The organism is Lysinibacillus sp. UBA5994, from assembly GCF_002429725.1.
In the GTDB taxonomy this organism is placed as follows: Bacteria; Bacillota; Bacilli; order Bacillales_A; family Planococcaceae; genus Lysinibacillus; species Lysinibacillus capsici.
On sequence record NZ_DJAU01000026.1, the window covers coordinates 173,014 to 230,684 of the forward strand.

The 57,671-nt window shown below is 38.9% G+C and carries 55 protein-coding genes and 1 other annotated feature (2 of these 56 only partly in view); of the genes, 18 read left to right on the forward strand and 37 right to left on the reverse strand.

Features of this window, described 5'->3' with window-relative positions:
• The 3 genes from B3D98_RS08960 to B3D98_RS08970 all read right to left on the reverse strand — a co-directional run.
• Positions 1-454: the start of an APC family permease gene (locus B3D98_RS08960; RefSeq protein ID WP_048392799.1), read on the reverse strand. It extends 1,118 nt beyond the left edge of the window; 454 of the gene's 1,572 nt are visible here — the first part of the coding sequence; the start codon lies at positions 452-454; the stop codon falls past the left edge of the window.
• Positions 455-745: 291 nt separating this feature from the next.
• Positions 746-2,041, reverse strand: a complete 1,296-nt coding sequence (locus B3D98_RS08965; RefSeq protein ID WP_054550140.1) for a hypothetical protein — start codon at positions 2,039-2,041, stop codon at positions 746-748.
• Between the two features lie 184 nt (positions 2,042-2,225).
• Entirely contained in the window at positions 2,226-3,107 is an 882-nt protein-coding gene (locus B3D98_RS08970) for a GNAT family N-acetyltransferase (protein ID WP_288582499.1), read from the reverse strand.
• Positions 3,108-3,525: 418 nt separating this feature from the next.
• Here B3D98_RS08970 and B3D98_RS08975 point away from each other — a divergent pair, with 418 nt between their 5' ends.
• Genes B3D98_RS08975 through B3D98_RS08985 form a run of 3 tightly spaced genes read left to right on the forward strand, consistent with a single transcriptional unit; the run spans position 3,526 to position 7,295 of the window.
• Entirely contained in the window at positions 3,526-5,046 is a 1,521-nt protein-coding gene (locus B3D98_RS08975) for a spore germination protein (protein ID WP_288582500.1), read from the forward strand.
• A 16-nt stretch (positions 5,047-5,062) separates the two neighbouring features.
• On the forward strand, positions 5,063-6,178 hold the full coding sequence (locus tag B3D98_RS08980; RefSeq protein WP_288582501.1) for a GerAB/ArcD/ProY family transporter: 1,116 nt from the start codon (positions 5,063-5,065) through the stop codon (positions 6,176-6,178).
• The gene (locus tag B3D98_RS08985) at positions 6,171-7,295 is read left to right on the forward strand and encodes a Ger(x)C family spore germination protein (RefSeq protein WP_288582502.1); all 1,125 of its coding nucleotides are present in this window, start codon (positions 6,171-6,173) and stop codon (positions 7,293-7,295) included. The genes B3D98_RS08980 and B3D98_RS08985 overlap by 8 nt, the downstream gene beginning before the upstream one ends.
• Here the strand turns inward: B3D98_RS08985 and B3D98_RS08990 are convergent, their stop codons facing one another.
• From B3D98_RS08990 to B3D98_RS09050, 13 genes are all read right to left on the reverse strand, one after another.
• Complete coding sequence (locus B3D98_RS08990; protein WP_259950752.1) at positions 7,296-8,246, reverse strand: nucleoside hydrolase; 951 nt, start codon at positions 8,244-8,246, stop codon at positions 7,296-7,298. It lies immediately after the preceding gene.
• A 144-nt stretch (positions 8,247-8,390) separates the two neighbouring features.
• Entirely contained in the window at positions 8,391-11,561 is a 3,171-nt protein-coding gene (locus B3D98_RS08995) for an ATP-binding cassette domain-containing protein (protein ID WP_054550134.1), read from the reverse strand.
• A 103-nt stretch (positions 11,562-11,664) separates the two neighbouring features.
• Positions 11,665-12,075, reverse strand: a complete 411-nt coding sequence (locus B3D98_RS09000; protein ID WP_054550133.1) for an SRPBCC family protein — start codon at positions 12,073-12,075, stop codon at positions 11,665-11,667.
• Positions 12,072-12,398 carry an ArsR/SmtB family transcription factor gene (locus B3D98_RS09005; RefSeq protein ID WP_009371344.1) on the reverse strand — a complete coding sequence of 109 codons (327 nt, stop codon included), beginning with the start codon at positions 12,396-12,398 and terminating at the stop codon, positions 12,072-12,074. The genes B3D98_RS09000 and B3D98_RS09005 overlap by 4 nt, the downstream gene beginning before the upstream one ends.
• A 280-nt stretch (positions 12,399-12,678) precedes the next feature.
• A complete protein-coding gene (locus tag B3D98_RS09010; RefSeq protein WP_259950750.1) occupies positions 12,679-13,365 on the reverse strand; it encodes a diphthine--ammonia ligase in 687 nt (228 codons plus the stop codon).
• A 14-nt stretch (positions 13,366-13,379) separates the two neighbouring features.
• Positions 13,380-14,453 (reverse strand): hypothetical protein, encoded by a 1,074-nt coding sequence (locus tag B3D98_RS09015; RefSeq protein ID WP_288582503.1) that lies wholly within the window; start codon positions 14,451-14,453, stop codon positions 13,380-13,382.
• 296 nt (positions 14,454-14,749) lie between these two features.
• A complete protein-coding gene (gene proS / locus B3D98_RS09020; protein WP_048392823.1) occupies positions 14,750-16,186 on the reverse strand; it encodes a proline--tRNA ligase in 1,437 nt (478 codons plus the stop codon).
• A gap of 368 nt (positions 16,187-16,554) precedes the next feature.
• Complete coding sequence (locus B3D98_RS09025; protein WP_054550129.1) at positions 16,555-18,273, reverse strand: putative bifunctional diguanylate cyclase/phosphodiesterase; 1,719 nt, start codon at positions 18,271-18,273, stop codon at positions 16,555-16,557.
• A gap of 391 nt (positions 18,274-18,664) precedes the next feature.
• Complete coding sequence (locus B3D98_RS09030; RefSeq protein ID WP_048392829.1) at positions 18,665-18,835, reverse strand: hypothetical protein; 171 nt, start codon at positions 18,833-18,835, stop codon at positions 18,665-18,667.
• A 214-nt stretch (positions 18,836-19,049) separates the two neighbouring features.
• Entirely contained in the window at positions 19,050-19,199 is a 150-nt protein-coding gene (locus B3D98_RS09035) for a hypothetical protein (RefSeq protein ID WP_004230023.1), read from the reverse strand.
• Positions 19,200-19,360: 161 nt separating this feature from the next.
• The gene (locus B3D98_RS09040; RefSeq protein WP_048392831.1) at positions 19,361-19,855 is read right to left on the reverse strand and encodes a DinB family protein; all 495 of its coding nucleotides are present in this window, start codon (positions 19,853-19,855) and stop codon (positions 19,361-19,363) included.
• A 57-nt stretch (positions 19,856-19,912) separates the two neighbouring features.
• Positions 19,913-20,875, reverse strand: coding sequence for a tyrosine recombinase XerC (locus B3D98_RS09045; protein ID WP_054550128.1), 963 nt, complete (start codon positions 20,873-20,875; stop codon positions 19,913-19,915).
• A 312-nt stretch (positions 20,876-21,187) separates the two neighbouring features.
• Positions 21,188-21,601, reverse strand: a complete 414-nt coding sequence (locus B3D98_RS09050) for a hypothetical protein (RefSeq protein ID WP_103118120.1) — start codon at positions 21,599-21,601, stop codon at positions 21,188-21,190.
• A 76-nt stretch (positions 21,602-21,677) separates the two neighbouring features.
• Between B3D98_RS09050 and B3D98_RS09055 the strand changes: the two genes are divergently transcribed.
• The 3 genes from B3D98_RS09055 (at position 21,678) to B3D98_RS09065 (ending at position 25,003) form a co-directional block, all read left to right on the forward strand.
• Complete coding sequence (locus B3D98_RS09055; protein ID WP_288582516.1) at positions 21,678-23,168, forward strand: circularly permuted type 2 ATP-grasp protein; 1,491 nt, start codon at positions 21,678-21,680, stop codon at positions 23,166-23,168.
• Positions 23,122-24,087, forward strand: coding sequence for an alpha-E domain-containing protein (locus B3D98_RS09060; protein WP_279495015.1), 966 nt, complete (start codon positions 23,122-23,124; stop codon positions 24,085-24,087). Before B3D98_RS09055 ends, B3D98_RS09060 begins: the two co-directional genes overlap by 47 nt.
• Before the next feature lie 61 nt (positions 24,088-24,148).
• Positions 24,149-25,003, forward strand: coding sequence for a transglutaminase family protein (locus B3D98_RS09065; RefSeq protein WP_288582518.1), 855 nt, complete (start codon positions 24,149-24,151; stop codon positions 25,001-25,003).
• A gap of 43 nt (positions 25,004-25,046) precedes the next feature.
• On the opposite strand, the gene B3D98_RS09070 is transcribed toward B3D98_RS09065, so the two are convergent.
• Entirely contained in the window at positions 25,047-25,910 is an 864-nt protein-coding gene (locus tag B3D98_RS09070) for a tyrosine-type recombinase/integrase (RefSeq protein ID WP_288582520.1), read from the reverse strand.
• 368 nt (positions 25,911-26,278) lie between these two features.
• Here B3D98_RS09070 and B3D98_RS09075 point away from each other — a divergent pair, with 368 nt between their 5' ends.
• Positions 26,279-27,073 (forward strand): enoyl-CoA hydratase/isomerase family protein, encoded by a 795-nt coding sequence (locus B3D98_RS09075; protein WP_048392847.1) that lies wholly within the window; start codon positions 26,279-26,281, stop codon positions 27,071-27,073.
• 46 nt (positions 27,074-27,119) lie between these two features.
• Here the strand turns inward: B3D98_RS09075 and B3D98_RS09080 are convergent, their stop codons facing one another.
• Positions 27,120-27,935, reverse strand: a complete 816-nt coding sequence (locus B3D98_RS09080; RefSeq protein ID WP_103118118.1) for an ATP-binding protein — start codon at positions 27,933-27,935, stop codon at positions 27,120-27,122.
• Between the two features lie 14 nt (positions 27,936-27,949).
• Complete coding sequence (locus B3D98_RS09085; protein ID WP_288582526.1) at positions 27,950-28,831, reverse strand: aminoglycoside 6-adenylyltransferase; 882 nt, start codon at positions 28,829-28,831, stop codon at positions 27,950-27,952.
• 232 nt (positions 28,832-29,063) lie between these two features.
• Between B3D98_RS09085 and B3D98_RS09090 the strand changes: the two genes are divergently transcribed.
• Positions 29,064-30,239 (forward strand): aminotransferase class I/II-fold pyridoxal phosphate-dependent enzyme, encoded by a 1,176-nt coding sequence (locus B3D98_RS09090; RefSeq protein WP_016992684.1) that lies wholly within the window; start codon positions 29,064-29,066, stop codon positions 30,237-30,239.
• A 55-nt stretch (positions 30,240-30,294) separates the two neighbouring features.
• Here the strand turns inward: B3D98_RS09090 and B3D98_RS09095 are convergent, their stop codons facing one another.
• The 3 genes from B3D98_RS09095 to B3D98_RS09105 all read right to left on the reverse strand — a co-directional run bounded on the left by B3D98_RS09095 (position 30,295) and on the right by B3D98_RS09105 (position 32,976).
• On the reverse strand, positions 30,295-30,660 hold the full coding sequence (locus B3D98_RS09095; protein ID WP_048392856.1) for a cupin domain-containing protein: 366 nt from the start codon (positions 30,658-30,660) through the stop codon (positions 30,295-30,297).
• 101 nt (positions 30,661-30,761) lie between these two features.
• Entirely contained in the window at positions 30,762-31,961 is a 1,200-nt protein-coding gene (locus B3D98_RS09100; protein WP_048392857.1) for an AI-2E family transporter, read from the reverse strand.
• Positions 31,962-32,025: 64 nt separating this feature from the next.
• On the reverse strand, positions 32,026-32,976 hold the full coding sequence (locus tag B3D98_RS09105) for an LCP family protein (RefSeq protein WP_048392859.1): 951 nt from the start codon (positions 32,974-32,976) through the stop codon (positions 32,026-32,028).
• Positions 32,977-33,150: 174 nt separating this feature from the next.
• Between B3D98_RS09105 and msrA the strand changes: the two genes are divergently transcribed.
• Positions 33,151-33,672, forward strand: coding sequence for a peptide-methionine (S)-S-oxide reductase MsrA (msrA, locus tag B3D98_RS09110; RefSeq protein WP_081011039.1), 522 nt, complete (start codon positions 33,151-33,153; stop codon positions 33,670-33,672).
• A 61-nt stretch (positions 33,673-33,733) separates the two neighbouring features.
• Here msrA and recQ read toward each other — a convergent pair whose 3' ends face one another.
• The 5 genes from recQ to B3D98_RS09135 form a co-directional block, all read right to left on the reverse strand.
• Positions 33,734-35,506, reverse strand: coding sequence for a DNA helicase RecQ (gene recQ, locus B3D98_RS09115; RefSeq protein ID WP_115673579.1), 1,773 nt, complete (start codon positions 35,504-35,506; stop codon positions 33,734-33,736).
• A 7-nt stretch (positions 35,507-35,513) separates the two neighbouring features.
• Complete coding sequence (locus tag B3D98_RS09120) at positions 35,514-36,617, reverse strand: TcaA NTF2-like domain-containing protein (RefSeq protein ID WP_288582535.1); 1,104 nt, start codon at positions 36,615-36,617, stop codon at positions 35,514-35,516.
• Between the two features lie 254 nt (positions 36,618-36,871).
• On the reverse strand, positions 36,872-38,047 hold the full coding sequence (locus B3D98_RS09125; protein WP_288582537.1) for a CynX/NimT family MFS transporter: 1,176 nt from the start codon (positions 38,045-38,047) through the stop codon (positions 36,872-36,874).
• Between the two features lie 131 nt (positions 38,048-38,178).
• Complete coding sequence (gene argS, locus B3D98_RS09130) at positions 38,179-39,852, reverse strand: arginine--tRNA ligase (RefSeq protein ID WP_103118114.1); 1,674 nt, start codon at positions 39,850-39,852, stop codon at positions 38,179-38,181.
• A gap of 44 nt (positions 39,853-39,896) precedes the next feature.
• Positions 39,897-40,116: a binding site (T-box leader), on the reverse strand.
• An 81-nt stretch (positions 40,117-40,197) separates the two neighbouring features.
• On the reverse strand, positions 40,198-42,084 hold the full coding sequence (locus B3D98_RS09135) for an FAD-dependent oxidoreductase (protein ID WP_288582540.1): 1,887 nt from the start codon (positions 42,082-42,084) through the stop codon (positions 40,198-40,200).
• A gap of 600 nt (positions 42,085-42,684) precedes the next feature.
• On the opposite strand from B3D98_RS09135, the gene B3D98_RS09140 reads away from it, so the two are divergent.
• Positions 42,685-44,289 carry an ABC-F family ATP-binding cassette domain-containing protein gene (locus B3D98_RS09140; protein WP_004230062.1) on the forward strand — a complete coding sequence of 535 codons (1,605 nt, stop codon included), beginning with the start codon at positions 42,685-42,687 and terminating at the stop codon, positions 44,287-44,289.
• 129 nt (positions 44,290-44,418) lie between these two features.
• Entirely contained in the window at positions 44,419-45,138 is a 720-nt protein-coding gene (locus B3D98_RS09145) for a metallophosphoesterase family protein (protein WP_279494997.1), read from the forward strand.
• Positions 45,139-45,195: 57 nt separating this feature from the next.
• On the opposite strand, the gene B3D98_RS09150 is transcribed toward B3D98_RS09145, so the two are convergent.
• The 4 genes from B3D98_RS09150 to B3D98_RS09165 all read right to left on the reverse strand — a co-directional run bounded on the left by B3D98_RS09150 (position 45,196) and on the right by B3D98_RS09165 (position 48,514).
• Positions 45,196-45,942, reverse strand: a complete 747-nt coding sequence (locus B3D98_RS09150; protein ID WP_288582546.1) for an amidohydrolase family protein — start codon at positions 45,940-45,942, stop codon at positions 45,196-45,198.
• A gap of 201 nt (positions 45,943-46,143) precedes the next feature.
• The gene (gene fabF / locus B3D98_RS09155; RefSeq protein WP_066036788.1) at positions 46,144-47,379 is read right to left on the reverse strand and encodes a beta-ketoacyl-ACP synthase II; all 1,236 of its coding nucleotides are present in this window, start codon (positions 47,377-47,379) and stop codon (positions 46,144-46,146) included.
• 26 nt (positions 47,380-47,405) lie between these two features.
• Positions 47,406-47,963: a TetR/AcrR family transcriptional regulator gene (locus tag B3D98_RS09160; protein WP_288582550.1), complete on the reverse strand. Its 558-nt coding sequence runs from the start codon at positions 47,961-47,963 to the stop codon at positions 47,406-47,408.
• Positions 47,964-48,043: 80 nt separating this feature from the next.
• Positions 48,044-48,514 carry a DinB family protein gene (locus B3D98_RS09165; RefSeq protein WP_016993631.1) on the reverse strand — a complete coding sequence of 157 codons (471 nt, stop codon included), beginning with the start codon at positions 48,512-48,514 and terminating at the stop codon, positions 48,044-48,046.
• Positions 48,515-48,683: 169 nt separating this feature from the next.
• On the opposite strand from B3D98_RS09165, the gene B3D98_RS09170 reads away from it, so the two are divergent.
• Together B3D98_RS09170 and B3D98_RS09175 are read left to right on the forward strand one after the other, a co-directional pair.
• The gene (locus B3D98_RS09170) at positions 48,684-49,322 is read left to right on the forward strand and encodes a hypothetical protein (protein ID WP_288582553.1); all 639 of its coding nucleotides are present in this window, start codon (positions 48,684-48,686) and stop codon (positions 49,320-49,322) included.
• Positions 49,323-49,380: 58 nt separating this feature from the next.
• Positions 49,381-50,196 (forward strand): S1C family serine protease, encoded by an 816-nt coding sequence (locus B3D98_RS09175; protein ID WP_288582555.1) that lies wholly within the window; start codon positions 49,381-49,383, stop codon positions 50,194-50,196.
• A gap of 61 nt (positions 50,197-50,257) precedes the next feature.
• Here B3D98_RS09175 and B3D98_RS09180 read toward each other — a convergent pair whose 3' ends face one another.
• The 3 genes from B3D98_RS09180 to B3D98_RS09190 form a co-directional block, all read right to left on the reverse strand.
• Positions 50,258-50,749 carry a YkvA family protein gene (locus B3D98_RS09180; RefSeq protein WP_066036791.1) on the reverse strand — a complete coding sequence of 164 codons (492 nt, stop codon included), beginning with the start codon at positions 50,747-50,749 and terminating at the stop codon, positions 50,258-50,260.
• Between the two features lie 275 nt (positions 50,750-51,024).
• On the reverse strand, positions 51,025-51,225 hold the full coding sequence (locus tag B3D98_RS09185; RefSeq protein ID WP_004230088.1) for a cold-shock protein: 201 nt from the start codon (positions 51,223-51,225) through the stop codon (positions 51,025-51,027).
• A gap of 222 nt (positions 51,226-51,447) precedes the next feature.
• Entirely contained in the window at positions 51,448-51,732 is a 285-nt protein-coding gene (locus B3D98_RS09190; RefSeq protein WP_208644731.1) for a DUF1033 family protein, read from the reverse strand.
• Positions 51,733-51,855: 123 nt separating this feature from the next.
• Here B3D98_RS09190 and B3D98_RS09195 point away from each other — a divergent pair, with 123 nt between their 5' ends.
• The 3 genes from B3D98_RS09195 (at position 51,856) to B3D98_RS09205 (ending at position 54,295) form a co-directional block, all read left to right on the forward strand.
• Positions 51,856-53,583 (forward strand): globin-coupled sensor protein, encoded by a 1,728-nt coding sequence (locus B3D98_RS09195; protein WP_288582572.1) that lies wholly within the window; start codon positions 51,856-51,858, stop codon positions 53,581-53,583.
• Positions 53,584-53,628: 45 nt separating this feature from the next.
• Positions 53,629-53,910, forward strand: coding sequence for an acylphosphatase (locus tag B3D98_RS09200; RefSeq protein WP_016994023.1), 282 nt, complete (start codon positions 53,629-53,631; stop codon positions 53,908-53,910).
• A gap of 118 nt (positions 53,911-54,028) precedes the next feature.
• The gene (locus tag B3D98_RS09205) at positions 54,029-54,295 is read left to right on the forward strand and encodes a CPCC family cysteine-rich protein (RefSeq protein WP_016994024.1); all 267 of its coding nucleotides are present in this window, start codon (positions 54,029-54,031) and stop codon (positions 54,293-54,295) included.
• A gap of 94 nt (positions 54,296-54,389) precedes the next feature.
• On the opposite strand, the gene B3D98_RS09210 is transcribed toward B3D98_RS09205, so the two are convergent.
• The gene (locus B3D98_RS09210; RefSeq protein WP_048392884.1) at positions 54,390-54,602 is read right to left on the reverse strand and encodes a hypothetical protein; all 213 of its coding nucleotides are present in this window, start codon (positions 54,600-54,602) and stop codon (positions 54,390-54,392) included.
• A gap of 412 nt (positions 54,603-55,014) precedes the next feature.
• Between B3D98_RS09210 and B3D98_RS09215 the strand changes: the two genes are divergently transcribed.
• Both B3D98_RS09215 and B3D98_RS09220 read left to right on the forward strand, forming a co-directional pair.
• Complete coding sequence (locus B3D98_RS09215; RefSeq protein WP_004230101.1) at positions 55,015-55,665, forward strand: 5-bromo-4-chloroindolyl phosphate hydrolysis family protein; 651 nt, start codon at positions 55,015-55,017, stop codon at positions 55,663-55,665.
• Positions 55,662-56,729, forward strand: coding sequence for a toxic anion resistance protein (locus B3D98_RS09220; RefSeq protein WP_009371332.1), 1,068 nt, complete (start codon positions 55,662-55,664; stop codon positions 56,727-56,729). The genes B3D98_RS09215 and B3D98_RS09220 overlap by 4 nt, the downstream gene beginning before the upstream one ends.
• A 48-nt stretch (positions 56,730-56,777) precedes the next feature.
• Here the strand turns inward: B3D98_RS09220 and B3D98_RS09225 are convergent, their stop codons facing one another.
• Together B3D98_RS09225 and B3D98_RS09230 are read right to left on the reverse strand one after the other, a co-directional pair.
• Entirely contained in the window at positions 56,778-56,975 is a 198-nt protein-coding gene (locus B3D98_RS09225; RefSeq protein WP_048392887.1) for a DUF6501 family protein, read from the reverse strand.
• A gap of 263 nt (positions 56,976-57,238) precedes the next feature.
• A protein-coding gene (locus B3D98_RS09230) for an amino acid ABC transporter ATP-binding protein (protein WP_004230107.1) crosses the window boundary here: on the reverse strand, positions 57,239-57,671 show its 3' portion. It continues 299 nt past the right edge of the window; the window shows 433 of its 732 coding nt (coding positions 300-732); its start codon lies beyond the right edge, outside the window; it ends in the stop codon at positions 57,239-57,241.

Genomic DNA, 57,671 nt, shown 5'->3' on the forward strand with positions numbered 1-57,671 from the left:
CCCCAAAATAATTGAAAACAACAAAGAATATCATTAAAACCATCGCTGCAAGAATACCTGATGTTGTCAGTTGTTCTTTTCCTACATCATATAACCCTGGCCAAAACTGATTGGCATATTGAATAACACCTGATGATTCTACGGGAGCTGTAGCACAATAGCCAAACCAGATTGAATAACTAGTAACGGTAGCAAGCATTTTTCCGTGAGAATAAAGCGGATATCTTGCTAGGCCTCCTGTTTCAGGTTTTACTCTACCTAATTCAGCATAAACAAGCGCTATGAGTGTGATAACAAACGCACCAATAATCCAAGAAAGTATGGCTGCCGGGCCTGCTAATTTAGCAGCTACCCATGGTCCAAAGAGCCAACTAGATCCTATTATTCCCCCTAGAGATAATGTTGTAAGTGACCAAAACCCCATTTTCTTTTTCAAATATTGTTCTTGACTCATGAATGTTCCCCTCTCTGAAAAGAGAATATTGGTATGACCCTTTTAATTTGGACGCTTCAATAAAATGACGTTTTGACAGAAAAAATTTACATATTTTACTCTGCAGTGCAATGTAGTGTAGGTGACTAATATAGATTGTGCTCCTTTCTAGATGATGAAACATTGCACACATTTTTCATGTACCATTAATTAAAGGTTATTAAAAGGTGTTTACCTTAAAATGATTTTATTTTAATCGTTTGAATTTTTCAACACATTTTACAAAAAAAAATAACCATCTCACTTAGATGGTTATTTCAAACGATAAATTTTACTTGGTCGTCCTCTGGATATTTGTGCGTCTTTCCCTGTGTATTCGACGAGATCAACCTCACATAAACTGGCTAAAATGCGTCTAGCATTACTTTCATCCCAATAGAGATGTGCTGCTAAATCTTTAATGGTGAATTCCTGCCAATTCATTTTTTTAATAAGTGTGTATAATTTACTGTAATTTTTTAAACTAATTTTTGCTTTTTTTAATTTCTCTAATAAAATGTCATCATTAATACGGTATGAAAAGCTCACTTCATCTTCTTCACCAGCCGATTCAGTAATCGTTCCATTTTCTTGGACAATCACAATTGGTTGCTCCGATTTCTCCTTGGAGAGCTGGATGGCTCGCTGCGCATTGATTTCCGCAGAGTGAACGGTTACCCCATAGCCAATTCCGACAGTGACTGTTGTATGGGATTCATGTGATAGCTGATAGATGGTATCCTGTAAATCCTTGATTTTACGTTCAATGGCTCCTCTCGAACTAAAAATGATATAGCGGCCATTTCCTTTTTCTAATAAGGAGCCATCTAGTTGCTCACAAAATCGCAATAACGTTTCCTTTAATTTTAATTCCAAATACTGTAAGTGATAGGAGCTCTTCGCTTTTTCAGAGATTTTATCAAAATGTTCGATTTCGATAATTTGCACACCGATCTGTGTATCCTTAAAATAGAAGGCTCTAAGTTTTTCTTCCAGTATTCGTAATGTTTGGCGGATTTCCATATCTGTAGTGGAAATGTGATAAGCAGGGACACCTACCTCTTTCAACCCGCGATAAACAGCTTCAAAGCAAGTCAAAGCACCTGCTGTTTTTTGTTGATTCCATAAGTCGATATGAAAATCCATTAATTCTTTTGTACTGGTATTTACATCAAAGGTTTTCACATAGATTTCTTTAGGCGCAAAATCTAGCTGTTTGACGGCTTGCTCCAAGTGTGAAGTCGTGATTTCATCAATGCTTACCTTGTTCAAAAATTCTCCCTGATAAAAGCCCATATGCAATAGACATTTATAAATGCCCGATTCAGTATGTTGAATATAAACTAAGTTTTCACCTGATTGTAACGTATTTTTCGCAACCATATACGAAATTTGGCCAGAAAAAAACCATGCATCAACAGCGTGATGATTATCCTTTACGATATTTACGGTTTCATGAAAATCATGATAGGGAAATGCTACGAAATTCATAGTCATTTCGTATTCTTTGCCTAATTGAATGATGCGCTCTACAGATGAATTAGGGCCAATGACTCCAACTGTATACATTTTTTCCTCCTAGTAAAATTACTTTATATATACCATTCTATAGAGAATTGCCCAATATTTATAGTGTCAATTAAAAAAGTCTGTTTTGGTAAAGGACAAGGGGACAGGAGTCGCTCATATTTTATTCAAAAGCGCGCCCATTCTTTAATTCACAACGCTCTGATACAGCCTTCTGAAACCCAACCTAGCAATGGGATGTTAAAGGAAACATAAAGTGCCCTTTAAAGAAGGGCTTTTTCGAGAGAATAAATAAGGCATCGTCATCATTTGTGGTGATGGTGGCTATCAAGCCTTCGATTGTAAAGTCAGGTGTAAAATAGAATACTACTTTTTTTGTTGTATCCTTAATAATGCTTGCTAATACAGTCTCTGCATTGGTTGCCTGTAAAGAGATGATATCATAAATATTTAATACCCCTTCTTCCTCCTCCATTAATACTATTGTGTCAAATTCTTCTAAATAGTAAATAGCATGAGGGAAAACTAACGTAAAATAAAACATTAATAAACTTTCATTTTCCTCAACAGCAATCATACTAGAATGGATATAACGATTTTTTGCATACTCTTCAAGAAGTGCTAGATCCTGCTCAATTGTCAGCTGTTGGACGCTGGTCTGCTTTGGTTGAATAGGTCTTGTGGTAAGATCTAAGCTGTATTCACTTTCATGGATTCGCGTAAAGCCAAACTTCGGATAAAAATCTAGTACTGTTTCATTGGCAAAGAGATACATGAAATCACAGGCATCTTCGTACTCTTTCATGAGATGCAGCATCAACTGCTTTGCCAAGCCTTGATGACGATAATGTTCATCCGTCATCACTGTACCAATCTGAATTCCCTTTAATCGCTCATCATTTACGCGAATCGACATCTTATAAATAGAAGCATTCGCAATTACTTTTCCTGCTTGTACAAATGAGTAAGGAATATATTGGTCATTCCAATAGCCTTTGTTATACCAGCCTCGAAAGTCCAAACCAAATGTTTTCATAGCTAAATCATTAAAACTTGCCTTTAATTTTTCATTGTGACGATAATCACTAACTAATTCATATTTTGCCACGTCTATTCCCTCCTATTTTATGTTTCAATCGCTAATTTTTGTGGGAATCATCACCTCCTAAAAACAGAAAAAGACCCTATGAGAACAAGCTCATAGAGTCCTTTGTTATTTAAAATATAACTGTGGATTAGACATCATTATGCTTCTCTTTTATCGCAAAAGGGCATTACTAAATAGACCCTATAATTTTTAAAAAAATTATAGAATAACCCCTTTATTAAATTCATTGAATTTAATTTGCGATAATTAGTTTTAGCATAAAAAAGCTAATCTCCCTTCTGTTTTTAAGAATACTATTATATTACCGTTATTTGTTAGATATGTCTACACGATGGAAATAACTGAAATAAGTATAGAATGCCCCTTTAAAGCCTATTCTATAAACGAAGTTAGCAATGAAGGGAGCCTACCATTTACTATGAAATTTAAACTACCTTTCAACAAACAACAACAACAACCAGTTCAAGAGGCGCCTAAAGAAAATCTTGTGAGAGTTGCACATGCCACAGATCATTTTATTCAATCGATTAAAAATGCTACTAATAATCCGGCAGATTTAATTATTAAATCTCTTCCACCAAACGTCACCCTTATTTACATCGATAATTTGATCGATGATCAGACTTTAAATAATGATATTATTGCTAATTTACAGAGCAAGCCTCACGATACACCCGAGGCAATTGAGATGGCCCTTTCTATTGCAGAAGTCAGTCAATCCAGTCTACTAAGGGAAACCGTAGAATTGATGGTCAATGGTCATGTTGTGATTCACATAGGTGGCTTCCCGCAGACTATTTTAGCCAATATCGCTAGCAGAGAGTCTAGAGCATTGTCAGCGCCTGAGAATGAATCGCAGGTAATTGGTACACAGGTTGGATTTAATGAGAGTCTATCTACCAATATTTCCTTGATTCGTCGCTACATAGTGAGTCCTAATCTTTGTAATGAAAAATTAAAAATTGGTACACGGACAAGTACCTCTGTTTCTCTTTTATATATGCGTGGCATTGCCAATGATCAAATGGTTCAAACAATGCGTCAACGAATCAAAGATCTTTATATCGATGAGCTTATCGATAGTGCCGTATTAGCTGAAATGATTGATGATAATTCACTATCTGTCTTTCCACAAATGCTATTGACAGAAAGACCTGACAGATTTTGTGATGGCATTTTAGATGGGAAAATTGGGGTTCTCGTAGATGGTAGTTCAATGGCTATCGTTTCCCCTCAAGGATTTACTGAGTTTTTTCAAAGTCAAGAAGATCAAAATTTAAGATGGCAAATTGCTACTTTTCTTCGTTTATTACGACTGGCTGCCTTCTTTTTATCTGTTTATTTAACACCATTTTATGTGGCAGCTCTTACCTTTCATTATGAAGTGATTCCACAAGCCTTTCTCGTACCATTAAGTGAATCAAGGGCTTTAGTTCCTTTCCCGCCCATATTTGAGGCTTTGCTGCTGGAATTTATTATTGAACTACTGAGAGAAGCAGGAGCCAGATTACCAACTAAAATTGGACAAACAATCGGTATCGTTGGTGGTATCGTTATTGGAACAGCAGCTGTACAGGCAGGGATTACCAGTAATATATTGCTGATTATCATTGCGTTAAGTGCCCTAGCCTCTTTTACGTCGCCAAGTTATATGATGGGCAATGTGATTCGTCTTATTCGCTTCCCTATTATTATACTTGCAGGATTTTGGGGTTTTTATGGTATCATGTTGGCTTTTTGTTTTATTCTGATTCATTTGTTACGTCAGTCAAGCTTGGGTGCTCCGTATATGTCTCCCTTCTATCCACCGAGGTTGAAGGAAATGCGGGATAGTATTATTAGAATGCCTGTCCCATTAACATCAAAAAGACCTGCTTTGACAAGACCAAAGGATGAACATAAATTTGTGCCAGAGCCAGTGAAACCTGATAAAAGTTGAACTGAAGGTGAAATAAATGGCAAAACCTATACAACTTAGCCCTAAAGATATGATTAATGCTTATTTGCTTTTTTTTGTGGTACACGGTGCTCAAATTGGGGTTGGTATACAGGGATTTCAACGCATTATCTATCAGGATGCTAGACAGGATGCTTGGATTTCTGTTCTACTGGCTGGGATTGCCACACATCTTGTTACGTTTTGTATGATTAAAACGTTAGAAATTTACGGCTCTGATGATCTTTACGGAATTCAAATTGAAATTTTTGGCAAATGGATTGGCAATTTTTTAAACGCAATTTATGTCATCTATTGCTCCGTGGCGTTCTTTTCTGTTTTACGAAATTATATTGAAGTTATACAAGCATGGATTTTTCCTAGCATCGAGACCTGGTTCCTGTCCGCAACTTTATTAATTATTATTATTTATGCCTTTACGGGAGGGCTTCGTGTCATTGTAGGCGTGTCTTTTTTTAGTATCATTCTCTCCTTATGGATTTTCCCAATGCTAGTATTTCCGATGGAATACGCTACAGTAGATAGTCTTCTCCCTATTTTAGAAAATGATATTCGCTCCATTTTAAAAGGGGCACAATCAATGACCTTTACGATTATCGGCTTTGAAATTCTAAACGTGATTTACCCCTTTGTAAAAGACAAGAAAAAAATCAGAAAACCTGTCCATTTAGGACTATTAGTTACAACCATCATCTATTTAGCCGTGATGCTGGTGTCCATTGCTTATTATAGTGAGGGCAAGCTATTGAAAACGATATGGGCAACCTTGACATTATTTAGTTTTATTAGCTTCCCCTTTATGGAACGCTTTGAATTTGTAGCGGTTTGTTTTTGGATGCTAATCATTTTACCGAATCTATGTCTATACTTATGGGCTGCGTACCGCGGAGCAATTCGTTTATTCCCGATAAGTGAAAAGACATTTGTTTGGCTCTTTTCATTCATCGTTTTAATTGGAACATTATTGGTTCAAACACGGACACAGATTAATACAATTAACACGGTGTTTGGACAGATTGCATTTTACGTAATCTTTGTCTACCCTATTTTACTTTGGCCAATAGCACGACTAAAGAAGAACTTCGCATCAAAGAAGGTGAAAAAGAATGAATAAACTTAGAGTAAGATGGATGATTCTTCTATCCTTTGTTTTTTTATATGGATGTGCACAAACCAATATTTTGGATAAAGTTGGATTAACTACTTTAGTCGGCTATGATGTAGGAACAGAGGATAAAATAAAGACAACAGCTGTTATTCGTGAAGTAAACCCCGAATTTCAAAGCAATGTGGAAGTTCTGTCTACAGAAAACGATACGAGTAAAGGAAATCGGATGGAAGCCAATCGTAAGCTTTCGAAAAAAATCATGGTTGGTCAAATGAGAGTCATCCTATTTGGAGAGGAATTGGCAAAAAAAGACCTTCGCTATTATATTGATACAAACCTAGAAAATGCTAGTGTCAGCAATGGAATCATTATGGCTATTGTGGAAGGTGAAACAGAAACATTACTGAAATACGAATATCAAAATATTGAGGATATTGGGCAGCATATTTTTAGGTTGATTGAACAAAATGTCAAGCAGGAATATATGATTTCCTCTACACTTCATCAAATTGCCCATGATTATTATTCATCTGGAAAAGAATTTGCCATGCCTATTATTAAAAGAGATGACGAGCTGGTGGAATTAAGTGGGATAGCACTTTTTAAAGGCAGCAAAATGGTCAGTACCCTTCCAGCAAAAGATAGCTTTTACGTAAAGATTGTCAGAGATACCTTTAAAGTAGGTTTATATGAAACCGTTCTGGAAAACGAAGATGTACCTTCCGAAATTCTTCAAAAGCCTGCCAATAAAATAACGGTAGCTTTTGATGCAATCCAGTCGAAACGAGAAATGATGTTAGTTGATGCGGATACGCCTACATTTGACCTGAACATCAAAATCAAATCGAGAGTATTAGAGGTGTACCCTGATATCAATCAAGGGGACCCAAAAAGTGTGGCGGCACTGGAAAAAGCAATCGAGAAAAAATTGTCAAAGGAAATACGTAGAGTGATTGCTCATAGTCAGGAAGTTGAGTCTGATATCTTTGGCTTTGGTGAGAAATATCGAAGCGAAGTAAGACATTCTAAGCTAACAAAGGATAAATGGCAAAAAATATATAAAGACATGAAGGTAAATGTCCATGTTGATTTTACAATTTTAAGAGATGGTGTTTTTGAATAACTAGTGAAATGGTTGCCCTGTCATAACCGATAAAAAGTTTTGGAAAAAATGTTCATAATGAATATCAAAGGCAATACGATGCTTTTTTTCGCCATTATTATTTTCATAAGGTCTTGTCTCGGCAATACTTTGCCCCCTTGCAGGTCCTTCTAACTTGTCGACAACGGTTACAGGATAGGACTCATAAATAAACATGTCAGGATAAATAACTGCCATTAGTGTTAACGCATCATGCACGGGACTTCCTAGAAGTGAGGGGTCCCGTTCTTTATAAAAACGTGTATAGTATTCCATTAAGGGCTTTAGAATTTTTGTTTTGCCAAAGGAGTCAATATAGTCCACCATCCCAGGTGTGACAATGGCCTTTTGTGTCGCATTTAAAGGGATGATTGTCACATTCGTTGCATAGGTAAGCACAATATTAACGGCAAAGGGATCACCATGGAAATTCGCTTCAGCCACTGTCGTTACATTACCTGGCACCCAAAATGCTCCACCCATAATATAAAATTCCTTGATATTTTTCATAAGCTCTTTATAAAGGATAAACATCGTGGCTAGTGAAGTTAATCGCCCAATATTGACAATAATTAGCTCATCATGCTTATACCTTTCAATAATGTTGACGATTTCAAAAAAGTTCTCAATTTTTAATTCGTGATTATCATTTGGAATGATGGGTCCAAGTCCTCGTTTACCATGAATTTCTGGGTAATAGGTCGGCTGCTCTCCTGTTAAGGGTACTTCTGCTCCTAAAATCACAGGAATTCCTTGAGGGAAGTCGAACAATTTCATGACATAATAAATATTGGATACCGCATCCTCTCGCGATACATTGCCATAATCTGCAACGAGTCCCACAATTTCTATTTCTTGATTAAGCCGTGCATAGATCAATGCCACCGTATCATCAATGCCAATATCCCCGAATAACAGCACTTTTTTTACCAAACCATGTCCTCCCTTTTACTACCATTACTGTTATCTTTATAGTAATCAAAGATGACACGAATTATGAATTTTTGTGGAAAAATGAGTGAGTAATTCTAGTCCAACGAAAGAAACCCATATGCCGAAGCACATGGGTTTGATGATTTAGTGATTTGATTGGAGGAACTGATAGACTGCCATCATTTCCTGCTTATTCAATTCGCGTATACGATTAAAAATAGGAATATTGGCAACGGCTTCAAGATGGGAGCCCTCTGTAACAACATCGCTTACAGTACCAGTTAGCCATGTTTCCACATCAATGCCATCAACGATTTGCTGGCGTCCCTCCTCATTAATGCCACTTGCGCCACAGCTTACACAGGGCACGGTTAATTTATGGACTCCATCATGCAGTCCATCTTCAGAGAGCACCTTTTTCCCTTTACAGAATGGACAGGAATGACTGGCTTTGACTTTATTGATTTGGGTTACGATTTTCTTGTAGCCAAATGCTTCATATACATATGTTAGTTTTTTATATTTACCATTCGTAAAATATTGATCGATGATGGTTTCTCTTGTCTCCTGTATATTGGCAAAATCACAGATGGTCACTTGATTTTTATGGCTGATGCGCTCTAGATTATCTTTGATTTTGGCCCAAAAAGGAAAAGCGTTTTGTAGTACGATTTCATAGCCGACAAAGCTTGCTAGCTCTAATTCCAGCATTTTTAGGGATACCTGTGTTTCCCTTGGCAATAAGGAAACATCCTGTAGCAGTGACATGTCTCCGCCCACGATGGCTTTGATTTTTTCTAATTGTGGTAAGTTGCCTACAATGTTGATGACTTCATCAAGCGGCTGGCGAATTAAGTCACGAATATCTGTGTCCCCAAATCGTAATTTCTTTTGGTGGTTGAGCACAGTCCCATGACAAATTGGGCATGGTACCATTTCTCTTGTTTCCTTCATTTGCTCTTTAATAATGGATTTTGAAATCACGATATAACGACCAATGATAAAATTAAAGCCCTCCCACTTTTTCGAGGATTTTGTTGCCTTATCATAAAAGGACTTGTCCCAATAACCATATAAAAATGTATGCTTTTCTTCCTCAGTCATATCATGATAGCTTTTACTAATGTCCTGACCCAGCTCTATTTTAATCTGCTCAAAGAGAAATTCTAATTTAGAATGTTGATAGTATTTTAAAACCTCCATTATATCGGGATGTAGTAGGCCGTCCCAAAATGGCACGTTTTTGTCTTGTACCACAAGATCAAAATCGAATTTTTCAATTTCCAATCGACCAGAGCAGCTAGGGCAATGATTTTCTTGGCTATAAAAATCGAAGCTTCTCGTATCCTTATTTGTTGGATGAGCAGCCACAATATGATTGATTAGACCACCTATTTCATACAGGAAGCTATATTGGCTATATAAATGTCTTTCCAAATCAATGGCAACAACTGGGGCAATTTTGTTCGATTCATATTCACCGTAAATCAGACGAGCCATGGAAGATAAGCTTTTTAAGATGCCACCCTTATATATATTTTCCGCATTTTTGAAATAGCTAATATGGTTGTCTTCTAAGTATTGAATGCCCTGCCTTAATGCGAGTGTAGATGTGATTTGTAATGGAGTTGAACCCATTGAATGATTATCCTGATTAAAATAATCTTCATGGCTAACTACATTTAGATGTGTTACAGGCTCCTGCTGTCTTTTACCGAAGTCAACAACAAAATCAGAGCTTTCCAGCATATAGGCATTATGCTCAATCATGATGATGGAGATAGATTCATCCTCTAGGATGTCCCTGACACTATCGATGAATTGGTTTAAAATGTTCTGAGATAGCCCTTTAGAAGGCTCATCAAAAATAAATAATGTATGGGGATTACGAGCGTTGGCAAATAACTCTGAGACTAGATGCACACATTGGAATTCACCAGTCGATAGAGATTGCGTTTTTCTCTCAAGCGTTAAGTAGCCTAGTCCAAGCTTAATCAATAAGCTTAAGCGTTTATGTGCGATATCCTCATTAGGTAGTTCATCGATTATATCTTCAATCGAGCGTTGGAAAATATCATCAATGTCCTCACTATATTTTGTTAGTTTCTTTTTAATATCAAGGAATGTAGCGACAGTGGAACGACTCGTAATGGATTGGTTACGATCTTGCCCAACCATCACGAGTTTGTCCTTGGGATAGCGTTTGATAAAATCTTTAGCAATACACTCATTAACAAGCGTTGATTTCCCACAACCAGACTCTCCTGTAAAGGTAACAAGTCGATTTTGTGGAATGTCTATTGCATCCATTTGGATATTACGGCAATATAAATCTCCGAATTGATAATAGGATGTTGGTGCTGCTGGATTTCGTTCCCAATAAATAGGCTTTGGTCGTGGAGATTCTTCAACGATTTTTCCTCCGTATTTTCCACTACCTGGTCCAAAGAATAGATGCTCGTCTGCCGTGTCTAACACAGTATCAGAATGATCAATCAACCAAATTTGGTTTTTAGCGCCTAGCTGTTGTATTTGCTCTAAAATTTTTAGTAAGGTGTTATGGTCCAGACCCACAGAAATTTCATCAACAATAATCACGGTGTTTTCGCTTGTTGCCATGAATTCTGCTAAGTACAGCCTTGTTAATTCTCCACCTGATAAAGTCCCCATAATACGATTTAAGGTTAAGTAGCCAATATTCATTTGCATAATATTATGCAGAATATGCTGTTTTTCTTCACTGATATTTAATTCTTTTGATAAGGAATAGATGGCCTCTATACTTAAATGATGAATATCAGAAATACTATAGAGTTCATTCCATAAAGGGATTTTATACTGCTCCACATCTGGACTATAGCGCTTACCCAAACATTTTTTACATTCTACATTTTTTGTCGTGCCTCGCCCCTTACATGCAGGACACCAGCCTAACGCATTGTTAAAGGAAAACATCTCTGGCGATAGCTGAAACTCATCTGCCAGTCGATTACGAATTTCTTTAAAAACACCTGTATGTGTACCAATTGTGGAACGTGGATTGCTAGAGATTGAGGATTTTCCTAGAAAAAGTACAAGGGGCATGTCCTCCATTTTGATGGCACTGAAGTTCGTTTCCATAATGTTTGGAAACAAATATTGATATTCAGCCTTTGGCAATAAAGAAACAAGACGTTTTTTGGATTCTTCTCCAATCGTTTGACAAAATGTCGTCTTCCCTGAGCCAGACAAACCTGCTATGGCTAAAGATTGATCGTCGGATAAAACGACATCTAGACGGTTAATATTATTGGCAATTAGTTCATTAATTTTCATTTAGTTATCCTTCCATTTAAGAAAATTAAAAGATGAGACTGAACATGAAAGAACACAATTCTTGCTACGGAATTGCGCTCTTCTTGCTGTTATTTAATTTATACTACGCTAATACTTTTTCAAGCTGTGCACTCATATTTGTCCAAGCATATTTTGCTCCCTCGATTGCACCTTGACGTGCCTTTGTTTCTTCGCTGAAGCCACCTTGATCAAGATGAAGCTGAGTCATACCATCTGCTACCTGTGTTAATGTCCATGTAACTGTTGTTGTTTCGCCAGCACTTGTCCAAGTATAAGATAATTTGTGAGGCTCTTCCACTTCAAGTACCTCACAGTCTACAATACCGTCCCACCATTCATTTGGTTCAGCACGGAATTGGAATTTATGTCCTACGATTGGTTGGAAGTCATTGTTCCAGATCCATTTTGCTAGTGTATCTGAGTCTGTTAAAGCATGCCATACTTGTTCGATGGAACTTGTAAATTTAAAATCTAATGATACATCTGGTTTCATTTTTTTTCCTCCAATAATAGATGTAATTTCGCGATTCTTTCTTTCCAAAAACCTTCATAAAACGATACCCAATCTTGTATTTCTTTCAATGGAGCTGCATTCAATCGATATCTCGTCTCTCTACCTTCCTTGCGTGCAAGAACAAGGCCTGCATCTTTTAGAATGCCTAAATGTTTCGAGACAGCAGTACGCCCCATATCAAATTGAGCGGTTAATTCGTGAAGCGGTAACTCATCTACCTCTGCCAATAAACGGATCAACTTTCGTCTTGTTGGGTCAGCAATGGCTACATAAACGTCACGCTCTTGATGATTGTTATTCAAAACCACCACCCTTTCTAATAGGACACTGATTGGTGTCTTAATTATATGACACCAAATAGTGTCCAGTCAAATAATATTTTGGTCAAAGTGGTAGGAGTTCTATACCTACAAGGAAAACTAGCTAAAATACAAAAAAGTACAGAGGAGGAGCCTATGTACTTTCGGGTAATTATTCATTTGTTAACTTCAGTTGTTATGGAGACATGTAACAATATGCCTCAAAAGAAAAACCCTTATTGTCATGAATTGCGCATCCCAATAAAGGTTTTCTGATGTGGATTTATGCTAGCTCTAAGGGTAAAAAGGCGTAGTCTCCATCTCTTATAACGGAACCTTTACGCACCGCAATTGACTGCTTGAATAGAGGGCCATCAATGACGGTCGTATGGAATTCGCCGCCTTCTCCGCATGGGTCAATGCTACGGGCTTCAAGCTCCTTAACATATTCAGGGGTAAGCACTCGCCCTAAATCGTCCTCCGTCATGCCCAAGGATAGGTTGACCGTGACAATCATTGTAATAAATCCTAAGTGAATAAATTCATCGACAGCCTCACGATGGTTCATCTCCCACAATGGCATGCCTAGCTTTAAACCTACCTTTTTAGTGACTTTATCGTGCCAGCAGCCATGTGCAGGCATATCTAAGTCTCCTGTTACTAATACTTCAGCTCCCTGTTGCTTTGCATTTACTAATAAACCTACAAATACTTCTTCATAATCCGCCCAGCTTGCTGCAGCAGTATAGACTGGCAGCCCAATAGAGTCAGCTTGTGCCTGGATAAGCGCAGGTGGCATCCCGTGGGACCTTGAACGTTTCCCTTCTTCCTCTAGCATCACTATGAGCCCCATTGCTTGGCCCACCTGTGATGCTTTATATAAAGCTAAAACACTATCCTTGCCACCACTAAATGAAGCAATAAATGTGCGATTTTGTGCATTCTGTTTCCAGCCTGTTGTGTTGGTCATTTCCTTGTCTCCTTTTACTGTTCATCAAGATATATGCTTCTAGCATCCTCGTCAAAAAACTCTATAATCGTTGGATAATTATTAAGGTTAATATTGGCCTCTTTCAATATCTTTTGCATAAAGATGGTATCGACAAAAATTTTATTGATAATCATCCTACATATTGATGGTAAGTCATGGAAATACGCTATTAACTGAATAAGGTCATCAAAGTGAAAAGTCAAAATATAAGTGACATAATTCTGTAATAGCATACTAAAGCAATGCTCACGATAAGGATTCGATTGATGATCGAATAAAAAGCTATGAAGCAATTGATAGAATGCCTTATTATTTTGATTAAACATATGTAAAAAATCATCTACATTATTAATTAGATGTAGGTACTCTATGCCATCTTCAAAAGGCATAACGAGTCTTTTTGATTTTCCTTCGATGCTTCTCAAAAGTTCGATTGTCAGCTTCTTGCAAGCATTTATCTCATGTGGTGTTAACAATGCTCTGTCATGCTTATGCTGACAAATATAATCATGATAATGAGAAAAATATTGCTCCATATTGATATTCGTTTTAGCATGAATTAATGTTCCTTCTTTGAACGAAAAAGCATAAAGCGTTTCCTCGTTCACTGGATGGCTATACAGATAGAAAAAGAATAAAAAGTCCTTTAACTGTTGTTTCTGCTCTTTGCTGAGTATCGTAACATGCTCTAATTGAGCAAGTTGAAAGAAGCAATAGTTTTTCATAAAATCATTCATTTTGTTATACGGGTTCCGTGGAATTATTCTAGTCGTTGCATTTATTGTGTAGAGCAAATAATAGCAAACTTGCTCATCATAAACATCTAGCTGCTTGAAACAAGATGTAAGCATAGGCTGCCAGTCTGGCTTTTGAACATAATGTGGATTTTGTGGTTGAAATGCCTCTGCCCATTCCAAAAATGTCCCCTGTTCGTGATCAATAAAAAAGAGCTCTGCGCTAGTATCTTCTAATAAAACATATTCGAAGTCCTTCATTTGAAGAGCTGGTAATCCCCGATTAAACTTGATATTTAGGTAGTGATCAAATACTTCTTGTAATACTGTCATTCATATCCCCATTTCTTTAGGATTTTTCAGAACGTCCCTTCATTTTATCACAATCATGATGAGAACTTGGCGATAGATGCTAAGGTGGAACACCATTATGAGTGATTAAGACAGCTCGTTGGATCAATGCCTATTTGGAGGTTATCTGGAGGAGCCATGGAGAAACAAGAGTGAGAATTTTGACTATCTAAATGGAAATAAAGTCTTTTTAGCAGAACATCAAAAGCCCGAACTAAATTATAAAACAACCTAGTGTGCTTCATAATTGTTCGGGCGTTCTGTTCATGCTTTGTTAATTAATAAGCTTGTGCAAACCAAACTGTATGTTTTGCTTCATTTCCACAGCCAATACATGTGGTTTTCGTTGTTGGTGGATTGAAAGGAATATTGCGAGATGTGTATTTCGTTTCTTCCTTTACTTTTTCCTCACATGCATCCTCGCCACACCAGCCAGCAAGCACCCAGCCTGGGATTGTGCCATTGTCTTTTGCTGTGTCAATGTGCTGCTGTAATTGTGGAAGTGTGTCAATTGTTGTGTGAGCATTTGCTTCACGGAATTGACGAGCTTTTTCTAATAAGCGCGTTTGCATGGTTGTTAATTCTTCTTCAATAGCTGTAATGATTGTAGCTAAATCAACAGTTCGTTTTTCTTCTTCATCACGCGCTTTCAGTAAAGCTTGCTTGTTTTCTAGGTCACGTGGCCCTAATTCAACACGCACAGGCACGCCTTTTAGCTCCCATTCATTGAACTTATAGCCTGGCGATTGGTCTGAATCATCCAAACGTACTCGAATACCCTTCGCTTTTAAGGCTGCAAAAATCTCATCTAAATGCTCCATGATTTGAGGGTTCTTTTTCCATGGTCCTACTGGAATTAAAACGACTTGCGTTGGTGCGATGCGTGGAGGTAAAACAAGTCCCTGCTCATCACCATGCACCATAATAACTGAACCAATTAAGCGTGTAGATGTACCCCAAGATGTTGTGTGTACGTATTCGTGCTGGTTCGCTTTATTTAAATACTTGATATTAAAGGCTTCAGCAAATTTTGTTCCTAAATAATGGGATGTTCCTGCTTGCACAGCCTTGCCATTTTTCATCATTGCCTCAATAGAGTACGTATCGACAGCCCCTGCGAAACGTTCAGAAGGTGTTTTTTGTCCATCATAGACAGGAATTGCTAGCACCTGTTCTACTACTTCTTTATAAATGTCTAGCATTTGCATTGTTTCCTGCCGAGCATCTGCTTCATCCACGTGCGCTGTATGCCCTTCTTGCCATAAAAATTCTGATGTCCGGATAAAAGGCAGTGTTTTCTTTTCCCAACGGAAGACATTAGCCCATTGGTTGATTAGCACTGGTAGGTCACGGTAGCTTTTAATCCAATTAGAGTAAAGATGACCAATCATCGTCTCAGATGTTGGACGAAGGGCTAGCCGTTCTTCTAATTGTTCCCCTGCTGCCTCGGTTACCCAAGGAAGCTCAGGTGAGAAACCTTCGATATGATCCTTTTCCTTTTGAAAGAAGGATTCAGGGATAAGCATTGGGAAATAGGCATTACGATGTCCTGTCTCTTTAAAGCGACGATCCATTTCCTCCTGAATATGCTCCCAAATTTCATAGCCATCTGGCTTAAAGGCGATACAGCCTCGAACAGGTGTATAATCCATTAAATCGGCTTTTTGGATGGTCTCGATATACCATTTCGAAAAATCTTCTAGTTGTTTTGACATGTGTTCTCCTCCAATTTTGTTAAATGAATACTTGTTCAACCCGTATAAAGATTTAGCTGAAGCAAGAAAAAAAGCACAAAGCTGTCCTCTGAATAAGGACGTCTTTGTGCTGGAATGACGTGGTACCACCTTGATTTAGCTTTACGTAGATTATAAAGCCCTCTCACGTTTGGTAACGAAAACGACTCGGTTATGTTTGCATAACATCTCCGTGGTAGGTGTTCAGTCAAGAAGCGGTGATATAGCTCTCAGCAGGTGCTATATTTTCTGTTTCACAATTCTTACTTACTTGGCCACATCATCAAATGGTTTATCATGTTAACAGTTTTACTTTATCCCACTTTAGCAAAATCATTCAGGAATAGCAATTAATAACTGGATTTATTTGTGACAGTATTAACAATAAGATTCGTAAAATCTTCTACAGATAAAGGCTTACTAAAATAATAGCCCTGCACATACTCACATCCATGCTCACGCAGAACATTTAATTCAGCTTCCTCCTCTACACCTTCAGCTACTACTTGGAGATTTAAGGCATGTGCTAATGAAATCATGGCTGAAATCATAGCGATTCCAGACTTCTCAGGTACGATATCACGGACAAAGGCACGATCAATTTTAAGTACATCCACTGGGAATTTTTTTAAATAATTTAACGATGAATAGCCTGTCCCAAAATCATCTAATGAAATAGTTATACCTAGTTCTCGTAATTGCTTGATAGTATCAATTAAATCTTCCGTATAATCAAGCATACTCATCTCGGTAATTTCAATTTCTAATAAATTAGGGTCAATGCCTGTTTCTGCAATGACACTACGCACCATATCTACAAAGCCACCTGTACTAATATGAATTGGTGAAATATTTACAGCTACCCGCAATGATAAATCATGTGATTCATTCCACTGACGAGCTTGAGCACAGGCTTTACGTAAAACCCATACACCAATATCATTAATCAATCCACAATCCTCTGCAAATGGAATAAAACGATCTGGCGGAATATGACCTAATTCAGGATCATACCAGCGTAGCAATGCCTCCATACCAATAACAGAATCCGTTTTTAAGTCGATCTTAGGCTGATAATGTAATTCTAGACGATCTTGCTTTAATGCTTGATGTAATTTCGTTTCCAGCAAAAGCCATTTATCATTGGCCTCGTCCATATTATCACGATATAGTCGATATTGATTACCTCGTGTAGATTTTGCAGCATACATAGCAATATCCGCATTTTTCAATAATTCTTCCACAGAGTTTGCATGATCTGGGAATACACTGATGCCGATACTAATACTCGCATAAAATTCATAGGTATCGACAATAAAGCTTTCATTGAAGACGCCAATAATTTCCTTAGCCATTTCATCAATGCGATTGACATCATTTAGAATCATGACAAATTCATCGCTATTGTGGCGATAAAAAGAATTCGAAGTATGATCAATATTGCGCAGACGATTGGACATTTCCACTAAAAACATATCACCAATAATATGACCAAGTCCGTCGTTAATGTGTTTGAAACGATTCACATCAATGAAAAATAACGCAAACTTCTCTCCTGTACGTCGAGATTGATGAAATTCATTTTCTAAACGCTGTTCTAATTTGCGACGATTTGGTAGCCCTGTTAGTTCATCGTGATAGGCAATATGAGTAATTTTTTTAATGTCCTTTTGCGCTGTAATATCTACGCGAATGGCAATATATTGATAAGGCTTTCCTCGTTCATCTAGGAACGGAAAAATCGTTGTTTTCACCCAATATAAACTGCCATCCTTTGCACGATTGCACACCTCGCCATTCCACATATCGCCATTACCGATTGTTTTCCACATCTCTCTAAAGAAAGATTTGGGATGAAAGCCTGAATTTAGTAAACGGTGATCTTGACCAACTAATTCTTCACGCGTATACTTCGAAATTTTACAAAAATGATCATTAACAAAAGTAATTTTTCCGGTACGATCTGTAATCGCTACAATGATGGAACTATTCATGGCGGAAAAGATATCTTGTAATTCTTTTAGACTGTAGTTCATTTGATTAACACTACTAGGCGTGATATTCATCATTTTCATTCTCCATTCATTAAAATATGAAGGGTTTGGTACTTTTGCTTTATCTTACAGCGAGGTATAAAGTTGTGGTATATCGCCCTTTTTTCTGTAATTATATTATAGTCTTAGAAAAGCAGTTAATTCAACCCAAATCTCAAAAACATTCAAAGCTGCATTTGATAGTTTTTAATAAAATAGACAAAAATTAGTGGATATAACCTCCTTGTAATTGTCTAAATATATTGTTATTCAATACTTTTGAACTATATTAAATAGTTTATTTAGGCTATTTATCTTTTTAATACAAAATATAAAAGTTTTATATAATATGTTTGAGTGTCTTGTAAAATTTTTGTTAAAGTAAAATGCCTTACTGTCCCACATAGGAAGTAAGGCATTTTATATGTTAAGAGACCTCATATTCTATTGAACCCCCTATTGATTTCGCCTGCATGTTGTAGGCATCTAATTGCTCTTGGGATAAACTTGAAATGTAATAGTGAAAATTAATAGGCTCTAGCCCATGCTCCTCACATACTTGACGATAAAATTCATAACCTTCTCGATAATCTGTCATCCTCATAACTTCCTTTCACATTCCCTATTTTACGTCTGATTTTTTGTTATATAACAGAAATATTATTTGTTTAAAAATATATAACAGACTACTGTACTTGTCAATGAATTATCTGAAATTTCTTGCTGAAATCACGAAAGCCCAGACCATTTTATTTAGTATGGCTGGGCTTTTCATAAAATATTCACGGCGGCTTCCGTCATAATCACTCCTTTTAAATTCCTAATTGTTTTGCTTGCATATTGTAAGCCGAAAGTTGTTGCTGTGATAATTGTAATACATAGTAACGGAAAGAAATTGGCTCCAATCCATAGCGCTCACACATTTCACAATAAAATTCATAACCATCACGATACTTTGACATTTAAATTTCCTCCTCTAACTAAATCTGTTTTATAACAGTTGTTATTATTTTTATTTAATATATAACAGATTATGTAGCACGTCAAGAGATTATAACAGAAAAATTGAATAACAATAAAAGGAATTTAGCTCGTCTCCTGTGCCAAATTCCTTTCATATATGTTATTCTCTAACGATTTCTTGTAATTGCTTGATATGACGCTGCTCGTGCATATAGACCATTTCAATCCATTGGTCGAGTGGTAATTCTCCTAAGGCTGGGTGCTTCACAGCGCGCTTAGTTAATGCTTCAGGTTCCTCGATTGTTTGCAAAAAGGCGAGGAGGTTCTTTCTTGTTGTAGCTAGTAAATCCAGCATCGCTTGAACAGTGAAAGGCTCTTCTGCTGGCTCTACAATAGGCGGTGCTTGGAACTTTCTTGTTCGATCTAAGATGAGCTGAACATTTTTTCGAGCGGGTGTTGACTGTTCCTCTGCCTTTAATCCCCATGTAATGGCTTTCTTTGTTGCTTCCTCTACTAATACGAGATGATGACAGATTTGTGCCACACTCCAGCTTTGTGCATCTGGTTTCTTATTAAAGGTTGTATCGTCCAATAAGTGAATTTCCTGAAGCAATTGTGTTCTTGTGGTATCGAGATGTTCTTTGACGTTTGACATCCTTGGCTCCCCTTTCATTAGGTCTTCTACTATATATTCGATATGGAGAGGGGAAAATCATCTTTCACGAACAATATTAAATGGATTATTCTCTAAAACATGCTGTAGCTGCTCATCTTCAATATGTGTATAAATTTGCGTGGTTGCGACGCTAGAATGCCCTAAAATGTGCTGCAAACTACGGATATCTGCCCCTGCTTTATACATCATCGTTGCGGATGTATGGCGTAGCTTGTGTGGTGTAAGTCGTTCTTTTTGAAGACCTGACTGCTGATTAATGCGTTTAACGATTTTGGCAACGGTTTGACGTGTAAAGCGTGTTCCCTTCTGAGACACAAATAGGGGCTCCTCGCCTTCGCCTTTATAGGGTGTCTTCCCACTGTTTTCATAGTCAGCAAGTGCCTGCATACAGCTATCATTTAAATAGACGGTGCGCTCTTTGTTGCCCTTCCCAATTACGGTTAAATAACGTCCTTGAATGGATGTCTTATTAAGCTGACATAGCTCGGTGACACGTATTCCTAAATTTAAGAAAAACATCATCATGCAATAATTTCTCGGGGATGCCTGATTGCTTTTAATCCCATCTATAAATTGTGTAGCTTCTTGTAGGTTCATATAAATGGGTCGTTTTCTGCCTATCTTTGGTGTCTCTAATTCATCTGCAGGATTTTCCTCGATAAGTCGACGTTTGCCTTTTAAGTATTTAAAAAAGGATTTTAATGTGGCCACTTTTCGTGCTCGTGCAGCAGCTGAATTGCCTCGCTGTACTTCGCAATATTCCATGAATAAATAAAGATCCTCTAATGTCATTTCGCGTATTTCTTCTATTGTAATAGTGCCAATATCAATGGCGGATAAATTCTCTATATCCAAATCCTCCTGGACAGCTTTGTGGAAGCGGAAAAATAAGGTCAGGTCATATTCATATTCTTTTCTTGTGCGCTGAGACTTTCCTTTGATGGTTGTTAAATAGACAAGAAAATCCTTCATGAATTTTGGTTGTTTTGTTTTTTGCATGCTCATCACCTCTATTTGCTCTATTTTACCATGAAAAAACGTTCCCAAATATAAATTTGGGAACTTTATTGAAAAAAAATGCCCTTTTTCGCACGTCAGAACAAATGTTCTGTTCGAAGGTAATAAAAAAAACCCTTTTTAAAAAGAGGATTTTTGTTACAACTATTTTGTGACAGTTATAGGATTTTAGGCATAAAGTTCTCGGTAAATGAATATTAAAATCTAGTAGACTTTATTTGCTGTGTGAGACGCTTCGAAAAAACAATAGATGGGTAACTGTCCATGTCGATTCGTCTCACAACGCACATGGGATTATTTTACAAAAACTGAATAATTCCCATCCTCTTGTTTTGTTAGTGACCAGTTTGTCGATAACATTTGCTGAAGTCTTGTGACTGTTTCCTCATCACACGTTAAATGCTGGATACCTGTTTCTAATAGTTGGTAATCCTTCCCTTCTTCTAATTGAAAGCGTAGCTGCAATAAACGTTGGATGCCTGGTAATGTTACATACTTGATTCGATAATGGCCATGGTATGCATTTAAGAACTGTTGTTCCCCTTCCTGATATAGAGCCATTGTCTCGCTAAATTCATAGTTTGGCACTTGTTCTTGCCAAGCTGATACATCCCCCGAACGCAAAGCTCGTAAAATTTCCTCGTCTGATAAATTTAATTTGGATAGTTTATCTAATTCATACGCTTGCATTAAATTAATGATGGTCATGGTTGTTAGCTCCTTTTATGTATTTATTCACAGTGTAACATGTTTTCACTACTACTTGAATTCGGAGGCGTTCCATATGATGAATTTATATGATTCTAGTCTGTTTTTCGATGAAATGTTTGATGGCAATAAGCCAAAGCCTCATTATCGATCTTTTCATCATAAGCTAACCTTTTTTTCGCGGGAGCAACTTGAAGAAAAATACCGACAAGCGCAGGCGAGCTTTCTCAGACAAGGAATTACTTTTACGGTATATGGTGCACAAGATGGAACAGAACGTACCATGCCTTTTGATTGTGTCCCAATTATTATTCCTCAAACCAAATGGGCCATGATTGAAGCAGGTGTCAAGCAGCGCGTGGAGGCACTCAACAAATTTTTACAGGATGTTTATGGACAGCAAAAGATCTTTCAGGACGGTCTTATTCCGAGGCAGCTTGTTGAAAATAATCCTTATTTCAAACCAACCATGAGAGGATTTCAAGTACCAATTGCGAATCATATATTTTTAGCAGGGATTGATTTAATTCGGGATGAAAAAGGTGATTATCATGTACTCGAAGATAATTTACGCAACCCTTCCGGCATTTCCTATGTCTTTGAAAATCGGGATGTGATGAAGGAAGTATACCCTGAATTTTTCTCCAAGCATACGATTCGACCTCTTGATAAACAAATGGCTTATATGAAAAAAGCACTTCTTGCCCATCGTCCACCTTCCATGCAAGCAGAAAGAGAGCCTAAAGCTGTACTTCTAACAGCAGGCATGTACAATTCTGCTTATTACGATCATGTTTTTTTAGCCCAGCATTTAAACATCCAGCTCGTCGAGGGCCGTGATTTAGTTGTACAGGATTTGAAGGTCTATATGAAAACCATTTATGGCCTACAGCAAATCGATATTATTTATCGGCGGATTGATGATGACTTTCTAGATCCTACTGTCTTTCGTGAGGATTCTTTATTAGGTGTTCCACATTTAATGGCTGCTTATCAAGCAGGCCATGTATCCATCTTGAATGCCGTTGGGAATGGAGTGGCAGATGATAAAGCAATGTATGCCTATGTGCCTGAGATGATTCGCTATTATTTACAGGAAGAACCTATTCTACCGAATGTGAAAACCTATCATCTAGGAGATGACAGTCAGCGTGAATGGGTGCTAGAGCATATACACGAGCTCGTTATTAAAAACGTAGGAGCCTCTGGTGGCTATGACATGTTAATTGGTCCACATGCGAGTAAGGAAGAGATTGCTTTATTTAAGCAAAAAATTGTTGAACAGCCCTATCAATACATTGCACAACCAACGATTAAATTGTCCAGAGCACCTGCCTTCCAGAATGGGCGATTTTATCCTTGCCATGTTGATTTACGTGTCTATGTCATGAAAGGTGAGGATTGCTATGTGTTGCCTGGTGGTTTATCCAGAGTGGCACTACAAGAAGGGTCTCTTGTGGTGAATTCCTCTCAAGGGGGCGGTGCAAAGGATACGTGGATTTTAAAGGAGGAATTGCAGCATGCTAAGTCGAGTAGCCGACGCGTTGTACTGGATGGCACGTTATAGTGAACGTACACAAACAAATGCACATATATTACAGGTACAACTGTTGAATATGTTGGAGCAATCTGGGCAAGAACATGATTATATTGATCATTGGGAGGCTGTTTTAAATATCTGTGCCTCTAAGGAGGAGTATTTAGCAAATTACACAACGATTCGTGTTAACCCTTTGATTGATTATCTTCTGTTTTCTGAGAAAAATGGCAATGCCCTTCATGCCACATTGCGTGCTATTCGGGAAAATGCACGAGTTACACGTGATAGTATGCCAACGGAACTTTGGGAAATTCAAAATTCCTTTTATTTAACAAAGCAACAGTCCATACTAAAAAGAGAACGACCGATTCCACTCATTGCCCTTCAAGATTTTTTACAGGATGTACGAAAGACTTTATGGATGGAGACAGGGTTAATTGAGGGCTCGATGGATCGCGATCTTCCTTTCTATTTTATGCAGGTCGGCAAATGGCTTGAACGAGCAGAAAAAACCATTCGGATGATCGTGATAATCGTAGAACAACAGAAGCGAACAGGTACGTCACTGTTAGAGGATGATGGTACCTTTTTATTGGATCTTTCCGCAGCAAGAGAATCTTTCATGCGGAAGCATCGCCAGACCAATTTACTAACGGTCATTCGGTATTTAGTCCAAGATGCGCATTTCCCATGTTCTGTGATGTTCTGTGTAAAGAAAATAGAAGAAGCCATAACGGCTATTGAACATGATTCTTTATCCCCACGATTTTTAACGCTTCAGTCGGATATTAGTAGCCTGGTTCTTGCAATCGATCATATCGATTTTTGGCAAATGACTATTGAGGAAACCCTAAAAATGATGGAGGAAAGATTGTCTCAATGTATGGCTTTTAGTGATGCCTTTTCGACAATCTATCATTTATATGAACCCAGCGTACAACCTTGAAAGGAATTCAGCACAGCTCCCTTTCAACAGGCAAGTCAGTAAGCAGAAGGAAGCGGACACGATGAAATTTGAAATTCAGCATACAAATATTTTTCAATATGAGTCTGAAGTCGATCAAAGCTTGAATACTATTCGTTTAAAGCCGCGTAGCGATGAGCGTCAGCGATTATTATCTTATCGAATTGCCATTACGCCATCCTCCCTAACCCGTGAGCATACGGATATTTGGGGCAATACTGTTGGTTCCTTTTATATACCAGAGCAACATCAAATACTAGAAATTCATACATCTTCAATTGTAAGTATTCAGCGTGCACCATTTATTCATCGTATTCAATATTCGCCCGAAATGCAGACCATCTTTCACTCACAGCTATTCTATGAGCATTATTTACCGTATTTAAAAGCAACACATTTTACATTTATGACAGAGCAGCAATTAGAGGAAGTTTATCATGCGATCGGTCATGCTGAAAATCCTGTGCTCTTTTCGCTTAATTTAATGCAGTATTTATATTCTAGCTTTGAGTATGACCCGACAGTGACCGATGTAACTACAATAGCAAGTGAGGCATTTGCATTAAAACGGGGTGTTTGTCAGGATTTCACCCATGTCATGCTTGCTGTTTTACGGGCGAAAGAAATACCAGCTCGCTATGTCAGTGGCTATCTATATGTCGATGAAAACTCAGCCCTCATCGGAGATATCGCTACACATGCCTGGGTAGAAGTCATGATTCCAGGTATTGGCTGGATCGGTCTTGATCCCACAAATAATGTGGAAGTATTAGAAAACCATATTATTTTATGTATTGGACGCGATTATAGTGACATTAGCCCTGTGGAAGGGGTATATACAGGAGGTAAGCATGATTTAACAGTCAAAGTAAATGTCAAAGCATTGAATCATTTATAAAAGGCGTGCAGTAATGGTGATAAATCGCGATTACTGCACGCTTTTATTCTAGGCGCTGCTGTCTTTCTGTTAGCACCCATTTCCGTACATAGCCCATTTCTTGTTGAATGTGCTCCAGCGTTTTTTCCTGTTGAAACGCCCGTTGCATCACAGTATAACGCAAGTCAGTGGCTCTTACATTCTTCCCTATATCTTGTGACATCGTTTGAAAAATGCGTTCAACTGTTTTCGTAGTAATCGGCTTCGCTAAACTTGCCTCGCTTACCCAAACCCATTCCCCTACCTCTTGCTCATGTAAATTGGTATACTGTGCGAGCATGTCCATGAGGATCGGTGAACACTTTATTTCTCGACGTCCATTTCGGTTGGCTATAAAAAGAGTCGCTTTTTCTTCATTAAAGTGTGTCCATTTCATGCGAACGAGCTCGGCAGGCTTACAACCTGTTTCCATCAACACTTGAACGATACAGCCATTGCGTCTTGCCAGCCATGCATGCTCCTTTGTCTTAGCATATTGAAAATAGGTGGGCCATACGTTTGCAATTTGCATGATCTGCTTATTTGTCAGTGCTTGCAGTGCTTCTTTTTGTCTTTTTTTCGGCTGTAAAAGATGCTGATAATCAAAAGGCTCCACCCATTCTCGTAAAAAAATAAAGTCTACAAAGCCTCGTAATGTCGCTATTTTATGGTTAAAAGTATTGATATTACTGTAGGTTTCCTTTAAATACTCGCAGTAGAGCTGTAATAAACTTTTCAATTGATGATCTACATACAAGTAGTTTTGCTTATGGGCGAAAGTTAAAAATTGCTGCCCGTCCATATTGTATTGTTTTTTTGTAGCAGCACTTTTTTTCAAAGATTGTAGCAATAAATAGTAGCTATTCCATGCGTCCCTGAGTGTAATCAAATTGTCCCTCCTTGTCTACTTTGCGTAAGTTATTTATATTTTACTATATTTTGGGTGCGTAGGGTTCAACTGCATTTTAACATATTGTAATGTCGGATAATCTGTATTTCTATAACAGGAACCCGCTTCTACCATTCAAATGCCCTTTACGTAATGAAGAAACATATGTTCTTAAAGTAGTTTCTCATAATTTTTGCTTTCTTACAATAGTAAATTCCGCTCCCCTGTTGTAGTACAATAAATGCTTACTATTCCCTACATTCTTGTATAACAATGCAATTTTATGTGAAAATTCGTATCATTTCGTGTTTATGGTTAATTGTGTTATATAATAAAGATAGACACTAACATGTAGGAGGCTTTCCGATATGCAAGTAAAAACGACTCGACTGGAAGCAGAAGATGCGAAAATTATTTATCAAGAAACAGCTGGACTAGCGATTATTACGATTCATCGACCACAAGCAAAAAATGCATTAACCGCAAACATGTGGGATCAATTAGCCAAAATTGCCCTACAAGTATTAGATAATCCGAAAAATAAAGTACTAATTTTACGAGGCTCTGGCCAAAACTTTACAGCGGGCTCCGATATTAAAGAGTTCAATGCCATTTCTCTTGAACAAGCTGAAGAAGCCTTTGTACATATGGAAAAAACCATTTCTACCATTGAGCGCCTCCCGATTCCAACGATTGGCGTCATCAATGGGCCTGCGATGGGCGCTGGCTTGGAATTAGCCTTAGCCTGCGATATCCGCATTGGCTCTGAAAAGGCCAAGCTCGGCATTCCTGTCGGTAAATTAGGAATCACCTTAAATAACAAATTTGCACAGCGTTTAGTTCAGCTTGTTGGCCCTGCCACAACCAAGGATTTAGTCTTTACAGGACGAATGTTTAAAGCAGAGGAAGCCTTCAAGCTTGGAATGCTTAACTACCTAGTAGCTGAAAAAGATTTAAATAAATACATGATTCGAATGGGTAAGCTGGTTGCAGGAATGTCGCCTGAATCCTTACTTGCCGTGAAGCAATCTGTTCAAGAATGTCTCGATAGTGCGCCGACCTTATGGCAAGGCTCTTCACCATTTGTAGGCAGTGATTTCGCAGAGGGTTGTCGTGCCTTTGTGGAAAAACGCCAGCCACAGTTCACTCGCCAGCCTAAATAAAAAACAGGTACTCTTAACGCCAACGTGCGAGCGGAGTACCTGTTTTTTACGCTTTTTTCTTTTGCAAAGCCGTTTTTACATGTACATGAATAGCATCTAATTCATAGCCAAAATGTAGATAAAAATCTTGTTGCACAGCTTGTTGTAATTCCACTAAACGCGCTGCTAATGGATAATCGATCGGCAGCTTTACTTGAATAGTGAGGATAGCTTGAACCTGATCCCCTAGCACAAATTGTGCTTGCTCGACCTTTTGTACAATTGCCTGTTGGCTACAGCAGTATGTCAGTAGCTGTACATAAACATGCTTGCTGATTTCTATATATTCCCGCTGAAAATCAGGACGTACAATCGTCGTTTCCCCGATTTTTTCTCGTTTCGAAGAAAAAATCTCCATGCCCTTTTGCACCAATCGTTTAAAGAAATTCTGCTCCACTTGTCTATATGGAATCGGCATAACATGCTTGCCCTGTGTTTGACGGATAAAGCGTGCTTTTTGAATTTCTTTCAATGAACGGACATCTTCTACATTATAATAGTGTTCAATCGGACCCAGCTCTAGCTGCTTGGCAATACTATTCGTCATTTTAGTTGATGTACCTATCAGTAAAATAGATTGTACCTGATGATGAGCTAGCGCCTTTTGGACAGCCTCACGATGAGCTGGATCTGTAAAAATGGCACGTCGTACAGCAGTAATTGTATTCTTTTCGAATTTAGCAGAAAGACCTGCCACTCTGACGCCATTCACAATGAGTAATCCATCATCAACAATGGCCTCCACCCCTAATTTATGGGCAAAGGCCAGCGCACTTGTACTTTTGCCTGTGCCGCTTGGTCCACTTAATGAATAAACCTTCAATGCCCTCTTCCCCCTTACAAAATCGTTTTCGCATCTGGTGGTAATGTACGTACATGCTTCAAATAGGCTGACATACGAGCATCATCCTCGTGAGGGTACGAGAACTGGAAGTGATGGGCAACCTCCTTTGCGATGCTTCGAAAGAGTGTACATGCCGCAAACAGGGCATTCCACATGTTAGCATAATCAGCGTCCGCATAGGTTTTTACGTACAATGCCCAATAATTAGCTGGCACATAGTTTTTTAAATACTTTCCCATTTTGCCTGTAGATATCTGAAAATGATGATGCTGACCAATCCACCAATTAAGCATTTGATGTAAGGACTGCCTTGTCGTTTCCTCAAACATTTGCTTGGCATATGGGAGTTCGTCTCGCCAAATGCCCTTGGCTATATTTTGTAAGCACCACCAAAAATCATTGGTACAGCTGGCAAATTGCCCCACAGTCGGTGGACTAATATGATAGCCACAATCTGAAGATGGAGAGATAGATGGCAAAAGCTGATCCTTATCGAGTAAAGGGACTGTCAGCTTGTCTTGTCCATATTCATCCAGCATAGCTTGTGTCGATAATAAGCGAAGGTCAATGCGATGCCCATCCTTTAATAACATTAAATATGTATAGCTATAAGAAAAGTCTTTGTCCAAGCCAAGCCCCTTATCCAATCGATCAGGCTCCTGCACCATCAGCTGCTCACCAAATACTTGAATCCATTTATCATCTTGTAAGAAAGAGGCTGTATCTGTTACGACATACACAACATCAAAATCCTGAAACATATCCCTTGGTACATTCGGATTTGCTCTTGAGCCATTTAGGTAAACAGCACGAATTCTAGTGTCCTGTTGTGCAGTGGCTAGGATTAAATCATACATTTCTTGCTCTGTTCTCATAAGACTCACCCCACCTGAAAAGCTTTATACTCAGTATAATACACTTTCCTCTTTGAAGGAATTTATAGTAGCTTCTCCCAATGGCAGAAAATCTTTTTTCGCTAGTCTATGCACACATCCTCTCCATTATATAAATATTTTCTTTTTTCAGAATATCTGTCCCTTTCTGCGCTTCAGTATGATAAAATGTGAACTACTATTCTGTTATACAACTACAAGGAGTGTACTAGTCTTGAAAATCGTACCATCTAAAAAAATGTCTTTATTTACACCAGCAATTTTCGGAGATTTGAAAAATTTTGCTCGAGAGCAGCAAGCAAAGGGCATGACCTTAATTGACTTAAGCTTAGGCAGCCCTGATCTTCCTCCGCATGCCAAAATACGTGAGCATCTTTCCTATCGTGCAGGTTTAGCCGAGTCTTATGGCTATACACTGACTGGCACACAGCGTTTTTATGACGCGGTGAGTCGCTACTATAAGCGTCGTAGTAATGTTGATCTAGATCCCGCGACAGAAATTATTCAAACAATTGGTTCGCAAGAAGGCTTAGTGCATTTACCAATTGCCTTTTGTGATCCAGGAGACATCGTCTTATCCACAAACCCAGCTTATGTAGCGTATGACGCAGGGATTCACTTAGCTGGCGCAACACCTTATTACATGCCTCAAACAGCCGACAACGATTATTTACCTGATTTAGACGCTGTACCAGAAGAAATTGCACAGAAAGCAAAGTTATTGATTTTAAACTTACCAGGAAATCCTGTACCAGCGATGCCGTCATTAGCATACTTTGAAAAAGTCATCGCCTTTGCTAAAAAGTATAATATCATCGTCCTCCATGATGCTGCCTATTCAGAGTTCTATTTTACGGGAGATGGCCCTATTAGCTTCCTAGCTGCACCAGGAGCAAAAGAGGTCGGTATGGAGATTAACTCCCTCTCTAAAAGCTTTAGCCTTGCTGGAACACGTATTGCCTATATCGCAGGAAATGCAGAAATGATCGCTGTTATTAAGCAATTAAAATCAAATTTAGATTTTGGTATTTTCGAGCCTATCCAGGATGCGGCTGTCGTAGCACTGGATAACGCAGAGGAAATTACGGAAAGCTTACGTGCTACTTTCTCAGAGCGCCATAAAACGCTGATGAATGGCTTACAAGCTTTAGGCTGGGAAGCCGCACCCTCTGATGGTGGAATGTTCGTATGGGCTAAATATCCCTATGCTATCGATTGCACAGAATTAGCCTTTCAATTGATTGAACAAGTAGGCGTTGTCACAGTTCCAGGAACCGTATTTGGTACAGCTGGACAAGGCTATTTACGTTTAGCATTAGTTCAACCAAAGGAACTTCTGCAAGAAGCCGTGGATCGCTTAGCAAAAGTACAATTATTAGCAAAGCAATAATTAGTCAATGTAAAAACCCTTCTAACATTTTGTTGGAAGGGTTTTTCTATGATGGTTAAATCCATACATCATTTTCAGCGGTAAGCTCTGATTGCTCCTCACCTGTATTCACGACACCCATTGGCTCTACAAGCAGAATTTTACACTCCGAAGCTGCAAAGGGTTTATGTTCCACATTGCGTGGGACAACAAACATCTCTCCTGCACGCAAGCTTACCTGGCCATCTCGGAATTCGATGATTAATTGCCCCTCAAGGACGATAAATACCTCATCCGTATCCTCATGCTTATGCCAAACAAAATCCCCCTGAACTTTGACGAGTTTGAATTGATAATCATTCATTTCAGCAATAACCTTTGGAGACCAATGCTCTTGAAATTTAGCCAGTTTCTCTTGAAAATTAATCGGTATGTATGCCATTTCCTTTTCCCCCTTGCTTTGACTCTACTACTAGAATAGCATAATGCCGTTTTCTACAGCAAAAACCAGCTACTGCGTTGCTAGCAGTAGCTGGTCGTTTATTAGATATCATATTTTTGATGAACGTCATCTTCGTAGCGATTATAGCGCTGCTTAAAGAGCTTGAATAAATGCGTGACAAGTACCTTAAAGATTGCATAGCCCGGAATCCCTAAAATAACGCCTGGGACACCAAATAACGAGCCTGCCGTTAATAGTACAAAGATAATCGTAATCGGGTGAATACTGAGTGATTTCCCCATAATTTGCGGTGAAATGAACTTTCCTTCGATTAACTGAACGATTGTCCATACAATTGCCAGCTTAATCAGCATCAATGGGGATGTAACAAGAGCGATAATGACTGCTGGTGTGATCGCAATAACGGGTCCTAAATAGGGCACCACACTTGTAATCATGGCAAGGAAGCCGAGCAATAAAGCATACTTCATGCCAATAATTAAGAAGCCAATCGTTACCATTGCCCCAATACACATGGATACTAAAATCTGTCCCTGTATGTACGAACTAATTTGCTTGTCCATGTCATGGAAAATGTCAGTTACCTCTTTACGCATACGTGGTGGGCACACTTTCAGCATAAATTTCGGTAATTTTTCGCCCTCTTTTAGTAAATAAAACAGGATGAATGGCACCGTTACAAGTGATAGCACAATACCTGTTAACGTTGAAAGGAAGCCGGTAATACCAGATGCCACACCCTGTGCTACATTGGTCGCCATATCCTTCACTGTTTTTACCATATCCGTTGTGAAGTTATTCAAAACTTCATCAAAATTAAAACTAATTTTATCTAAGTACTCATTAAAACGTGAATGATTTAGGAATTCTACAATGTTTTGTGTAAATGCCATGAAGTACTCTGGGAATTCCTGTGCTAAATTCGTGAACTGATCGCGTAAAAACGGATAGACTAGCACCACAAGTAACGTAATGACACCAATGACCGCAATATAGAGGATTAAAATACCCCATATTCTTGGAATGCGCCATCGTACTAGAATCGCCAGCAATGGGCGTAATAAATAGTAACCAATGACGGCTAGTACCCCTGGTAAAATGACTACTTCAAATAAAACTTGTAGCGGGGTAAAGATAAAGGAAACTTGATTAAACATAAAAATAACACATGCCACCAGTAATAAAATTACCAGTGTAAATAATAGGTTTCTACCACCTAAAAAACGAATAAACTTGGTTGCTAACAGGCTTGAACGCTCTTTTGGTCTCTCTTTTTCCATATATCCACCCCAATCCAAATGCTCTACCTTTATATTACAGGATAATGCTGGTTTTTGCGAAACATCACTCTAGTGAAATACCTAAAAAATCACTTAAAAAGGCTTTGTTTTGCTCCACATCGATGACAATTGAATCGCCCGCATGGCTAAAGTTTTGGAATTGATAGCTACCCTCGATAGGGATGGTTGCTTTCTCAATGTTTACCTTGCCCTTTGATAGCAATTTAAGTACTTGCTGCATTTCCTCAGTAGATGAATAATCTGTTGTGATATAGCCCTGTGCCGCACCAACAAATTTTGGTAAATGCAACATATTCGTAGGCGTTAATAACTCTGTTTTTAATGCCTCAATCACTTTTTGCTGACGTGCAACACGCCCAAAATCTCCTTCTGCATCATGACGGAAACGCGCATAACCTAGTAACTCCTGTCCATTTAAACGATGAACACCTTGCTTTAACTCTACCCCAATATTTTCAGACATGTCCTTTTCAACATCCATTTCCACACCATTTGGCGCTAAAATATCCACTAAGGATTCAAAGTTTTTAAAATCAATTAGTGCATAGTGATGAATCGGTAGGCCAAACATATTTGTCAATGTATCCTTTAATAGCTGAACACCGTCTAGGTAGTAAGCTGTATTAAGCTTATAGGATTGATAGCCTGGAATATCCGCGTAAATATCGCGCATAAAGGATACGAGTTTAATGTCGTTGTTTGCTTTATTCCAGGATAATACCATCATTGTATCAGTCCGTGATTTTTCCTCTCCACGTGTATCGACCCCTAAAATCAAATAGTTTTCGATATCCCCTTTGATGCTATCACCCGTAAAATCCTCCTGTGCAACTTTGGTGTCGTTGGCTAATTCAAGTCCGCTGCGATATTGCATGACCGAATAGCCCACAATCACAATAATACACAATAGTAATAGTGTAAAAAATGCTCTCCCTTTACGTAATCGACGCTTTTTAGGACGTTGGGAGCGTCTCGTATAATCTTGCTCTTCCATAACAACTAACTCCTCTATTTTGATATAGTTAATGTAACGATTGATTAGCTAGAAAGTTTCATTATAAAAAGGATCTATTCCATGTTTTTCTATCTAAACGTTATTTTACACCCATTTGCACAGTTTGGCGTAAAACAATGCTATAATATTTTCACAAAAGAAAGGATGATTCAAATGATAGAAAAAGCGACATTTGCTGGCGGCTGTTTTTGGTGTATGGTCAAGCCATTTGTCGAGTGGGACGGTATACATAAAGTCACTTCAGGCTATATGGGTGGCCACTTAGAAAACCCAACCTATGAAGATGTCAAAAAAGGAACGTCAGGTCATTTAGAAGTAGTCGAAATCGAATTCGACCCTGCTATTTTTAGTTATGAGCAGCTCCTTGATATTTATTGGATGCAAATTGACCCGACGGATGCGTATGGACAGTTCCATGACCGTGGTGAATCCTATACTACAGCAATCTTTACCTATACAGATGAGCAAAAGCAAATCGCAGAGGCATCGAAAGAAAAGCTTGCCAATAGCGGACGCTTTGATAAACCTATTGTAACCAAAATTCGCGATGCTGAACGCTTTTATCCAGCAGAGGATTATCACCAGGATTATTATAAAAAAGAGACAGCACACTATCAGCAAGACCGTGCCGTTTCTGGGCGTGATACGTTCATTGCGAAGCATTGGGAAAAATAATATAAAAGAGGTGTCTCCAGCTTGTGGGACACCTCTCTTTTATACAATAGCAACAAATTTATTAAACAGAGGCTTCCAAAAACGATTGTAGTGCGTCAAAGAAGCGTTGACCATACTTCTCATATTTTACTTCGCCTATACCACTCACCTGTCGTAAATCCTCCAGTACAGTTGGTCTCTTATCACATAATTCACGTAACGTTTTATCAGAAAATACAACAAATGGTGGGACCTTTTCTTCGTCGGCAATCTCTTTGCGTAATACCCGTAAGTGTTCAAATAATGGATCATTATCCACCAGCTTCTTCACTGTGACAGCTTCCTTACGCATGACCTGTCGATTGCCAAGCAGCACTTCCTTGCCTTCAGCAGATACATAAATTGTAGGGAATGTACCGTGCTTCACGGCCAGCAAGCCCTCTGCAATTAAAAATTCGATAAAGTTGGAGACATCCTTTGAGGTATATTGTCCTTTTAAAATGCCATAGGTCGATAAACGGGCAAAGCCAAATTCAGCGATCTTTTGATTTTTAGAGCCAATTAGCACCTGTGCCACCATGGTCTTCCCGAATTTTTGTCCCATACGCACAACACAGGCCAGCACCTTTTGCGCATCCTCTGTCACATCTGTCACTGCTCGCCCGTCAATACAGTTACTACAACGCCCACATGGCTCCTCCTCAACTTCTCCAAAATACGCTAAAATCGCATTCTGTAGGCAGCCCTCAGTATGGCAATAATCGACCATTGTTTGTAGTTTAGCTAGCTCCTGTGTAATACGAGCCTCATCCTGTGACTGTTCGATAAGAAAACGCTGTGTTTGAACGTCCCCTGAAGCATACAATAAAATACAAGCACTTGGCAGACCATCTCGGCCAGCACGGCCCGCTTCCTGGTAATAGCTCTCCATATTACGAGGCATTTGATAATGCAACACAAAGCGCACATTACTTTTATCAATACCCATACCAAAAGCATTCGTTGCCACCATGATACGTGCCTCATCTTTTAAAAACCGCTCCTGCTCAGCCATTCGTAAGTTCTCTGATAGACCTGCATGATATTTCGCAACGTCTTCACCAGAGCGACTCAGCACATCATAAATGGCATCCACAGCTTTTCGAGTAGCTGCATAAATGATGCCCACTTCCTGTTTATTTTGTTGTACATAATTTTTTACATAACGTTCTTTATTTTCACCAATTAACACCGAAAGTGCCAAATTCTCACGTGAAAAGCCTGTCATGACCGTTGCCTGCTCATCAATCGCTAACAATTGACGAATATCATCACAAACCGTTGGCGTTGCAGTAGCTGTCAGCGCTAAAACAGTGGGTTTTTGGGGCCATAGCGTAAAAAGCTTGTGGATCGAACGATAGCTTGGTCTAAAATCATGCCCCCATTGCGATATACAATGAGCCTCGTCAATCGCAAGTAATGGGACAGATAAATACGACAATGCTTGAAGAAACGTAGTACTTTCCAGTCGTTCAGGTGCAATATAGAGGAGCTTTAAATAACCCGCACTAGCAAGCTGCATGGTTTCATCCACTTCCTGTGCCGTCAGCGTACTATTAATATAGGCTGCTGGAATATTTGCTGTACGTAAAGCCTCCACCTGATCTTGCATCAGTGAAATCAGTGGCGAAATCACGATGGTTAACCCCTCAAGCATTAGCGCTGGAATTTGATAGCAAATGGATTTCCCTCCACCTGTTGGCATGACACAAAGACTTGACTGCCCTCGTAATGTTTGTTCAATAATCTGGGCTTGTCCTTGCCGAAAGGTATCATAGCCAAAATGATGCTGTAGCATTTGTCTAGCTTGCTCCATGCAAAATTCACTCCTTGTTTGTGAGACCAAGTAGCTTGTACTCGCCCTGTTCATTTTTTTCTAACTCATACAACATGTTGGAGTAGGCAAGTGCCTCCTGTCCAGCAGCATTCGTCAGGATATATTCCGTTTTAGCCTGTACGATAAGACGCTGTCCCTCTACACGAATTGCCTGAATATCCGTGTTTGAGAAATGAATTTTGGCTTGCTTGGAAGCATAATAGGCAACCATACTAGCCAAGGTTTCCTGTATAGCCTCTGTCCCGACAATCGGTTTCAAAACACTTGCATCCTGGGTTGTCACAGCCCCCTTTAAATACTTGTGAAACGTATCTAAAAATAGCATAATTTCATCGGTATTATACGCAAATATATTTTCTCCATATTGTTCGATTGCTTGCTGTACAGCTTCTTTATCCCCTTGTTCAATATAGGGGTATAAGTTTTTCGATTGGGAAAGTCGTACACTGGCTGTCATGCCCTCCTCAATCCATTCATCGATGGATGCTTGGAATTCCTTTATAGGCAATATGTATGGCTGCGACGCTCCTTGCTGTTGTCGATTAAAATATAATCCGACAATGGCTCCGTTTTCAGCCTCCATGACAGGGCTTCCTAAAGGTATCGATTGTTCCGCTTTTATATAATAAGCCGCTACTTTATCTTGGTATTTTTGAATCGTATAGGGTAAGCCATTCACATAAACAGCTAGCTGATTTAGCTCACCTTCATATAAATTAGGCACTTGCACATCCGCTTGATAGGTTACTCGTAGCAGGGCCATATTATAGGCTGTTGACATGACATGAATAGTCGCTGCTACCAGCTTGTCCTGACCAAATTGAACGAGGGCAGTTGGTTTGGAAGCCACTAGTGCGCCATTCGTTAAAATATACAGTTGATCATCCTGCTGCCTGATAATAATGCCTGCTCCAACACCATACTCTCCAATTACTTTGACCTCTGGGACAATTTTTTCCTGTTGCTTCGTCACAGCTCCCTCTGTTTCCACCTCTGCCTTTTTATTTTGAAACCATCCTGTCCCTATTTGACTGTCACAGCCTGCTACCAGAAAAGCTGCCGCTCCTAAAATGAGCACTTTTTTATACATACCTTCACCAAAACTTTCTATTCTACATTCTCTCTTCTCTATCATAATCAAGGACTAGTAATGTTTCAAGTTTACATAATATTATTATTGGAAAATTAATATTAGAAAAATGCAGCAACTTCCCTAAAGTCATTTCTTTCTACCCATTAATATTGATGGAAGACAAAATTTGCTGTGAGGATGGAAGGATATTATACCCTCAAAATAATTTTCACATAAAAAGACATGTGCAACCTGACACATGTCTCTTACAATCATTTTTTTCTTAATAGTCCTGTCGTTACTAGAATGCCGAGCATTAATAATACAAAGATCAGATACGTCCATGTATGGTTGCCCGTTAGGTCATAGCACACGCCTATTAGAATGGGGATAATGGCACTTACCATAAAGCCACCTGCCAGCACCATAGATGACCAACTAGTGGCCTCCTGATCATTTTTGGCTTCATCAAGAGGCAACAGTAGTCCTATTGGAAATAGCCCGCTTAGCACAATACCAATTAATAAAACAGCCAGCCATAGGTAAATACCCGCTGTCAGCCAGAGTAGCATAAATCCAATCACGCCGACAAAGCTAAACACTAGTAGCCAGGCCATTCGACTTGGCCATTTTTCCATGAGAATTGGTACCGCCATATTCCCTATCATTTGTACAATAGACATAATTGTTAGCATAGCACTGGATGCCTCTAATGACAGGCCTTTGTCCTGCAATAGCGGCGTAAGCCATGACATGATTGAGAAAAAGAGTGATGTTTGTAAACCAAAGTACAGTAAAATTACCCAGGCACGTCTAGATGTCCACGGATTACGGACTTCTTCTGACGTAGTTACTTGTTGGAGCTGCTCGTTGTGTTCGGATGGAATTGCCGCTAGCCAGATAACGAGAGCAACTATAGCAAGGATTGACCACATACCAAGGGCGATTGTCCAGCTATTACTAAAACTCTGATAAAAAGTCACGGTTAAGGCTGCACTTAAAGTAGCCCCTACGCCTATACCGAATGAATAGATACCGACTATTGTCGTAAAGCGTTCTGGAAACTTTTTCTTAATATAAGCATTTAGGATAGGACCAATCATTGCAATCGCTAAGCCTGCCGCAAAGCTTGTCACGATGAGCAAGAGATAGCTTGCTTGGAAAAAGCGTAGCCCATTCGCGACGACAAGGATGGCCACTAAAAGGGTGATAGCTGATTTCGTGCCCATTTTTCGCTGAAGCGGGACAGCCAAAGGTGCGAATAATCCCATACAAAAAACGGGGATAGCTGTGAGAAAGCTCATGCTTGTATTCGAGACTTGTAAGGATGTCATGAGGACATTAAAAAGCGGTCCTATTCCCGTGACAGCTGGCCTCATATTAAGAGCGACAAAAAATATACTAATGACCACGAAGGTGAGTGATAATGTCCAATGTTTTTTAGCCAATTGTTTGATCCCCTCTGTTATTACGCAGCCTTCATTTATGAAAAGCTTGCATGGATTCCTCTATCCTTTTATCATGTTTTACGATGGTTGGTCAATGATTGGACAGTTTACCTTTACATGGATAATGCTTCTTACATATTTTCAGGTGATTCGATACCTAATAAGGCTAATGACTCTTTTAAAACAATAGCAACACTCTGACATAATGCAAGACGGGATGCTTGCTGTTCATCTTCTACTAATATTTTGTACTGTGCATAATATTTATTAAATAAACGTGCCAGTTGTAAGGCATATTTCGCTATTTGGGACGGATCAGCCTGCTCAAAAGCCATAGCTACCGTTTTAGGAAACTGTTCTAGTAATAAAATAATCGGCCAAGCCTGCTCTCCTAAAGATTTGAATAGCATATCTTGAGTCGGAGCTTTCTTTTTATCTAAAATAGAGCAAATACGTGCATATGTATACTGTACATATGGCCCTGTTTCGCCTTCAAAATTCATCATTTGCTCGATTGAAAATTCAATATCGTTGAGACGATGGGATTTTAAATCATTAAAAATTACCGCTCCAACCCCCACTTGCTTTGCGACTTGCTCTTTGTTAGGTAGAGAAGGGTTTTTCTGCTCCATATTACGCTGTGCCGTCGTTATAGCTTCTGCTAGTACATCAGCTAATAACACCACTTTACCTTTACGAGTCGACATTTTTTTGCCATCCTTCAGCATCATGCCAAATGACACATGTTGCAGATTCTTTGCCCAAGGATAGCCCATTTTTTCGATGACCTGAAAAAGTTGTTTAAAGTGGAGGGACTGCTCATTGCCAACAACGTAGAACATCTTTTGGGGCTGGTAGTGCTGTTGGCGATACAGGGCTGCTGCTAAATCACGCGTCGCATAAAGCGTGGCTCCATCCGTTTTCGTTATTAAACATGGAGGCATCTCCTCCATCTCCACAACATACGCACCTTCTGATTCCACAAGGAGCCCTTTTTCTTTTAATTCTGTTACAACGGACGGCATTTTGTCATTGTAAAAGGCTTCACCTATAAAGGCATCAAAATGAATTCCTAATAGCTCATATATTGTTTGAAATTCTATGAATGACACATCTCGGAACCATTGCCATAATGCCTGCGCCTCTTCATTACCGTCCTCCAATGCTTTAAAGGCGGCACGAGCCTGTTCATTGAGCGTTGGGTCTTGCTCGGCCTCTTCATGAAACTTCACATAAATCTTTAATAACTCCTCTATCGGGGAAGCCGAAATAGCTTGTTTATCACCCCAAAGCTGATAAGCAACAATAAGCTTGCCAAATTGTGTACCCCAGTCCCCTAAATGATTGATACGAATGGCTTGATAGCCATTTTTTTCTGCAATATTTGCTAAGGCATTACCGATGACCGTTGAACGTAAATGTCCCATCGAGAAAGGCTTGGCGATATTAGGAGAGGAAAAATCCAAGACGACCGTTCCCATCTTTGTTGGCGTAGTACCATATTGTTGCTTGTCGCGCAGAATCTTGCGTAACACCTGTTGCGTCACCTTTTGTTGATCAAGAAAAATATTGACATAGCCACCAACAGCTTGCACACGCTCGATACTGTCATGATTTAATTGACTTGCTATCTGTGCTGCGATACTTTGCGGTGATTTTTTCAACACTTTTGCTAGAGTAAAGCATGGAAAGGCTACGTCCCCTAGCTCCAAGCTTTTGGGTTTTTCTAATAATGACAATATGTCCTCTCCTATTATTTGCTGCTTTAATGCGACTGCTATACTGTCGGCGATTTGTTGATTCATTTTGCTCCTCCTCCTGTTCAAATAAAAAAGCCCTCGCCTCTATAATTAGAGACGAGAGCATGATAATCCCGTGGTACCACTCTAGTTGCCATGTCACATGACCACTTTCCGTTGTTAACGAGGTGACGCCCCGCTATTCTCTACTATTTGTTCGAGAATCTTCTCCAAAGTGCGCTTCATTCATGGTTCCTGCATTAGGCTCCCACCATCCCTAACTCGCTAGCCAGTCATTCCATCAATTACTCTCTTTTTCATCGAATTTTTTTATGATTTTGACATATATTACAGGACTTTCTAATTGGCGTCAACCCTTTTTTACGTTGCCGTTTCAGCAAAAAACGCTCCTCACAAGGAGGAACGTTTTTTTTCTACATAATGAATCACATCAGCCATAATCGCATACATCTCTTTTAATTTTAATTTCTTATTATCAGAGACTTTCTTCGCTACTTTCTCCGTGACAATTCCTTTTTCTACCAATGTATCCCAGCTAGTCGCATTGGATTCACCGATGAGGACGTCAGCCAAATATTGAGCTAACTCATCTCGCTCAATAGCTTCATCGCCTTGATTATAAACTTTATTGATGACAATTTCGAGCTGGTCCTTCATTCCTGCTGCACTTTCTCCACCAGCACGTAGCATGCTCTCTTTTAACATTTTAGCAAACTTTATTTTCGTCGCCTTACTGTCTACTTTTAGGTCATTATCATAGCCGCCCACAACAAGGCCGTAATTAATGAGGGTTTGAATGGCTTCATCATACCATTCTCCTTGATATGGATACTCAATTGAAAATGAATCAACATAGGCACCTTGTTTAGCTAATTGCTTTCGTAATGTAGCGATTAATGATTTATCCTTACTCATGTCTCTAAAGGTTACATCGTGCTTCTGTGCAAGAGCAGCCGCAGTCCCAGCCGCTTCACCTGTCACCATCCCTGTTGGAACAATACGTGCACTACCAGCTGCAAGTGATGAATAACCAGCAGAGCGTCCGACAACCAGTAAGCCATCAATATCCTTCGGTACTAAAGACCGGAAAGGAATAGCATATTGCTTTGGTGCAGCGATCACATAGCCATAATCATGAGGCGTTTGCGCTTGCACATCGACTGGATAAGAAGCAATGCCAATGCTATCCCACTGATCACTATTTTTCCACAGGTCTGCCATTGGTAATTGATACTCTGCCCAAATATGTCTCGTTTCTCGGACGTAGAGTTCTTCTGGATAGCTGACAATTTCAGCCTTTTCAAACCCTGGGAAGTTTGTTTGTAAATATTTTAGAATGTGTAACGTTTCTTTCTTCCCAGCGACAATCGCCGCTTGTTTTGAGGATTCATTCAAGCCATCAATACCAAAAATCTGTAAGGCATTGATGAAATATTCATCATCTACACGAGCTAAGTTTAACCCTCGTAATCTTGTACCCTCTTGTAATGGCTTGTATTCATCATGTAGCTTTGTAAAGCCCCACATCACCGTATGATTTAAATTAGCACCGCCAAATACACCGGAATTAGCCGCTTTTTTGACTTCATCCCAATTGACATTTTTTAAATGTAGCATTAAAGTCACAGCCATACGCTTATCCTTTATGCCAATATCTTCTCCGCCCACAAAGAAAGGAACGCCCGACAAGGCAGCAAAATCAGCATCCTGTGTAGCATCTATGAATGATTTCCCCGTCACAACATATGTACCGTACTCATTTTTTAATTCCACAGACGTTAATTGTTGTTGTTTGACATTTGCTTTCACAACCTCGGTTTGCACGGATAACGTTAAGTTGGGCTCTTCATCGATTAGCTTTTTAAAGGCTGCCTTAGCACCTACAATGCCAAAAGCGTCATTCCCTCTAACAAGCTCATGCCATTCCTTAAATATTCCCTCACTAATCGAGTTGTTATGGCCATCACGAGGAATGTCGAGGAAATTCAGCATACCATATGTAAATAATCCACCTAACTCTTGTCGTTTTTCGACCAGCAATGTTTTCGCACCATTTCGAGCAGCAGCCACAGCCGCAGCCACTCCCTCTGGCTCACCACCGATGACAATAACATCATATTCTTCCTCTATATGTTCAATTGGTTCTGGCTTTTTATACTCATCTACTAATTTATTGTATGCCATAGAGTTTGTTATTTCTTTAATAAAATAGTAGCTACCAAACCCAACTAAAACTACTATTACACAAGTGGCTGTCCATAATAAGCCCTTACCCATAATATACCTCCAATTGTTAAAATTTCCATCGATGTGTTTATTTAATCATCATTCCCGCCACAAGGGCTGAATGTCCTAGTTGAACGCAGGCATAGCATATCATTACCACAAACGAATAATTCTTTAGCTTACAGCATTCTTATATGAAATTATCATCAAGATAAATGAATGAAATCATTTATGAGGATTGTGATGTTTTTAGTCTAACTTTAGCAACATCTATCTAGTATAAATGAAAGAGCCACGAATAGCTGGCATTCAAAACGGGGATGGGCTTGTGGGCACCAGTGATGATTTACTTGATATATAAACAGTCAGAATCATTTTAGACGAAACCTTTGTGAATAAGCAACTAAAATCCCCGTGGTAAATGATGTCATTTTTCTATTCTTTTTCAAAAATAGTTAATCACACTACAATATAGACGCCTCACTCTCAAAGAAAGTTACACCAAATTTAGATTTTTTATTGTATCTTTATTCAGTTTATGTTTAACAAAAAATGTGGAAAGAACGCCAAACCTTGATTTAATAATGTTTATAGACTATGGAACATATTTCATGCTATACTAGAGCCATTGTGAAAAAAGGAGGAACTTGCATGATTCAAGTTAGTAATGTAGGTCTTCGCTATGGCGATCGTAAACTATTTGAAGACGTAAATATAAAATTCACACCAGGCAATTGCTACGGTTTAATTGGGGCAAATGGTGCTGGTAAATCAACATTTTTAAAAATCCTTTCTGGTGAAATTGAAGCGCAGGAAGGAAATGTATCGATGGGTAAGGACGAACGTTTATCTGTCCTGAAACAAAACCACTTCGAATATGATGAGCATACAGTGCTCGACACAGTTATTATGGGGAATAAACGCCTATATGACGTGAAAACAGAAAAAGATGCTATCTATGCAAAGGAAGATTTCTCCGATGAGGATGGCATGCGTGCTGCAGAGTTAGAAGGTGAATTTGCAGAGCTAAACGGTTGGGAAGCTGATTCAGAAGCGGCTACACTATTAAACGGTTTAGGTATCTCCGATGATCTTCATTACATGCTAATGGGCGATCTTGAAGGTTCTGACAAAGTTAAAGTATTACTGGCACAGGCACTGTTTGGTCAGCCTGATGTACTATTACTCGATGAGCCTACCAACCACCTTGACTTAAAGGCAATTCAGTGGCTGGAAGAGTTCCTGATTAACTTTGAGAATACAGTTATTGTTGTATCCCATGACCGTCACTTCTTAAATAAAGTATGTACACATATTGCGGATTTGGACTTCTCTAAAATCCAATTATATGTAGGGAACTATGATTTCTGGTATGAATCTTCTCAATTAGCACAAAAAATGGCACAAGATCAAAATGCGAAAAAAGAAGAGAAAATTAAAGAATTACAAGCGTTTATCGCACGTTTCTCTGCCAATGCTTCTAAATCGAAGCAAGCAACATCTCGTAAAAAAATGCTGGATAAAATTGAGCTGGATGATATTAAGCCATCAAGCCGTAAATATCCATTCATCAACTTCCAAATCGGCCGTGAAATTGGGAACGATGTCCTAACAGTAGACGGTCTAACAGCAAGTCATGAAGGCGAAACGCTATTCAAGGACATGCGCTTCTCGATGAACAAAGAAGATAAAATTGTTTTACTTGGTAGCCCAATGGCGAAAACAGCACTTCTTGATATTTTAATGGAAGAAAAAGAAGCGGATGCTGGCACATTTAAATGGGGTGTAACGACATCTCAAAGCTACTTCGAAAACGATCATGACAAGTACTTCGAAGGTTCTGAAAAAACATTAGTAGAATGGTTACGTCAATATTCTCCAGACGATGAAACAGAAAGCTTCCTACGTGGTTTCCTAGGACGCATGCTGTTCTCTGGTGAAGAAGTGAAGAAATCCCCTGCTGTTCTTTCTGGGGGCGAAAAGGTACGTTGTATGCTATCGAAAATGATGCTTGCGACAGCAAATGTTATTTTATTAGATGAACCTACGAACCACCTTGACCTTGAATCTATTCAAGCATTGAACGAAGGCTTAATTCGTTTCAAAGGCGCAATGATTTTCACATCACATGACCATCAGTTCATCCAAACAATTGCTAACCGTGTCATCGAAATCCGTGAAGACGGCTCTATTTTAGATAAGCAGTTAACATATGATGAATTCCTAGAGTGGAAAGATAGCCAAGGCTTAAGCTAAGCTTTACAAAAATCCTCTACCCATAGTGGGTAGAGGATTTTTTTGTCTTTTGTGTTTATATGGTTTTTAAAGGATTAAAAGGATTTTTATTGAATGATATAGTATAGCATTAATGAGGGGGTAATCTTCGTGAAGAAAATTGCAATTATATCAGATATTCATGGGAATAAAACGGCATTAGAGGCCGTATTAAAAGACATTCGCTTAAGAAAGATTGACAGAATTTTTTGTTTAGGTGATTTAATCGGCAAGGGCCCTCAAGGTTCTGCCTGTATAGAACTTATCCAACAGAATTGTGAACAAGTCGTACGAGGCAATTGGGACGTATTTATTCAATCCCCTACTGACAATGATTTTCTCCAATGGTTTAAAGATCGATTAACAGCAAAAGACTATCAATATCTCGGGTCATTACCCTTCCATATTGATCTTGAATTAAATGAACAGCTCATAAGATTTTTCCATGCGTCTCCAAGAAGTGAATTTGAACGTATCCTACCAAATCATCCACTTGAAAAGCGTTTATCTATGTTTGATAATACTGCAGTAACCAATTCAAGCCATTACAAGAAACATCCTGATATTGTGTTCTATGGCGATATCCATACAACTTTTTTACATACATATAAACAAGGAATTCTTTGTAATGTAGGGAGTGTTGGTAATTCACTTGACCTAACTTCTGCTTCCTATGCCATTCTAGATGGAACACAGTCAAACAATGCCATCCAATTTATTAGAGTAGCATATGACCGAGAGGCTGAGCTAATGATCGCAAAAGAACTAGGTATGCCTCAATTAGATCAGTATTATAATGAAATTATGTTTGCCAACTATCGAAATGCTTAGTACCGTCATAATTAAAAAAGAATCCATTTTCATGCCAACATGGATTCTTTTTTATATTCAACGCTGAAAATACCATTGTAGCGCATTCTTGTAGAGGATTTTATCAGCAGCCTGTTGATCAAATAGCTGTTGAATCAATTCCACATCCCCATAATTAAAAGGTCGTTTAGCTCTTGTAGACGGGCAATCTGTTCCAAACATGAGGGCATCTGGATTAGCATTATAAATCGCTTGTAAAGCATGCTTCACATCCAGCTCCACACGACCAAAGCCAGTCGCCTTGACACGTACTCCCTTATCAACAAGCTTTAATAAATGTGGCAGCCCTTCTTCCGACAACCCTAAATGATCGATGGAGATGGCTGGTAATGCTTCAATTGTCGAGGCTATCTCCGGTATTTCCTTCGCATCGATATATAATTCACTATGCCAGCCCACCAAATCATAAACCCGTCGTGCAAAGGTTTCTAGCTGTGATAAATCCTCTGAGCCACCTCGTCTACTATTAAAGCGTAATGCCCGTACCCCATTGTTATGTAAATGTACAATTTCATCATCCGTGACCGTATTAGGTAATTGCGTTACCCCACAAAACGTGGGACCCAGTTGTTTCAATGCTTTTAAAAGATAGGCTTGGTCAAATCCTTGAAAAGATCCTGATACAATGGCGCCTCCCGCTATCTGGAGACTCACTGTGTCCTTTTGATAATCCTCTACTACATAGCTTGGTGGCATATAACCTTGATTTTCGATAATCGGAAAATTAAAGTCAATGATATGAAAGTGTGCATCAAAGATTCGCATCATTTGTCCCCCTTTACCTTTGAATTTACCATACTCTAACTATAAGTTATAATACGAATTTCTAGCTATTTATCATAAGGAAAACTTATTGAATTGCAATAGCTTAAGTTCCTTCTTCTCTTTTCAAGTTGATAAAACAAACGTAAAAAATGGTATGAACGATTAAATTCATACCATTCTTTTTAGCTAATAGCTAATGCCTTATTCCTCAAATTTTTTAAATGCTAGCACAGCATTATGACCACCAAAGCCAAACCCATTCGATAGCGCAAAGTTAACGTCTTGATGAAGCGCCTCATTAGGAACATAGTTTAAATCACATTCGGGATCTGGTGTTTCATAATTGATGGTTGGTGGAATAATGCCATCCATTATACTTTTCAATGTAATAATGGCTTCAATTCCACCGGCCGCGCCAAAGAGATGTCCTGTCATCGATTTTGTGGAGCTAACCTTTAGTTGATAGGCATGATCACCAAAAACGTGTTTAATAGCCTTTGTTTCAGATTTATCTCCCTCTGGAGTACTTGTGCCGTGTGCGTTGATATAATCGATAGCTGACCCATCGATAGCACCCATTTTTAATGCCAGCTTCATGGCATTGGCAGCACCCGTAAAATCAGGAGCTGTAATATGATAAGCATCTGTTGTCACACCATAGCCAACAATCTCACCCAGAATCGTAGCACCCCTTTGTTTGGCGTGTTCATACTCCTCTAGGAATACGATGCCAGCTCCTTCAGACATGACAAAGCCATCCCGCTCGCTATCGAATGGTCGACTGGCCTTTGTTGGCTCTTCATTCCTAGTGGACATGGCTTTCATGCGGGAGAATCCTGCAAAGCTAAGTGGATTAATCGGTGCCTCCGCTCCGCCTGCTAAAATGCCATCCGCATAGCCATGTCGAATCGCTAAGAAAGCTTCTCCAATCGCCTGGTTTCCTGTCGCACAGGCAGAAACAGGTGAAAAGCTTGGTCCTTTAAAGCCCGTTTTGATTGCTAGTATTCCTGCAGCCATATTGCTAATCATCATCGGCACCATAAATGGTGACACCTTCCTAGGCCCTTGATTGAGCATCGCTTGATGATTTTCTAAAATCGTTTCAATGCCCCCAATGCCAGAGCCAATGTAAACGCCTAAACGCTCCTTATCTACCTGTTCCATATTTAAATTGGCTTGTGTCAGAGCTTGCTGGGCAGCGGCAACAGCATATTGCACAAATAGATCATATTTACTGATTTCTTTTTTATCCATATACAGCGTTGCATCGAAATCCGTACTCGTCCCAGCAATTTGCGTATTAATGCCGCTAAATGCCTCCCCTTGAATTTTTTGAATCCCTGATTCTCCTGCCTTAATATTCTCCCATAAGGCTGATACCGAATTACCTAACGGGGAAACAACACCATATCCAGTAACAACGACTCTTCGTACCATGCACATCGCTCCTTCTCGTTCATGTCTTACTTTAACAGTTCCTTTAATTGCTCCAGCATCTTTTGAAAGAACGCTTCTCCTACAACACGTTTATATTGTAATGCCCCTTTCGTACTTGAAATAAGTAATACAGCTAGAGCCTCCAAATCATTAGTAGCTTGGAGTGCGCCCTGTTGTTTAGCATCTTTCAATAGCTCAACAAAGACATCGATTTCCATTTGACTAAGCTGCTGAAGCTTTTCTTGCATTGGTTGCGGTAATTCTTGATAATCCGCCTGTAAAGCTGATATAGGGCAAATGCCGTCTTGCTCTAGAAATTTTATTCGCTGCATAATAAAGGCAAATGGCTTTTCCTCAGCTGGCAAAGTGGACTCCTTCATCAATGTAAAAGTTCTCTCTAATCCTTGTTGAATTCTTTCGCAAACAGCAATCCCTAAGTCTCCCTTCTTCTCGAAATGATAGTGAATACTGGCTTTCGTGACGCTAAGCTCCTTTGCTAAATGCTCATAACTAAATGATGTGAATCCTTTTTCCTGAATATTCTTCAATGTTAATTCTATAATTTGCATTTTTCTATTTGTCATGGCTTTATACTAACTTACTAGTAGGTAAGTGTCAATCTAAAAAATGCAGCAGATAAACGATTTATCTGCTGCTCGCGTGATTATTGCATTTCCTTTGTTGGTCCCATCACGCCAGGTACTGGTAAACCTGCTTGACGTAGTAGGACCGTCATTTGTCCACGATGATGTGTTTGATGGTCAATTAATACACGTAATAAAGCCCCTTTTGGCATCGGCGCTTTAAAGCCTGTTACTACCTCTAGTAACTCTTCATTCGAAAGTTTAGCCACTTCCTCTTTAATACCATTTGCTACGCTTTCATAGGCTGTCACGATCTCAGCCGCAGTCGTTGGCACAGGATCTTCTTGGCGAATCATTGGTACTTTTAAGCCTGCTAGATAGCTAAAATAACCTGCTGCTCCAACTAAATGCCAGCCTAACCAACCAAGTGTACTATGACCCTCTACAATACTTTGCTGAAGCTTGTCATCTGTTAAAGCCTGTAATACCTGTAGTGTCCCGTTTGATGCATTTGACCATTCTTGTAAGAAATCATCTACATGTCTATACATGTCTTTGCCCCCCATTTTTTCACTTCATTTCTATCATAGATAATTTTCCATGCTGTTACAAGTTTTCATTAAATAGTTTACATAATAATATTATTTATACAATCTCGTATTATTCGTATAACACGCCTCGTTCACGTATAATGAAAGAAAATAGCGAAGGAGTGTGCCCATGAGATACCCTGTTCTAGTACTTTCTGTAGTATTTTTACTGGCTGGCTGTCGTGAAGAAGTTCAGGAAGAGCCTGTGCCAGCTCCAACACCATCTGTGGAAGACAAGCAAGCAGTGGAACAAGATCAAACGTCACTTCTCTCCTATTTTCCACCTGATGGATCTGTTGCTTCTTTTCAAGGGGAAGGAAATGAATTTGCTAGCTTCACACTAAAAACTACCTACCTCGATACACAGCATATCTTACAAATAGAGGATAATGGTGGTGTGACACTATTAAAAATCTACCGCATAACGGATACAAGTATTGATCTTGTCTATCGAGAACCTGTTGACAGTAATCCAAGCATGCCAAGTGCAGCTGAGGCAGCTTCTTATCCTGTCCTGGAAACCGTACTTCAAAAGCCTTTACAAGTCGGGACAAGCTTTCAAGGTTGGACCATTGAATCAACGACCGCTACTGTTGATACTGGTACAACGGTCTATCAAGATGTCATCCAGCTAAGTCGCTCTGAAGATCAAATGACCACAACCAAATATTTTGCAAAGGACATTGGTCTAATTCGCAAAGAGGATACGATGGAAACAGAGCAAGATGAGCCATTTGTTGTGACATCAACCTTGCAAAAAATAGAATAATTGAAAGAAAACAGGCGTCCTGCTTGGGCGTCTGTTTTTTAGCAAAGGAGGCCAATCAATGAGTGATATACATAACACAACTCCAAAGCAAGGTGAATTAACGGAAGAAGAATTTATTGAACTTGTACTCGAGGAACAGCAAAAAGCCTTAGCACAGGCGCGAGAAGAACGCATTTATGGAAAAAAGCCCAAAAAACAAAAGCCTCTTGTACGCTGGATCGTGTGGGGTATGGCACTAGTGCTGTTTTTCAATACATTTGCCCTCATTTTTCAAATCTACTCCATACCCGCGCTTGAATTTATCAAGGTTTCAACGCGGCTCTCTGCACAAGAGGATATACAAACCTATAAAAAGGCAGTCGTTGAAATTTCAACAGGCTCCAGTAAAGGCACTGGTTTTGCCATCTCACCAGATGGTCTGATTGTCACCAACGCCCATGTTGTCGAACATGCCACAACATTATCAGTCGTCTTTCCTGATGAGGGACTGATGGAAGCAACATTAATCGAAAGCTATCCAGCCGTAGATTTAGCCTTTGTACAGGTGCAAGCTGAGCAACTTCCCTATCTACCTCTTGCAGAAGATCCACCTTACACTGTTAATGAACATGTCTATTTTATTGGAAATCCACTTGCTTTCACCGGCATCGCTAATGAAGGAACATTGCTAGAAGCCATTCAATTAGAAGATTGGCAGGAGCCAGTTAGGATGCTAAAAGCTCCTGTTTATCGTGGCAATAGTGGTAGCCCTGTAATCGATCTACATGGTGAGGTCATTGGGGTTATCTTTGCCACGATGAAATATGAGCCCATTGGAAATGTTGGCCTATTTGTACCTGTACAACTACTCCGAAATTTATTAGAAGAACAATAAAAAATGAACCTGTAATAAGCAGGTTCATTTTTATAGGGTGTCTTAGGTTTACATAATATTATTATTTATCTTTACTTTCTTGCTTGACGAACTGAGCAATTGGCGATTTTACAGGAATTTTACTGACAACCTCATCACTCACTTCTGCAACCTTTTGTAGCACATGTAAAAGCTTGTCATCCCCTGTCCAATGCTTTTCCACTACATCTGGACCCAACTTATTAATAATGGTATTTACCACAAAAGTTGCTAGTACAACATCATCTAAATAGCCACCAAAGCCTAGCAGTCCTTCTGGCATTAAATCCATCGGTAATACAAAATACGCAATGGATGCCCCAATTAATGCACGACTCTTTTTATCTACACCCGCATCGGTTACTGTTTTAATTAACAAATGAAATAAATCAGGCACAAACATTAAATACGGAGTAAACTTGTTACTTTTTCCCTTTTTCGACCCAAGGAAAGCTACTAATTTTGTACGTAGTTTCTGATAAAAATCCTGTTGCTCCTGTTCTTCAGGCAATTTTTCTTCATTATTCACATTCATCTGCCTCCTTCTTTACAGCGATGCGCTATTTTGGCGGGGCTACCTCTCCATTTTATGGGGTTATCCGCTACTTTTGTGCAGCTATCCTCCAGTTTCACATGGCTATCCGCTACTTTTATAGCGCTATCCTTTACTTTTGCATGGCTATCCGCCACTACTATATATTTAACCTAAAATAGGATTTGTAATCCTTAAACTTGCAAATGATACAAAAAAGACATCCTATTTGCATAGGATGTCTTGGGTTTAACGAAAGTAATTTTAATTACTGAGAATTAAAGTTTAGTTACGTTAGCAGCTTGTGGTCCGCGGTTGCCATCTACAACTTCGAATTCCACTTTTTGACCTTCGTCAAGAGTTTTGAAACCTTCGCCTTGGATAGCTGAGAAGTGTACGAATACGTCGTTTTCACCTTCAACTTCGATGAATCCAAAACCTTTTTCTGAGTTAAACCATTTTACTGTACCTTGTTTCATTTAAGAAAACCTCCAAAAAATAAAAGTGAACAATATGTAATTTCTTCAGCGATTGAAAAAAATTCACATATTACAAAGAGTACCGAACTAACGCGATCACTTTTTGTAATATGTGAATTCATGTTTCCGGTGAAGCAATTAAATTGTTAAGTTAAGTATAACTGCCATCCATAATTTTGTCAAATAAAGAAAAAATCTTTTTTACTTTTTTTCAAAATTTTTTTACTTCTCTTCTATTTTACACGCAATTATTCCATGATATACTTGTGCATCATCATCGCAAGCCTCACAGTAAAAGCTCTCATCCTCAGACCAAAAAGCCCAATACTGCTCCTCTTTCGTTGCCTCATTATCGTAAGAGGAACGAAAATGCGCTAATTTTTGCTGTAATGCACGTTCAAAGAGCTCCTTCGTGTCAAATGTATCTTCAGTTTGAATATAAGCTTCCCAGCCTTCAAATTTCCACCAAGGCTCATAGTCCGCTTTCATGTAAATAATTGTATACATATTTGCCCATTCCTTGCTGTCATAAGATAGTTTCATTTTAGCAAACACAACTGAAATGTCTATTAAAACCACCTGAATTATGCTATTATTACCTTATTATACATACTTTTTGGAGGTATTTTTATGTTTTCAAGTATTCGACCTAAAGCAGAGCTAGAAGAACTACTCAAACGTGGTACAGATTTACATGCAACAGGCCGATTTTACCAAACACTGGCATTCAATCATTTCACTTCACAAGATGAGGAGCACTTAAAGGCACTCTATCAAAAGCTCAAAGACATTACCCCTTCCATGAATGCCATTTTTCATCATTATTTAAGCGAGATATCCCCTACCTCTCAATTAACCATTAGTGAAGAAAATATTAATCAATACTTAACACAGTTTTTCTTAGCAACTCGTGATGATCATTATGTAGATGAAACTGTCAAATTTTTCAATCTATTCCGCAAGCATCAATACGAGCCTGGTAAATTAATTGTTGTCTTCAACCAATTTGCCTTCTATATTACTACATATATTTTATACAATTTTGGTATCAAGCCAAATAAAGCATTTCAATATATGAAATCCTTCCAATCCGCTGTCAATGTCGATCAAGAATTATTAGTGGAAGTGTTAACTGAACGCATTATTGAAAATGTGGTAGGAGAAGTATCTTCTTTAATGGATGTCAATGCCAAAATTATGTACATGAAAGATTTAGTTTTTAGCCTAGATAAACAAAATGAAGAGATTCAATCCTCTACTGCTGCAACAGAACAGATTGCAGCTTCTATCAATGAGGTTGCACGCATGTCTTCTCATATATCAGAGAAAACAACTGAATCTGTTGACCATGCTACAAAAGGTAAAAACGCTATTGAGCATGCCCTATCGGAGATTTTTAAAACAGAGGAGACCTTTACATCCATTGTTGACTCATTTTCAGAATTACAAAAAAGGGTAAATGATATTGAACAGGTTGTCACATTAATCAATCAAATCGCCGATCAAACGAATCTACTCGCACTTAATGCCTCCATTGAAGCAGCGCGTGCAGGTGAACATGGGAAAGGCTTTGCGGTCGTTGCACAGGAAGTACGAAAGCTTGCTGAAAACACGGTAGCTGCGCTAAGTGAAGTATCCGCAAATGTTCATCATTTAAAGAGTTATTCGAATGATGTTTCTAACTCGATTACCGATACGACAGCTATTATTAAAGAAGCAACCGTTGAAGCAAAAGATTCGTTACCATTATTAAATGCCATTGTTCAAGCGATTGAGGGTATTAATTTAGATGTGACAAATACGGCTGCCATTTCCCAGGAACAAGCAGCCGCGATTGATGAAGTTTCAGCAAGAATGATTGAAATTTCAAGCTTGCAGGAAGATATTCGTGATTATAGTCATAATACATCCAGCGATATTCATTTATTAGGGAAAGAAATTAACCGTTTCCGTAATGATCTTATTGCTAACAATAATGTACAGCTTTCATCTATTGCCCTACTACAATTATCGAAGGCGGATCATATTTTATGGAAATGGCGCATTTATAACATGTTCCTTGGCCTAGAAAACGTTGATCCAAGCGATGTTTCTTCTCATAGAGACTGTCGACTTGGCAAATGGTACACTGCGCCTCGTACAGTCGAACGTTTCGGTCATTTACAGGACTATCATGAATTAGATGGCTATCATTTACGCGTCCATGAATCAGCGAAGCTTGCGGCTGAAGCCCATAAAGCGGGTCATATCGAACAAGCTGATATTCATCTAAAAGAAGTCGATGAGGCATCTAAACATGTACTTTATCACATTAATAACTTAATTGCCTATTTAGAAAAAGAACGTGTCATGCAATAAAAGGAGAGGTTCGCCCCTCTCCTCTATTAAGTAGGAGGTATTCCCTTGAACAAACGAGCAAGTATAAAATTTTTTGGTGATGTCTATGGCACAGGCTACCGATTCTTCATCAAGCAAAAAGCTATTGAATTAGGGTTAAAAGGATACTGTCGATTGAATGACGCAGAGCAAATTGAAGTGGAAGTGGAGGGCTCAGAAAAGGCACTCAATGAATTTCTCCTTTTTGTCCAAAAAGGCGTTAGTCCCCAAGCCGATTCCAATTCATTTTCTTTAGAATTATACGATGATTTAAAAGGCTATATACGTATGGAGTCAGACATTGTTTAATGTCTGGCTTTTTTGTAGTGTTGTTTTAGAGAGGGGTTCAACAATTTTTAATCTTAACACTGCATTTTGTCATAAAGGAAGTATGATAAAATTATCGAAAAATATTTGGGAGATTATAATGAAATTTACTTGTCCTTGTTGCGGATATAAGACAATGAAAGGAAAACCACCAGGTACATACGAGATATGTGAAATTTGTTTTTGGGAAGATGACGGCGTTCAATTTTATGATTATGACTTTGGAGGTGGAGCTAATACGCTATCCTTAAGGCAAGCACAGAAAAATTTTAATATATTTGGTGCATGCGAAGAACGATGTATTGCGTTTGTAAGAAAACCAAACGAAAAAGACGAAAAAGATTCAAATTGGAAGCCGTTTTTCTAGAGAGCTGACACTGGGCTATGGGTTCTTTGAATGATGCCTCCTCTCCTAGTTATTGAAATCAAAAAAGTCATGCTCTTAAGAACATGACCTATCATCATTTTTTGATTTTTATTTTTTGAATGGCAGCAACTAATATTGATTCATCAGTGATTTTCACATATTGATTTTTAGATTCCTTCATATAGCCTTCTTTGTTTAAATAGGCTTTTAATTTTGATTTTTTCTCAAAGACTTTTTCTTTCACTTTCTGTTCACTTACTGGTTCATCCATATTTTTTGTAATAGACACCAGAAAAATTTTCGTCATCCTATATCCCCCTTTGTATCAGTTACGAATTCATTTGGAAAAAGTTTCATACAAGACTCATTCATTTTGGATGAAGATGCTCTTCTTAGAGAATAAACCGCTCCTTTTCGAGTTGGAGCCATGGATCTCACTTAACCGCTCGCTTTGAGGCAGAAGCCGCTCTTGAATCAAATTACGCTCCTCTATTCAGTGACCGAGATGCAAAAAATCGCTCATTCCGATGTCAGAATGGCTCCTTAGGACAACAAAACCGACTTATTCATCGAAACAACTCACTTATTCTATGTATTATCATTGAGAAAGTTCACAAATAGCAGTAAAATTTATGTAAGGGATTAATTTTCAATGAAACTTTATGTCGATTATTTCGTATAAGAAGATAGACATATTGAAAAGCAAGGAGGATGAAACAATGCTTAGTGTCGGACAGTTTTTCTCTAGACATAGTGCCAGCTTTCTTATTTCGCTCACAACTGTTTCTATCGCAGCAATTGCGGCAAATCCTGGATTCTTCCTTGGTGGTTTACTGTTTGCGGGTTCCTATGCGACGAGTACAGCGTTGCTGAAACATAGACAAAAAAAGAAAGTCATGCAAATAGCAGGCATCACAAAAGAAGAATTCAAACACATTGAAACACAAGTATTAACAGCTAATAAGCATATTCAAACATTGAGTCAAAACTATTTACGTGTACGTTCTGTTTCAGCGTTTAAACAACTACTTGAAATGACGCGTATCTCCAAAAATATCGTCAAAATCGTCAAGACAGACCCACGTAAATTTTATAATGTGGAACCATTTTTCTATGCACACTTACCTTCTGCTGTAGAATTAACGGATAAATATACAATGCTTTCCAAGCAGCCAGTGAAGGATAAGGAAATTCAATTAACTTTATCCAAAACACGTGAAACCCTAACTGATTTGAATGACACAATTCAAATTGATTTGAAGGATGCGCTTGCAAATGATATCGATCATCTGCAAATGGAGATTGAATTCGCAAATCGTTCCAATCTTAGACGTAGAGAACAATTGGACTGGCGAGGCGATGATAAATGACAGCAAACGAACACGCATTTCAACTAAATACCATACCAGGGCTTTCTCCACTAGTCCAATCCTATTTAGAAACAACTCCGCAAAACGAGGCGATGGCGACTTATGAAACGCTATCGCCTCTTGCACAAAGTCGTGCATTACTGTATGCCAGTCAAATCGATTTGACTGATTTTGAATCATTGCTGTCCCTTGGGCAAGATTCACAGCGAGCTCTGTCTCAATTTGCCGACCGCATGCTTGCTCAAGTAAAGCAAAAGGATGTCACTAAAATTGGTCAAATGCTGGATTCTTTAATGCAGACGTTAGATCGAGTAGATCCAACTGCTTTGGAACCAAAAAAGCAAACCTTTTTCAAAAAAATCTTTGGCAAAACCGAGCCTAATGTGAAGCAAACACTCACAGAATTTGAACGTATTAGTATACAGGTGGAACGCATTGGCGTTCAGCTAGAACGTGCACAGCTTCAGCTGATAAAAGATGTTGAAAACTTAGAGGCGCTTTATGCCCATAATCGAGGATTTTTTGAGGAATTGGCAACGGCGATTGCCGCAGGACAAATGAAAAAGCAGCAAGCCATTGAGGTAGAGCTACCTGCACAAATAACGAGTGTCCAAGCTACCAAACAGCCACTTGCGATCCAGCAATTAAATGACTTTGCTGCTCAAATCGAAAGACTCGATCAACGTATTTATGATTTACAAGTATCACAGCAAGTCGCTCTGCAAACAGCTCCTCAAATCCGTATGATTCAGCAGGCCAATCAAACATTAGCTGAAAAAATTGAGTTTTCTATCGTTACCTTGATTCCGCTCTGGAAAAACCAACTGGCGATGATGCTATCGATGCATATGGATCATCATTATGCACGTTTAGAGGAGCGATTATCAAGGGCTCATGATCGCTTCTCAAGTCCCACGTTTGAACAGCAAGTTTCGAAGTTTAAAGAAACACAGCAAGAGCTGCAAACAGCAATTAAAGATGTCTTTGCCCTGCATACCGCAACTGAACAAGAGAAACAACAGCTACAGGATGTGGCGGGTGCTAGCAGCTATCAGCGAGATTAACAAAAAAATGGGTGGCTCAGCAAATGTTCTGAACCACCCTGTTTGTTTTTATTCAAAATAATCTTTATAGTAGCCACCGACATTACCTGTGTTGTCGATGATAAAAACGAACTCTTCTGTTTCATTTTTCACTTCATACTCTTTTCCTACTGTTAATACGTTTGATACTAAGTATTTCGATGCATTTGTATGTTTGCAAGTAACCGTTCGTAATGTTGGCGCATCTTTCCATTTTAAATGTAACATATTCTCTCTACCTCTCTTTACTAGCAAAAGCTAATGTCTATTGCTTATTTTATAATATTTTTGGTCTTTTGTGGAGAAAAAAGAAATACTATACCTATTCTATCCAAAAAAAATGAAAATTTGAGGTGTTATGATGAGTTTTGGTGGTGTACCGCAATGGTTTTTTATCATTGCTGTAGCATTCGCAATCTGCTTTGTACTTTATGCAGAATGGAATTCTAGAAAATAAGTGAGTCCAACAGGTTGGACTCACTTTTTTGTGCTTATTTTAATGTACGCTTTAAAAATTCCTTCGTACGTTCATGTTGTGGATTGACTAATACTTGTGCTGGAGGGCCTTCTTCCACAATTACACCTTTATCCATAAAGACAACACGATCTGCTACTTCTTTGGCAAATTCCATCTCATGTGTCACGATGAGCATCGTATTGCCCTCGTTTGCTAGCTGACGCATTACCTTTAATACCTCACCCACCATTTCTGGGTCTAATGCGGATGTTGGCTCATCGAATAGCATTACATCAGGATTCATTGATAAGGCACGAGCGATGGCCACACGCTGCTTTTGTCCGCCTGAGAGTTGACGGGGCTTGGCATTCACATATTGATCCATGCCAACGATTTTCAAGTATTTAAGCGCCGTTTCTTCTGCTTCTTTTTTCGAACGTTTTAACACTTTGATTTGGCCCACCGTG

Coding starts and splice junctions, on each gene's coding strand:
- proS (WP_048392823.1), bottom strand. CDS start 16,186: ATGTCAAAACAACTAGAAGATTTTTCGAAATGGTATATCGAGACCATC.
- argS (WP_103118114.1), bottom strand. CDS start 39,852: ATGAATCAACAAATCGCCGACAGTATAGCAGTCGCATTAAAGCAGCAA.
- B3D98_RS09025 (WP_054550129.1), bottom strand. CDS start 18,273: ATGATGAATATCACGCCTAGTAGTGTTAATCAAATGAACTACAGTCTA.
- B3D98_RS09220 (WP_009371332.1), top strand. CDS start 55,662: ATGACAGCAAACGAACACGCATTTCAACTAAATACCATACCAGGGCTT.
- msrA (WP_081011039.1), top strand. CDS start 33,151: ATGATAGAAAAAGCGACATTTGCTGGCGGCTGTTTTTGGTGTATGGTC.
- B3D98_RS09210 (WP_048392884.1), bottom strand. CDS start 54,602: ATGACGAAAATTTTTCTGGTGTCTATTACAAAAAATATGGATGAACCA.
- B3D98_RS08965 (WP_054550140.1), bottom strand. CDS start 2,041: ATGTATACAGTTGGAGTCATTGGCCCTAATTCATCTGTAGAGCGCATC.
- B3D98_RS09055 (WP_288582516.1), top strand. CDS start 21,678: ATGATGAATTTATATGATTCTAGTCTGTTTTTCGATGAAATGTTTGAT.
- B3D98_RS09170 (WP_288582553.1), top strand. CDS start 48,684: ATGAGATACCCTGTTCTAGTACTTTCTGTAGTATTTTTACTGGCTGGC.
- B3D98_RS08980 (WP_288582501.1), top strand. CDS start 5,063: ATGGCAAAACCTATACAACTTAGCCCTAAAGATATGATTAATGCTTAT.
- B3D98_RS09160 (WP_288582550.1), bottom strand. CDS start 47,963: ATGACAAATAGAAAAATGCAAATTATAGAATTAACATTGAAGAATATT.
- B3D98_RS09035 (WP_004230023.1), bottom strand. CDS start 19,199: ATGTCAAAGTATCGTGATGGTTATGAATTTTATTGTGAAATGTGTGAG.
- B3D98_RS09150 (WP_288582546.1), bottom strand. CDS start 45,942: ATGCGAATCTTTGATGCACACTTTCATATCATTGACTTTAATTTTCCG.
- B3D98_RS09225 (WP_048392887.1), bottom strand. CDS start 56,975: ATGTTACATTTAAAATGGAAAGATGCGCCAACATTACGAACGGTTACT.
- B3D98_RS09065 (WP_288582518.1), top strand. CDS start 24,149: ATGAAATTTGAAATTCAGCATACAAATATTTTTCAATATGAGTCTGAA.
- B3D98_RS09205 (WP_016994024.1), top strand. CDS start 54,029: ATGAAATTTACTTGTCCTTGTTGCGGATATAAGACAATGAAAGGAAAA.
- B3D98_RS09050 (WP_103118120.1), bottom strand. CDS start 21,601: ATGACCATCATTAATTTAATGCAAGCGTATGAATTAGATAAACTATCC.
- B3D98_RS09010 (WP_259950750.1), bottom strand. CDS start 13,365: ATGACCAACACAACAGGCTGGAAACAGAATGCACAAAATCGCACATTT.
- B3D98_RS09075 (WP_048392847.1), top strand. CDS start 26,279: ATGCAAGTAAAAACGACTCGACTGGAAGCAGAAGATGCGAAAATTATT.
- B3D98_RS08995 (WP_054550134.1), bottom strand. CDS start 11,561: ATGAAAATTAATGAACTAATTGCCAATAATATTAACCGTCTAGATGTC.
- B3D98_RS09185 (WP_004230088.1), bottom strand. CDS start 51,225: ATGAAACAAGGTACAGTAAAATGGTTTAACTCAGAAAAAGGTTTTGGA.
- B3D98_RS09165 (WP_016993631.1), bottom strand. CDS start 48,514: ATGTATAGACATGTAGATGATTTCTTACAAGAATGGTCAAATGCATCA.
- B3D98_RS08985 (WP_288582502.1), top strand. CDS start 6,171: ATGAATAAACTTAGAGTAAGATGGATGATTCTTCTATCCTTTGTTTTT.
- B3D98_RS09095 (WP_048392856.1), bottom strand. CDS start 30,660: ATGGCATACATACCGATTAATTTTCAAGAGAAACTGGCTAAATTTCAA.
- fabF (WP_066036788.1), bottom strand. CDS start 47,379: ATGGTACGAAGAGTCGTTGTTACTGGATATGGTGTTGTTTCCCCGTTA.
- B3D98_RS09085 (WP_288582526.1), bottom strand. CDS start 28,831: ATGAGAACAGAGCAAGAAATGTATGATTTAATCCTAGCCACTGCACAA.
- B3D98_RS09015 (WP_288582503.1), bottom strand. CDS start 14,453: ATGACAGTATTACAAGAAGTATTTGATCACTACCTAAATATCAAGTTT.
- B3D98_RS09190 (WP_208644731.1), bottom strand. CDS start 51,732: ATGTATACAATTATTTACATGAAAGCGGACTATGAGCCTTGGTGGAAA.
- recQ (WP_115673579.1), bottom strand. CDS start 35,506: ATGGAGCAAGCTAGACAAATGCTACAGCATCATTTTGGCTATGATACC.
- B3D98_RS09045 (WP_054550128.1), bottom strand. CDS start 20,875: ATGCAAAAAACAAAACAACCAAAATTCATGAAGGATTTTCTTGTCTAT.
- B3D98_RS09180 (WP_066036791.1), bottom strand. CDS start 50,749: ATGAATGTGAATAATGAAGAAAAATTGCCTGAAGAACAGGAGCAACAG.
- B3D98_RS09120 (WP_288582535.1), bottom strand. CDS start 36,617: ATGTATAAAAAAGTGCTCATTTTAGGAGCGGCAGCTTTTCTGGTAGCA.
- B3D98_RS09060 (WP_279495015.1), top strand. CDS start 23,122: ATGCTAAGTCGAGTAGCCGACGCGTTGTACTGGATGGCACGTTATAGT.
- B3D98_RS09040 (WP_048392831.1), bottom strand. CDS start 19,855: ATGTCAAACGTCAAAGAACATCTCGATACCACAAGAACACAATTGCTT.
- B3D98_RS09000 (WP_054550133.1), bottom strand. CDS start 12,075: ATGAAACCAGATGTATCATTAGATTTTAAATTTACAAGTTCCATCGAA.
- B3D98_RS09215 (WP_004230101.1), top strand. CDS start 55,015: ATGCTTAGTGTCGGACAGTTTTTCTCTAGACATAGTGCCAGCTTTCTT.
- B3D98_RS09140 (WP_004230062.1), top strand. CDS start 42,685: ATGATTCAAGTTAGTAATGTAGGTCTTCGCTATGGCGATCGTAAACTA.
- B3D98_RS09105 (WP_048392859.1), bottom strand. CDS start 32,976: ATGGAAGAGCAAGATTATACGAGACGCTCCCAACGTCCTAAAAAGCGT.
- B3D98_RS09195 (WP_288582572.1), top strand. CDS start 51,856: ATGTTTTCAAGTATTCGACCTAAAGCAGAGCTAGAAGAACTACTCAAA.
- B3D98_RS09030 (WP_048392829.1), bottom strand. CDS start 18,835: ATGACAGATTATCGAGAAGGTTATGAATTTTATCGTCAAGTATGTGAG.
- B3D98_RS09100 (WP_048392857.1), bottom strand. CDS start 31,961: ATGGAAAAAGAGAGACCAAAAGAGCGTTCAAGCCTGTTAGCAACCAAG.
- B3D98_RS08975 (WP_288582500.1), top strand. CDS start 3,526: ATGAAATTTAAACTACCTTTCAACAAACAACAACAACAACCAGTTCAA.
- B3D98_RS09135 (WP_288582540.1), bottom strand. CDS start 42,084: ATGGGTAAGGGCTTATTATGGACAGCCACTTGTGTAATAGTAGTTTTA.
- B3D98_RS09175 (WP_288582555.1), top strand. CDS start 49,381: ATGAGTGATATACATAACACAACTCCAAAGCAAGGTGAATTAACGGAA.